The following is a 55,378-nucleotide window of genomic DNA, read 5'->3' as shown; positions in this document are numbered from 1 at the left end:
CTGATCGCCGGGCGCAGCGTCATCCACGACGGCCGCCGCGCTGCGGACACCGCCCGCATGACGTTGCGGCACGGTCAGGTGGAACTGTGGGCGTCGGCGTCCCACGCCATCACCGGGGAGTTCCCCGACGAGATCGCGGCGCGGGCGCACCGGTTCTGGGACGGCGTCGACCGGTGATCCTCCGCGTGCGTGCGTCCTGATACGCCCGGGCCGGCGAGGTGCGGACGAAACCGCACAAACACGCGTCGTTCAGACCCGGATGACGTTGGGCCCCAACGCCTCGTAGCGGTGCGCCTCGGTGGCCGCGAGCTCGGATCCGGTGACGATCGATGCGAAATCCGACACGTCGGCGAACCGGCAGAAACTGGTCTGGCCGAATTTCGAATGGGCGGCGACCAGGATGCGCCGGTCTGCCACCGCCACCGCGGTCTGCTTGACCGCCGCCACCGCAGGGTCCGGCGTGGTCAGTCCGTGCTCGACGGTGATCCCGTTGGTACCCAGATACGCCACGTCGATCACCAGGGTGCGCAGCCGCTCCACCGCCCAATGATCCACCGTGGCAAGCGTTCGCCCGCGCATCCGGCCGCCGAGGAGCAGCACGGTGACGGTGTCGCTGTGCGCGAGCGCCTCGGCGGCCAGCAGCGAGGACGTCACCACCGTCAGCTCCCGCCCGGAGATCTTCTCGGCGATCAACCGGGGCGTGAACCCCTCGTCGAGATACACGGTTTCGGCACCGTGCAGCAGGTCCGCGGCCGCCCCGGCGATCCGGTGTTTCTGCGCCAGATCGACCTGGCTGCGGTATTCGACGGTGGATTCGAAGACCGCCGTCTCCAGCGGGACGGCGCCGCCGTGCACCCGCTTGAGCAGCCGGCGCCCGGCCAGAACCTTCAGATCGCGGCGGATGGTCTCGGACGCGACGGCCAGCTCCTCGGCCAGCGGTTGCACCTCGACCCGACCCCTGGTCCTGGCGAACTCGACGATGCGGCTCTGGCGGGTCTCTGAATCCACGGCTGACATTGTTACTCGGCGGCGCTGAGCACCGCCCGGATCTGCTCGGCGGAGTCGGCCGCACGAAGCTTGGCCACCCGCTCCTTGTCCAGGAACACATGGGCGATCCGGGTGAGCAGGGCCATGTGGTCGTCACCGGCGCCGGCGATGCCGACGACGAACTCGGCGGGCTTGCCGTTCCAGTCGATCGGATCGGGATAGCGGACGAACGAGATCCCGGTCTTGCGGATGGCGCCCTTGGCCTCGTTGGTGCCGTGCGGGATGGCCAGGCCGTTGCCCATGTAGGTGGACACCGATTGCTCGCGCTCGTGCATCGCGTCGACGTAGGACGGGTCGACCGCGCCGGCCGCCACCAACAGCTGCCCGGCCTCGGTGATGGCGTCGTGAGCGTTGCCCGCCGAACCGTTGAGCACGATCGACTCGAGCCCGAACACGTCGTGGCCGGCCTCGGTGGGCCCGTCGGGCTTTTCCGAAGTGTCCGAAGCGGCGGCGGTGGTGGTGCCGGTGCCGTTGGTCTGCTGCAGCAACTCCACGATCTCGTCGTAGCGCGGCGTGCTCATGAAATCGTCGACCGACACGTGGATGGCCGACGCCGTCCGCTGCCGGGCCCGCTCGGTCAGGTCGCGGTGGGTGACCACCAGCCCGTAGGTGTCGGTCAGGTTGGCGATCGATTGGTTGGTCACCTTGACGTCCCCGAAGCCCGCCGCCTGCACCTTCTTGCGCAACACCGAGGCACCCATCGCCGAGGACCCCATCCCGGCGTCGCAGGCGAATACGATGTTGCTGATCCGCCCGGGGTCGGCGCCGGTCAGTGCGGCCGCCACGCTGGAGCGTTTGCCCTTGAGAGCCTCCATCTCGGCGGTCGCGGCCGCCAGATCCGGCTCGTCGGTGCTGCGGTCGGTCTTGAGCAGCACGGCCGCCACGGCGAACGACACCCCGGTGGAGGCGAGCACGGCCAGCGTCACCCCGAGGAAGCTGCTGGCCGGCGTCTGGGCGTAGATCGCGATGATCGAACCGGGCGCGGCCGGGGCCCGCAGCCCCGAACCGAACAGCACATTGATGAAGACGCCGGTCATGCCGCCGAGGATGGTGGCCACGATCAGCTTCGGCTTCATCAGCACGTACGGGAAGTAGATCTCGTGGATACCGCCGAAGAATTGGATGATCGCCGCGCCCGGCGCCGACGCGCGCGCCGCGCCGCGGCCGAACACCATGAAGGCCAGCAGGACGCCGAGGCCAGGGCCGGGGTTGGTCTCGAGCAGGAACAGGATGGACTTGCCGGTCTCCAGTGCCTGGGTGGTGCCCAGCGGAGTCAGCACGCCGTGGTTGATGGCGTTGTTCAGGAACAACACCTTGGCCGGCTCGATGAGCAGCGATGTCAGGGGCAGCAGGTCGTTGTCGACCAGGAAGTTCACCGCGTTGCCCGCGCCCTTGGTGAACGCTTCGACGATCGGCCCGATGCCGAAGAACCCGAAGACGGCCAACAGCAGCCCGAGGATGCCGGCCGAGAAGTTGTCCACCAGCATCTCGAAGCCGGGCCGGATCTTGCCCTCCCACAGCGCATCCAGTCTCTTCATGCAGTAACCGCCGAGCGGGCCCATGATCATGGCGCCCATGAACATCGGCACGTCGGCACCGGTGACCACGCCCATGGTGGCGATCGCGCCGACCACCGCACCGCGGTTGCCGTGCACCATCCGCCCACCGGTGTAGCCGATGAGGATCGGCAGCAGGTAGGTGATCATCGGGCCGACGATTCCGGCGCCGTCGAAGTCACCCCAGCCGCCGATTCTGGCGACCCAGCCACTGGGATCCTGCAGGGTGTGGAAGATGCCGGTGAGCCAGCCGGCCTTGATGAACAGGGCGGTGATCAGGCCCCAGGCGATGAACGCGCCGATATTCGGCATGACCATGTTCGACAGTGCGGTGCCCAATTTCTGCACCCGCACGCGCGCGCCGCCGCGCGGTGTCCCGCCGGACGGCGCTGCAGGGGTTTCGACCAGGGACATGCTGACCTCCGGGTTGTCTCGGTGCCTGCCGGCGCGTGGGTGACGCCGGTCACATGCTGCAAGTTAACCGCACAACCGGGCATGATTGCAAGCAATCAGACGCAAATGGGCACAAAAATGTGTGGAGTTATGACCGTTTTCCGGTTAGAGTCGATTCAGCATGTAACCCCCGACACAGGAGGACCGTCATGAAAGCCCTGCGCTACTACGCGCCTGAGGACGTCCGCCTGGAGGACGTGCCGGAACCGCAGTGCGGGCCCGACGAGGTCAAGATCCGGGTGCGCAACTGCTCCACCTGCGGCACCGATGTCAAGATCCTGCACAACGGGCACCAGAACCTGACGCCGCCGCGCACCCTCGGCCATGAGGTCGCCGGTGAGATCGTGGAGGTCGGCGCCGATGTCAACGCGACCTACGGCAGCCAGTGGCAGGCCGGCGACCGGGTGCAGGTCATCGCCGCCGTGCCGTGCGGCGAATGCCACGAGTGTCGCAAGGGCTGGATGGCGGTGTGCCAGAACCAGACGTCGATCGGCTACCAGTACGACGGCGGGTTCGCCGAATACATGATCGTGCCCCGCCAGGTGCTCAAAGTCGATGGGCTGAACCGGATTCCGGACAACGTCGGCTACGACGAGGCCTCGGCCGCCGAACCGTTCGCCTGCGCCATCAACGCCCAGGACCTGCTCGGCATCGAAGAGGGGGACACCGTCGTGGTGTTCGGAGCCGGGCCGATCGGCTGTATGCACATCCGCATCGCCCGCGGCGTGCACAAGTGCGGACCCGTGTACCTGGTGGACGTGAACGCCCCCCGACTGCAGATGTCCGCCGACGCGGTGTCCCCGGACGAGGTGATCAACGGTGCCGAGGTGGACGTCGTGGCCCGCGTCATGGAGCTGACCGGCGGACGCGGCGCCGACGTCGTCATCACCGCCACCGCCGCCAACATCACCCAGGAACAGGCCATCGCGATGGCGGCCCGCAACGGCCGGATCTCGTTCTTCGGCGGCCTGCCGAAGACCAACCCGACCATCACCTGCGACTCCAACGTCGTGCACTACCGCCAGTTGCACATCCACGGCGCCAACGGCTCGGCGCCGATCCACAACAAGCGTGCCCTGCAGTACATCTCGACCGGCCAGGTGCCGGTCAAGGACCTCATCACCCGGCACATCCCGATCGACAACGTCCTGGACGCGTTCGACATCGTCCAGAAGGGCGAGGCGATCAAGGTCACCGTCGAGCCGAGCACGGTGGCCGTCGGCGCCGCCGGTTAGTCAGCCGCCCACCGCCGTCAGATAGCCGGCCAGGGCCAGCACGCACGCCACCCCGCACAAGACCATCGTGCCGAGCGCCCATGGCCATCCCCGCGCCCGGCGCACCAGCGCCACGACGGTCACCACGGTCCCGGCGACGGCGAGCAGTGCCGCCACACCGAAGCCCGTCATCGCCGCGGTCACGCCGGCGTCGATATCGCAGGTGGCCGGCGGGCAGTAGTCGGTGAACGCCATCATGAACACGCCCAGCACGGCGGCCGTGCTGCCGCCGGCATAGGTCAGTACCAGCAGGGTGACGGACACCCCGAGGTCGATACCCGAACGCGGCGGCCGCACCGGCGGGGGCGCCGGGTTCGGCGAGTAGCCGTACGTCATGAGCGGTGACTCTAGCCCGGCGATGCGACGCGCGCGGCCGTGATTGGACCCGCACAATCGCCGCGACGCGTAACGTGTTGGCGCGCGGTCAAATCGAGCGGACGGGAGCCGATGCGCCACTACTACACCGCAGATGCGATCCGAGCCGCCGAGGCGCCGTTGCTGGCAGCCCTGCCCGACGGTGTACTCATGCGGCGTGCCGCCTACGGGCTGGCCTCGGCGATCGCGCGGGAATTGCGCGCCCGCTCCGGTGCGGTGTGCGGCCGGCGGGTGTGCGCCGTGGTCGGCTCCGGCGACAACGGCGGTGACGCCCTGTGGGCAGCCACCTTCCTGCGCCGCCGCGGTGTCGCGGCCACCGCCGTGCTGCTCAACCCACAGCACACCCACCCCGCGGCGCTGGCAGCATTCCGCCGGGCCGGCGGGCGCACCGTCGACGAGATCCCGGCGGCGACGGATCTGGTGATCGACGGGGTCGTCGGCATCTCCGGCCGGGGCCCGCTGCGCCCCGCCGCGGCCGAGGTCTTCGGTGCCAGCGCCGCACCGGTGGTCGCCGTCGACATCCCCAGTGGTGTCGATGTACACACCGGGGCCGCCGACGGGCCCCATGTCACGGCCGCGCTGACCGTGACGTTCGGCGGCTACAAACCCGTACATGCGCTCGGCGAATGCGGTCGCGTCGAACTCGTCGACATCGGTCTGGAACTGCCGCCCAGCGCGGTGCGCGGACTCGAGGCCGCCGACGTCGCCGCGCGGTGGCCGGTGCCGGGGCCGCACGACGACAAGTACACCCAGGGGGTGACCGGCATCCTGGCCGGCTCGGCCACCTATCCGGGGGCGGCCATCCTGTGCACCGGTGCGGCCGTGGCCGCCACCTCGGGAATGGTGCGCTACGCCGGTAGCGCAGCCGCGAACGTGGTGACCCGCTGGCCCGAGGTGGTGGCCGCGCCCCGGCCCGAAGCCGCCGGCCGGGTGCAATCGTGGGTCGTCGGGCCGGGGCTGGGTACCGACGAATCCGCCACCGAGGCGTTGCGTTTCGCGCTGGCCACCGAGCTGCCGGTGATCGTCGACGCCGACGCGTTGACGCTGCTGGCCGGTCAACCAGAGCTGGTGGAAAGGCGTTCCGCACCAACCGTTCTCACCCCGCACGCCGGGGAGTATCAACGGGTGGCCGGCCATCCCGTCGGGCCGGACCGGGTCGCCGCGGCGCGTGAGCTGGCCGAGCGGCTCGGCGCCACCGTGCTGCTCAAGGGCAACGTCACCGTCATCACCGACGGCGAGACCACCTATCTCAACCCCGCGGGCCAATCCTGGGCTGCGACAGCGGGATCCGGCGATGTGCTGTCCGGGATCATCGGCGCGTTGCTGGCTTCCGGCCTGCCGCCCACCGAGGCCGCCGGGATGGCGGCGTACGTGCATGCGCGCGCCGCCGGATTGTCCGCCGCCGACCCCGGACCGCGCGCGGTGCCGACGTCGGCGGAAGGCATTCTGGCCCATCTTCGTTCATCCGTCGCGCAACTCTAGAAGGGACCCCCATGCCAGCACGGCACACGCCAGGACCGTCCATCTCACCGGCCTACACCGGTCGGTTGTCCACCGACCCGGTGCCGTCACTGCGGCTGCCTGACGATTCGATGGAGGCCGAGGCGGCCTACCGCTTCATCCACGACGAGCTGATGCTCGACGGCAGCTCCCGGCTGAACCTGGCCACCTTCGTCACCACGTGGATGGAACCCGAGGCCGACAAGCTGATGGCCGAGACGTTCGACAAGAACATGATCGACAAGGACGAATACCCGGCCACCGCGGCCATCGAGTCGCGCTGTGTGGCCATGGTGGCCGACCTGTTCCACGCCGAGGACCTGCGCGACGACGACCCGGCCACGGCGGTCGGGGTGTCCACCATCGGTTCCAGCGAGGCCGTCATGCTGGCCGGGCTGGCGCTGAAGTGGCGGTGGCGGGACAAGGTCGGCAAAGACTGGAAGACCCGCACCCCCAACCTGGTGCTGGGCTCCAACGTGCAGGTGGTCTGGGAGAAGTTCTGCCGGTACTTCGACGTCGAACCGCGCTACCTGCCGATGGCGCGGGACCGCTACGTCATCACGCCCGAGCAGGTGGTCGCGGCCGTCGACGAGGACACCATCGGTGTGGTCGGCATCCTGGGTACCACCTTCACCGGCGAGTTGGAGCCGATCGCCGAGATCTGCGCGGCGCTGGACACGCTCGCCGCGGCCGGCGGTGTCGATGTTCCCGTGCACGTGGACGCGGCCAGCGGCGGCTTCGTGGTGCCGTTCCTGCATCCGGACCTGCAATGGGATTTCCGGCTGCCGCGGGTGGTTTCGATCAACGTCAGCGGCCACAAGTACGGGCTGACCTATCCCGGTATCGGATTCGTGGTGTGGCGCAACAAGGACCACCTGCCCGAGGACCTGGTGTTCCGGGTCAACTACCTCGGCGGCGACATGCCCACCTTCACCTTGAACTTCTCCCGGCCGGGGAATCAGGTGGTGGGCCAGTATTACAACTTCCTGCGGCTGGGCCGTGCCGGATACACCCAGGTGATGCAGTGCCTGTCGCAGACCGCGCGGTGGCTGGGCGATCAACTGCGGGCCAGTGAGCATTTCGAGGTGATCACCGACGGGTCGGCCATCCCGGTGATCAGTTTCCGGCTCAAGGGCGAACCGGGCTACACCGAGTTCGACCTCTCGCACGCGCTGCGCGCCTACGGCTGGCAGGTGCCGGCGTACACCATGCCCGAGGGCGCCGAGGACGTCACCGTGCTGCGGGTGGTGGTCCGGGAAGGCTTCTCGGCCGACTTGGCCCGCGCGCTCAAGGAGGACACCATCACCGCCCTGCGGCATCTCGACGAGCTCAAGCCCAACGGCCACTTCGACGAGGTGCAACCGTTCGCGCACTGAAACTGTGACGGTGTGCCGTGTGACGTGGGCATGTGATCGGCATCTCCGCCGATCCTCGCAAACCGGCCCACGTTCGCGGGCATGCGAAAATGGTGGCGATGCAGACAACCGATGTTCTCGGCGCACAGGCCCTCATCGATCTCGATGCGGTCGCCCACAACGTGGGCGTTCTGCGGGAGCACGCCGGGTCCGCCGAGGTGATGGCGGTGGTCAAGGCCGACGGATACGGGCATGGCGCGACGCCGGTGGCCAGGGCGGCGCTGGCCGCGGGGGCCGCAGAGCTCGGGGTGGCCACCGTCGACGAAGCGCTCGCCCTGCGCCACGACGGCATCAGCGCACCGATCCTGTCCTGGCTGCACGCGCCCGGCACCGATTTCGGGCCGGCGGTGGCCGCCGACGTTCAGATCGCGGTGTCCTCGCTGACACAGATCGAGGACGTGCTGGACGCGGTACGGCGCACCGGGGTGCCCGCGGTGGCGACCCTGAAGGTCGACACCGGGATGACCCGCAACGGGGTGGCCGCCGCCGACCTGCCGGCGGTGCTGACCGCGCTGGGCCGCGGAGCCGCCGACGGTGCGCTGCGACTGCGCGGCATCATGAGCCACCTGGCCAACGGCGACGACCCGGCCCACCCGGAGGCCACCGACCGGCAGGCCGAGCGCTTCGACGCCATGCGCGCCACGGCGCGCGCGGCCGGGGTCGACTTCGAGATTGCGCACCTGTGCAGCTCGCCGGGCGCGATGACGCGCCACGACCTGGCCTACGACATGATCCGGCCCGGTATCGCGCTGTACGGCCAGAGCCCCATCCCCGCACTCGGTGCCATGGGGTTGCGGCCCGCGATGACCCTGAAATGCCCTGTCGCACTGATCCGTTCCGTACCGGCCGGGGAAGGCGTGTCGTACGGGCACACCTGGGTGGCACCGCACGACACCACGCTGGCGTTGCTGCCCATCGGCTACGCCGACGGCGTGTACCGCCCGCTCAGCGGCCGGCTCGAGGTGCTGATCAACGGCCGCCGCCGGCCCAACGTCGGCCGGATCTGCATGGACCAATTCGTCGTCGACCTCGGTCCCGGCGCGCCCGACGTGACCGTCGGTGACGAGGCGATCCTGTTCGGCCCCGGGGACAACGGGGAACCCACGGCGCAGGATTGGGCCGATCTGCTGGGCACCATCAACTACGAGGTGGTCACCAGCCCGCGCGGCCGCGTCACCCGGGTCTACAAGGGCGAGGCGGGCTGACCCCGGTGACCGACGACGATGCTCGGCCGCACCCGGACCGGGGCACGGTGCCCTGGCTGGCCGGCCTCGCCGGACTGGCGGCGGTCGGCTCGGTGGCCGGGGTGTCGGTCGCGCGGTCGGTGGGCCGGCGGGTCGGCGCTGACGACCCGTACGCGGACGAGGATTTCGAACTTCTGCACGCCGATCGCAGCGCGGTGGTCACCACGCCCGACGGCGTGCCGCTCGCGGTGCGTGAGGTGGGCCCGCCCGACGCGCGGCTGACGGTGGTGTTCGCCCACGGGTTCTGTCTGCGTATGGGCGCGTTCCACTTTCAGCGGGCGCGGCTGGCGCAGCAGTGGGGCGATCAGGTGCGGATGGTGTTCTACGACCAGCGCGGCCACGGGCTGTCCGGGGATGCCCCGCAGGACACCTTCACCGTGCCGCAGCTGGGGCAGGATCTGGAATCGGTGTTGGCGGTGATGGCCCCGCGCGGGCCCGTCGTGCTGGTCGGCCACTCCATGGGTGGCATGACGGTGTTGTCGCACGCCCGCCAATTCCCGAAGCAGTACGGCGGCCGGATCGTCGGTGTTGCGCTGATAGCCTCTGCCGCCGAAGGGGTTTCGCGCTCACCATTGGGTGAGATCCTGAAGAACCCGGCCCTTGAGGCGGCCAGGTTCGCCGTCCGGTACGCGCCGACGGTGGTCAACCGTGGCCGCGGTGCCGCGCGCTCGATGCTGGGGCCGGTGCTGCGCGCCGCGTCGTACGGTGACGAGAAGGTCAGTCGCAGTGTCGTGGCGTTCTCCCAGCGGATGATGCACGAAACCGCGATGACCACCATGGTCGGTTTCCTGCACGCGCTGGAGGTGCATGACGAGCGGGCGGCGTTGACGACGCTGGCCAAGATCCCGACGCTGATCGCCTGCGGTGACCATGATCTGCTTACCCCGATGGAGTACTCGCAGGAGATGGCGATGGCACTGCCGAAGTCGGAGCTGGTGATCGTCGAGGGCGCCGGTCACCTGGTGCAGTTGGAGCAGCCCGAGGTGATCGACGACGCGCTGGTGCGCCTGGTGGAGCGGGCCACCCCGTCGAGGCTGGTCGCGCTGACCCGGCGGCTGAAGGAGCGGGCCTGGTATGGCTGAGCGGGAGGACGGCACCGCGGCGCTGGCCACCGAAGCCGACACCATCGCGCTCGGGGTGCGGCTGGGGGCGCAGTTGCGTGCGGGTGACGTGGTGGTGCTGGCTGGGCCGCTGGGTGCCGGGAAGACGGTGCTGGCCAGGGGAATAGCCCGGGCCATGGATGTCGATGGGCCGGTCACCTCGCCCACGTACGTGTTGGCCCGGGTGCATCCGGCCCGCCGAGCCGGCGCGCCCGCGTTGATCCACGTGGATGTCTACCGGCTGCTGGATCAGACCGATGACATTCTGGGCGAACTGGATTCGCTGGATCTGGACACCGACCTGGAGGATGCGGTGGTGGTGGTCGAATGGGGTGAAGGGCTGGCCGAGCGGTTGTCCGACAACCATCTGGACATCCGGTTGGAGCGCGACGCCGACACCGACACCCGCACCGCGACGTGGCAGTGGAGCAGGGCATGACTCTGGTCCTGGCCATCGACACCGCCACGCCTGCCGTCACCGCCGGCGTCGTCCTCGTCGGCGACGAGGACACGACCTTGGCCGAGCGGATCACCGTCGACGCCCGCGCGCATGCCGAATGCCTGACCCCGAATGTGCTTGCCGCCCTTGCCGACAGCGGCAGATCGATGGCCGACCTGGAGGCCGTGGTGGTCGGGTGTGGTCCGGGCCCGTTCACCGGCCTGCGGGTGGGAATGGCCACCGCGGCGGCCTACGGTCATGCGCTGGGCATCCCGGTGTTCGGGGTGTGCAGCCTGGACGCCATCGGCCGGGCGACCCGCGGCGAGGTGCTGGTGGTCACCGACGCCCGGCGTCGTGAGGTCTATTGGGCGCGGTACCGCGACGGTGTGCGCGTCGCGGGCCCGGAGGTCCATGCCGCCGCGGACGTGCCCGTCGACGGGCTCGACGCGGTGGCCGCTTCCCCTGCGCACGCCGCCGCTTTCGGTCTACCGGTGATCGGCCCCGAGTACCCGTCGTCGGCCGAACTCGCTGCGGTGGTGGCGGATTGGACTGTCGAACCCGAGCCGCTGGTACCGCTGTACCTGCGCCGCCCGGACGCCAAGTCGCTGGCCGAACGGGGTTTGGCGTGACGGTGATCGACGCGCTGACCCCGCTGGATGCGGATCGCTGCGCCGAGCTCGAAGCCCAACTGTTCGCCGGTGACGATCCGTGGCCGCCGTCGGCATTCCTCCTGGCCCTGGAGGCCAAACACAACCATTACGTGGCCGCGCGCGACGGCGGCCGGCTGGTGGGCTATGCCGGCATCGCCCGGCTGGGCCGGATCCCGCCCTTCGAGTACGAGGTGCACACCATCGGTGTGGACCCGGACTACCAGGGCAACGGGATCGGCAGGATGCTGCTGGCCGATCTGCTGGACTTCGCCGATCGGGGTGTGGTGTTCCTGGAGGTGCGCACCGACAACGACGCGGCGATCAACCTCTACGAGAGCGTCGGTTTCGTCACCGTGGGATTGCGCAAGCGGTACTACAAGGTCAGCGGCGCCGACGCCTACACCATGAAGCGAGATCCCAGATGATCGTGTTGGCCATCGAAAGTTCCTGTGACGAAACGGGAGTCGGTATTGCCCGGCTGGCGGACGGCACGGTCACGCTGCTGGCTGACGAAGTCGCCTCCAGTGTCGACGAGCATGCCCGCTTCGGTGGCGTGGTGCCCGAGATCGCGTCCCGCGCGCATCTGGAATCGCTCGGCCCGACCATGCGCCGGGCGCTGGAAACCGCCGGGGTGAGCCGGCCCGATGTGGTGGCCGCGACCATCGGACCCGGCCTGGCCGGCGCGCTGCTGGTCGGCGTCGCTGCGGCCAAGGCGTACGCGGCAGCCTGGGGTGTGCCCTTCTATGCGGTGAACCACCTGGGCGGGCATCTGGCCGCCGACGTGTACGACCACGGCCCGCTGCCGGAATGCGTCGGTCTGCTGGTGTCCGGCGGGCACACCGAGCTGCTGCACGTGCGCTCGCTGGGGGAACCGATCGTGGAACTGGGCAGCACGGTCGACGACGCTGCGGGGGAGGCCTATGACAAGGTGGCCCGACTGCTGGGCCTGGGCTACCCGGGCGGGCGGCCCTTGGACGAGTTGGCCCGCACCGGTGACCCGGCGGCGATCGTGTTCCCGCGCGGGATGACCGGACCGCGCGATGATCCGTATACCTTCAGTTTCTCCGGCCTGAAGACAGCGGTGGCTCGCTACCTGGAGCGCAATGCCGATTTTTCGGCCGCGGATGTGGCGGCCGGGTTCCAGGAGTCGGTCGCCGACGTGCTGACCGCGAAGGCGGTGCGGGCGGCCACCGATCTGGGGGTGTCGACACTGCTGATCGCCGGCGGGGTCGCCGCGAATTCGCGGGTCCGGGAGCTGGCCGAAGAACGCTGTGCGGCAGCCGGTTTGACGCTGCGCGTGCCGCGGCCGCGGCTGTGCACCGACAACGGTGCCATGATCGCGTCGTTCGCCGCGCATCTGATCGATGCCGGGGCGCCGCCGTCCTCGCTGGCCGTAGCCAGCGATCCGGGCCTGCCGGTGGTCAAGGGGCAGGTGGCCTAGTTGACCGACGGTGGTGGCTGCGGTTGGAACGGGTTGTACCACCACCATTGGGCGCGTTCCCCGGTCGGGCCTTTGTAGGGGTTGACGCTTGGTGGCGGGGTGGTCGGGGGGTGTGCGAGTGATCCGCGGTGCAGTGGTTGTCCGTCGGTGTCGGTGACGGCGAGCTGGTGGGCGGGGCCGGTGATGGTGATCTGGCCGCGGTGATGCATGCGGTGATGCCGTGGGCACAGCAGGACCAGGTTGTCCAGGTCGGTGGGTCCGCCGTCCTCCCAATGGACGATGTGATGGGCGTGCAGTCCCCGACTGGCGGCGCAGCCGGGGACCACGCAGTGCCGGTCGCGGTGTTCCAGGGCGCGGCGCAGCCGGCGGCTGATGGTGCGGGTGGACCGTCCGGCCCCGATCGGGCGGCCGTGGCGCTCGAACCAGACTTCGCAGGTGGCGTCACAGAGCAGGTAGTTGCGTTCCTGGTCGGTGAGGATCGGCCCGAGGTGCAGGGCGGCGGGCCGGTCGACGTCGACGTGCACGATGACGGTGGTGTGCTGGCCGTGTGGGCGGGCTGCGGCGTCGGTGTCCCAGCCGGCTTCGACCAGGCTCATGAACGCGTCCACCCGGGTCGGAAAATCCGTACCGTCGTCGGCGGCGTGTTCGGCGATCAGCGCGTCGTGACGGGATTGCACGGCGGCGTCGAGTTTGGCGGCGTCGAGCCGCGGCAGCGTGATCCGATAGGTGGTGTACTCGCCGTGCTCGGTCTTGGTGATCTGCGGCTCAGGTTCGGGCTTGCCTTTCGGCTGCGGGCGGGGCGCGAAATTGATCGCGGTGCGCAGCTGGCTGACGGTGGCCGAAAGGGCGAGTTCGGCGTAGTGCTCATCGGATCCGTCGGCGGCGCGTTCGGCGATCACCCCGACCTGATCCAGTGAGAGCTTGCCCTCCCGCATGCCTTCGGCGCAGCGGGGAAAGTCGTCGAGGCGGTGCGCGACGGCGACCATGACCTCGGCGTTGCGTTCGGACATGCCCGTCTTCCATGCCACCAGTGCGTTGATGGAGCGCGCGCCCGTCATGCCGCCCAGTTCGTCACGGTCGATCTCGGCGATGATCTCGACCAACCGGCTGTCGATGGCGTTGCGCTGGCCCATCAGCTCGGCGACCTCACCGAACAGCACCTCCAGGCGCTCCTTCGGAGACGCCAAAGATGCTGCGGTGGTGGACATATCGACATTATTGCAGTGGGGTCCGACAAGTCGGGACCATGGCGGCGGCCCCTGGGTTAGGGTGGCCCGATGGCGGACCCGCAGGACAAATCGGCCATTGCCGAGTTGCTCTACACCTATGCCGAACTGATCGATGCGGGTGATTTCGACGGCGTCGGGACACTGCTGGGGCGTGCATCGTTCGGCGGCCCGGCCTCCGGTTCGGTGTCGGGGGCCGAGAACATCGCCCGGCTGTTTGCGGCGACCACACGGCGCTATCCCGAGCACGGCAACCGCCCGCGCACCCGCCATCTGGTGTTGAACCCGATCATCGATGTCAGCGACGACGTCGCGACGGCACGGTCCACCTTCGTGGTGGTTCAGCACACCGAGACGGTGCCGCTGCAGCCGATCGTGGTGGGCCGCTACGCCGACGCCTTCGCCCGCGATGCCGGCGGGTGGTACTTCACGCAGCGGCTGGTGGATGTCGAGATGGTGGGGGATGTGTCCGCCCATCTGAATGTCGACCCGGCAGCGTACGGACGGTAACCGGCGGCGGCTCAGCCGGTTTCGCTGCGCCGCCGCGCGACGGCGGTGTCGGAGAATTCGGGTCGTTCGCGCAGGTGCCAGCCTGCCGGGACCGTGTGGGTGTTGTAGTAGTGCTGGAAGAGTTCGATGGCTTCGGTTGCGGTGAGGACTTCGGCGGGGCGGACGCGGTATTCGTTGTCGCCGTTGTGGATGGTTTCGGTTTCGGTGTTTTCTGTGGCGGCTTCGGGGCGGCCGATGGTGTAGAGCCGGTGCACGCCCGCCTTATCGCGTTGTTTGATCTCGACGGTCAGTCGGTCGGGGGCGACGCCGGTGGTCTGGATCCACTCGGTGGGGTGGACGTCCTCGTCATAGGTGGCATCCGGGGGGAGCGGATAGATGGAGTACGACGTGTACTTGCCGTCGCCGAGTCGATTGATCCCGGCGGCCAGTTGACCCGGGATCTGCTCCGTGAAATTGCTCATCCATCCTGACGAGCGGTTCGATTTACGGATGTACGAGGGTCGAGGAAGCCTCATATGCCCTTTCGCGGTTTCTCCTGGGTCTTCGTCGCCTTGGCGCGCTTGTCTCCGACCGGTGCCCGCCCCCGCGCCGTGGTTTCATCACCTTTCGCCGCTTGGTTTTTCAGGTGTTCTTCGACTGCGGTGTCGGAGAATTCTGGTTGTTCGCGCAGGTGCCAGCCGGCGGGGACCGTGTGGGTGTCGTAGTAGTGCTGGAAGAGTTCGATGGCTTCGGTGGCGGTGAGGACTTCGGCGGGGCGGACGCGGTATTCGTTGTCGCCGTTGTGGATGGTTTCGGTTTCGGTGTTTTCTGTGGCGGCTTCGGGGCGGCCGATGGTGTAGAGCCGGTGCACGCCGGCGTTGTCGCGTTGTTTGATCTCGACGGTCAGTCGGTCGGGGGCGACGCCGGTGGTCTGGATCCACTCGGTGGGGTGGACGTCCTCGTCATAGGCGGCGTCCGGGGGGAGCGGGTATATCGATGTGGACGTGTACCTGCCGTCGCCCAGACGCTTGATTATCGCGGCGATCTGCCCGGGAATTTCCTCGGTGAATTCGCTCATCCATCCGCAACCTCGGTTGGTCTTCTGGATGTGGGTGGGTCGTTCAAGTCTCATTCGCCTGGCACCGTTTCGACGCGAACCCTGGTGATCTTCACGGTTTCCACTACCCCTTGCTCGTTGGTGATGGTGACGTATGCCGGATTGGTCGGGGAGACCTGACTGTCGAAGGCACGTTGGCCCGGCGAGAGTGATGCGCCACCCGATTTGACCTCGATGCCTTCGTACGTGCCGTCGGGTAGACGGCCCAAGCCATCGTAGAACCGCCCGCCGCTCGCACCGCCTTCCACCGTCGCTTTGCGTTGCTCTGTGGTCACCCAGCGCCCCGGATTGCGATCCTCGTAGTTCTCGATACCCTCGGCCTCCCGTTGCCGCGCGTATCCGCCGCCTTGCCGTCCGGTGATGTGCCCGTACGGGTCTCGCCCGTCGCCGCGATCGACGCCCTCGCCAGGGCGCCCGACGTGGGCGTGCATCACGATCACGCCGTTCTCAGCGACATGCTGAGACAAGTCCAGCGCGCCGCCCCCGGCAATCGTGGCTCCGCCGGCCATCAGCCCCGCGCCAGCGAGGTTGAGGGGAACACCCCCGATGGCGCCCACACCGGTGGCGTCGAGCAGCACACCGGGCACCTCGAGCCCGGCGCCCAGTCCCATCATGGCGGCGCCGCCGACCATCGCGGCCGCATCGAGCGGATTGTGCAGGGCCGCGTTGCCGAAACTCGCAGCGCCGTTCACCACATCGGCGAGCACGTTGTACGCGGCGTCGCCGAACTGCTCCAACTCCAGCTTCAGGTATTGGCCCATCGCCGAGATCACGGCCTCGGCGGCGGCCACGATCGGAGCCAGCAGTTGAGCCAGGGCCGACACCTCGGCCTTGAAGTTGTCGATCACAACGCGGATATCGTCGGCGATCTTCTTGATCTCGTCGTTGTCGTCGCCGGTGAGGAGGTCCCACACCTCACGAATCCCGGTGAGCGGATTGACGACACGCGATAGCAGATCGAGTATCGCGGCGTGGACCGCGTCGATCTTCCCGGCGTAGTCGACCAGGTTCGATGACATGGTGACGCACTGATTGAACAGGGTTGTCGAGTTGGTGCTCGACGCGTTGACGGCTTGGCCGATCTTCGCGCCTTCCGGGATGTGCTGCCCCGCAACGACGCCGAATGCGCCGATCATCTCCGCCTCGGTGGCCAGGAAGGCCGAGCCGGCAGCGGACCAGGCTTCGGCGGCCGCGCGCAGCCGACCGGAGTCTCCGTTCGGCCAGATCATGCCCAGAAACGGCTCGACGAGTGCCCAGCCCGGTGGAGCGCTGTCGAAGTTGCCCTGTGCCGACGGGGCCAGTGGTGCACTGGCCGGTGGTGTCGGCGTCACTGCCGGGAGCGGCGGTCCGCCGTTGCCGTGCGTGTTGGATGCGACCTCGGCGAGCGAGTAGTTCACCGCGCTGGTGCGGACCGCGTCACCGGTGCGTGCCATGCCATTGGTGAGATCGATCATCGCTTCGAATAGCGACTTGGCCGACGTGTCATAAGCGCGGCCGTGGACGACGCCGGCGGGATCGTTCCCGCACATTCCGGCGGAGCCGGCCAGCGCTCCGCTGAGAACACCTACTGCCTTGGCGAGGTCACCGGCCTGGGCGGTCATGGTCTGACCGGCGCCGTCCAGTGCTTTCGGGTCGACGACGATCGGCGGTGCCATCGCCGGTCACGACCACATGGTCATGTTGGCCCGGGCGGCACCGGTGTAGTTCCGGTGCGCCTTACTGCCGGCCTCGTGTAGGTCCTTGAGGGCGTCGCGCATCTGCTGCGCGCCCTCGGTCCAGCGGCGGTGCGCATCGGCCTGCGCTGCTGCCGCCGCTCCGTGCCAGGACACATGAAGAGTCTCGACCTGCCGATCGACGTCGACGATCATGACCTCGATCCGCTTCTCGAAGTCCTCGATCCGTGCCACGATCGCCATCAACTCGTCCGTGTTGACCCCGAACTCGTCGGACACCTCACACCTCACCTGCGTCGCCCGACAAGGCTGCGGCCCCGGCCTCGTCCTGCCGCCGGTAAGCGGTGGCGGCCGTGCCCAGCAGGTTGGCCATCTCGGACAGGCCCGCGTGCACCTGCATCGCGCCCTCGTGCCAGCGCCAGAATGACTGTGCGAAGGAACCGCTGGACAACCCGGTCCATCCGCTACCCACGAACCCGGAGACCTCGGCATCCAGTGCCTGCAGTCCACTGATCAGTTCATCCGCGCGCGCCGAGACGGCCGCTGATAAGCGCTGCACGTCGTCGGGTGAAACCCCCAGTACTCCATCCCCCGTCATGTTTTCACCGTAGGGCGGGTTCCCTGGAAGACCGCTGGGAATTTGGCCGCGGGACCGGATTGTCGAATCGACCGATGGCGCCCGGGCTCGCGCAATCAGAGCCCATCCTTGAGTGCTAGCACTCGCGTGTATAGAGTGCTAGGTGGCAGCGGCCAACCCCAGCGCCGGCACCCGCGACGACGGAGCGAGGGCACGGACGTATGCCGAACACCTGAAAAACCGAGGACCCGGGAAAACCGGACTCATACCCAAACAAGTGGAGGGCTCCATCGTGGCGAGCGTGAACATCAAGCCACTCGAGGACAAGATCCTCGTTCAGGCCAACGAGGCCGAGACCACGACCGCTTCCGGTCTGGTCATCCCCGACACCGCCAAGGAGAAGCCGCAGGAAGGCACCGTCGTCGCAGTTGGCCCCGGCCGCTGGGATGAGGATGGCGAGAAGCGGATCCCCCTGGACGTTGCCGAGGGCGACACCGTCATCTACAGCAAGTACGGCGGCACCGAGATCAAGTATGGCGGCGAGGAGTACCTGATCCTCTCGGCCCGCGACGTGCTGGCTGTCGTCTCCAAGTAACAAGCACTCGTGTCCCGCCCCGGAGATCCCCGTATCCGTACGGGCGATATCCGGGGCGGTATGCGTTTCTCTCCCCGGGCGAGCGAAGCGACGGGGAATTCAGACCCCCGGGCGAGCGAAGCGACGGGGAATTCAGCCCCCCGGGCGAGCGAAGCGACGGGGAATTCAGACTCAGAAGGACATTTATGAGCAAGCAGATCGAATTCAACGAGACTGCGCGCAGGGCCATGGAGGCCGGTGTCGACAAGCTTGCCGACGCCGTCCGGGTGACCCTGGGACCGCGCGGCCGGCACGTGGTGCTGGCCAAGGCCTTCGGTGGACCGGTCGTGACCAACGACGGTGTCACCATCGCCCGTGAGATCGACCTCGAGGATCCGTTCGAGAACCTCGGCGCCCAGCTGGTCAAGTCGGTGGCCACCAAGACCAACGACGTCGCCGGTGACGGCACCACCACCGCCACCGTGCTGGCGCAGGCCATCGTCAAGGCGGGGCTGCGCAACGTCGCGGCCGGTGCCAACCCGATCGCCCTGGGCTCGGGCATCTCCAAGGCCGCCGATGCCGTCTCCGAGGCGCTGCTGGCCGCGGCCACCCCGGTCTCGGACAAGAAGGCCATCGTCCAGGTCGCCACCGTCTCGTCGCGCGACGAAGAGGTGGGCGAACTGGTCGGTGAGGCCATCACCAAGGTCGGCCACGACGGCGTCGTCACCGTCGAGGAGTCCTCGACGCTGCACACCGAGCTGGAGGTGACCGAGGGCGTCGGCTTCGACAAGGGCTTCATCTCGGCCTACTTCGTCACCGACTTCGATTCCCAGGAGGCGGTGCTCGAGGATGCGCTGGTGCTGCTGCACCGCGACAAGATCAGCTCGCTGCCCGACCTGTTGCCGCTGCTGGAGAAGGTCGCCCAGGCCGGCAAGCCGCTGCTGATCGTCGCCGAGGACGTCGAGGGCGAGGCGCTGTCCACCCTGGTGGTCAACGCCATCCGCAAGACGCTCAAGGCCGTCGCAGTGAAGGCCCCGTTCTTCGGTGACCGCCGCAAGGCGTTCCTGGACGACCTCGCCATCGTCACCGGCGGCCAGGTCGTCAACCCCGATGTGGGCCTGCTGCTGCGCGAGGCCGGCCTCGAGGTGCTGGGCTCGGCCCGGCGCGTGGTGGTCACCAAGGACAGCACCGTGATCGTCGACGGCGGCGGCACCAAGGACGCCATCGTGGGCCGCGTTGCGCAACTGCGCAGCGAGATCGAGAACACCGATTCGGACTGGGACCGCGAAAAGCTGCAGGAGCGTCTGGCCAAGCTGTCCGGTGGCGTCGCCGTCATCAAGGTCGGCGCGGCCACCGAGACCGACCTGAAGAAGCGCAAGGAAGCTGTCGAAGACGCCGTCTCCGCGGCCAAGGCGGCCGTCGAAGAGGGCATCGTCACCGGTGGTGGCGCTGCGCTGGTGCAGGCCGGCGCTGCGCTAGACGCCCTGCGCAGCTCGCTGAGTGGCGACGAGCTGCTCGGTGTCGAGGTGTTCGCCAAGGCGCTGTCGGCCCCGCTGTTCTGGATCGCCACCAATGCCGGCCTCGACGGTGCCGTCGTCGTCGGCAAGGTAGCCGAGCTGCCCAATGGCCAGGGCTTCAACGCCGCCACGCTGACCTACGGCGATCTGTTCGCCGACGGCATCGTGGACCCGGTGAAGGTGACCCGCTCGGCGGTGCTCAACGCCGCATCGGTCGGGCGCATGATCCTGACCACCGAGACGGCTGTCGTGGAGAAGCCGGCCGAGGAAGAGGATCACGGGCACGGTCACCACGGCCACGCGCACTAGTTCGTAGCTCCGCGAAGCACCCCCGGTCCGCTTGGGCCGGGGGTGTTTTCGTGAGCAGATCGACCAGCGCACCGGCCAGCCGCATCCGGAGCGCGAATCTGTCCAACGGTGAGCGCTCGGCCTCTAGTCTCCGGGCATGGACCGCATCTGGCAGTGGGCGTGGGACCGGTTCGGAGCCCGACATCGCTGGGCGGGGCTGGCCGTCGTAGTGCCGGCAGGAGTGCCGGTCTACCTCTTCTGGTCGTTCCTCATCGTCGCCCTCGAAAGGTCCCGGCACTACGTCGAGGCAGCCGTCGTCACGCTCGTCATCCTGCTGTGGCTCAATGTGTATGCGGCTTTCGCCGATCGCAAGCGCTACCGTCCGGTCGAGCAATGGGTGGCCGGCCACGACGTCGATCGGGCAACGGCGCTGAAGGCCACATACACCTTCGCCAGGAGCGCGGCTGCCCGCGTGCTGTGGTTGGGCGCGGTCGGGTTCGCACTGATGTCGATCGCCGTCGGTGCAATCGCCGGAGCGGGCGGACCGCGACTTGCGCAGTATGGGCTGCTGGGCGCGGCGATCGGGACCGTGACGTATCTGATCAGTGTGCACAGCATCCTGGAGGCGACCGCTCGGCCGGCGCGGCTGGCGATCGCCGGCGACACGAGCATCGGGGACTCCTTGCCCCGCGCTCGCCCGACGATCGCCGCGTGGTCACGTATGACGGTGCTGGGGACTGCGTTCATCTTCTCCGTCGAGAGCGCGATGTTGGCGTCCGCGATCGTGGGGGCCGGCCCGCAGCCACTTCTGTTCCTCGGGATCGGCGGTGCGATGACAGTCGGGTTCGGAGTCCCGTTGGCCGTCGGCGTCGGTTTCTCACCGTCGATGCGGCCGATCCGGGACCTCGCGGAGGGCACCGAACGGGTCGCGGCCGGGGACTACGGCAGGCGCGTACCGGTGGTTCAGGACGACGATCTCGGGGTGCTGGCGGCGTCGTTCAACCGCATGCAGGCGGGTTTGGCTGAGCGGCAACGACTTCAGGCGGCATTCGGCGCCTACGTCGACCCCGCTCTCGCTGCGCGGCTGCTCGAGCAGGGCGACGACGTGTTCACCGGCGAGCGCCGCGAGGTGACGGTGATGTTCGTGGACGTCCGCGACTTCACCCCGTTCGCCGAGGCGAACACCGCCGAGGACACCGTCGCGCGGCTCAACGCCCTGTTCGAGATCGTGGTGCCGGCGGTCGTCGACGCCGGCGGTCACGTCAACAAGTTCCTGGGCGACGGCGCGTTGGCTGTCTTCGGCGCTCCCGACGATCTCGCCGACCATGCCGACGCTGCGGTGAGCGCCGCCGTGCAGATCCACCGCCGCGTCGCCCAACGATTCGGCGGCGAGCTTCGGATCGGCATCGGGATCAACACCGGTTCGGTCATCGCCGGCACCATCGGCGCCGGTCCTCATCTCGAGTTCACCCTGATCGGCGATACGACCAATGTGGCTGCCCGCGTCGAGCAACTCACCAAGACCACCCGCGACGCGATCCTGCTCACCCAGGGGACCGTCGAAGCGCTGGTCTCTCGGCCGCCCGGACTCATCGACCGGGGATCGCACGCGTTGAAGGGCAAGTCAGCCCCGACCGTGGTCTTCGGCCTCGACCCGGTGCGGAGTCCTTAGCGGCTTGCCGTCCCCGCCGCGCCGGCTACGAACGTCACAGCGTGTCCGGACACAGATTGTGTTGGGCGGCCCGCACCAGCATGCGACCGATGGTGGCGTCGGCAGGATTCACCTGTGCGATCAAGTCATCGGATGATTGCCCCAGGTGCATCCGATTGCAGGCCATATAGCCCTGTGCCACGACGGCGGCGTCCGGCATCTGTTGGCCCGCGAAGAACAGACCCGGGAAGTTGTTGGCCCGGAGTTCGTTCAGAAACGACTGATCATCCGCGTGGGCCAGCGGTGTGCCGACAAGACCAGCCGCGAGCACTGCCGCGACCCCGATTCCCATGGCGAGCTGTTTGCGCATGTTCCCCCCGTTCTCCCCGCCGCGGTGCTGCCCCCGGCACCTGGTGATGTGTGTTCAACACTAAGGGTGTTCGGGCCCTGCGCGAAGCGGAAATCCACCGGGACGATGTGTACTGGCGACATGGATCTTGCCCCCGACGCGCAGCCGCTGGTGCTCGACGGCACCGAGCACCGGGTGAACCCTGGCTGCAATGTCTTCATCCCCGCTTTCGGCGAACACGGCATCAGGAACACCGGGGCCGACACATTGCGGTTCTTCTATGTCCTCTCGGCCGACGCCTTCGCCGACATCGAGTACATGTTCTCCTGACTCGTTTCGCCGAAGGCGATATCACCGGCGATATCGCCTTCCGGAAAGGACAGCGCCCGGCGTCAGAACGCCTGGTCGACGAAACCGTTGGTGGTGTTGACCTCGTCGTGGTTGTCGACGCTGTACTGCGGTCCGACCGGCGCCGCGGGAGCGGCCTGCGCGGGGGCCGCCAGGCCGAGCACGGTGGCGGTCATGCTGGTGGCGATCAGGGTGGCGAATCCGAACTTCTTCATGCCGATCATCTTCTTCTGTAGGTGTGTTTACCGAATCTGATCGTTGAAACCCGCTGTCCGCCAGTGTCATTCCACGCGGCAGCAACTGATCGACGGTTGGCAGTATCGGATCACCCGATGGTCAGCGGCGTCGGGCCCAGGGCGTCGACACCGTCCCGGGCGAAGCCGCCCCACAGCGCCCGCATCCTGCGCCCCAGCGTGCCGTCGATCGGGTGCGGGGTCGGACCGAGCATGGGGGCGTCCGCCCAGGCCTGCGGCGACCCCAACAGCAGTGGAAGGTCGATGCAGTGGCAGGCGCCCAGCGGCGCCTGCGGGGGAGCCCAGTCGACGCGGAAGGTCGCCGACCGTCCGCCCGCGCGAACCCAGGTGTCGGCGAATTCGATTGCAGGACAGCCGAACACGTGCTTGGTGAGGTTACGCCCGACACTCGCGGCGAGTAGCGCCCCTGGCGGGCCGAGGCGGCGTAGGCGGCGGCCCCGCGGGTCCATCGCCACGAAGGGCCGCCCATCGTCACGCGTGTAACCCACCAGGATCTCGATCCGGGACGCCGCGTCGGCGAGCCGCGCCGGGATCTCGCCGGCCGGCGGCAGCGGTGCCATCCCGACGGTGGGGGCAAACGGCATCAAGCCCAGCCGACCGAACCGCTGGGCGGCCTTGGCGACGGTGACCTGCGCGTCGAGCAGCTGAGCGACATCGGCTTCGAGTGCCGGCACCCCGCCCAGGGACGTCATCGCGGCATCGCGCATGGCGGCGGTCAGCTCCGAGCGGTCGGAGCGCAGCCCCAACGGGGCGCTGTGCAGGACGGCCCGGGTGAACAGGCCGGCGGACTCCTCACACAACATCAGCGCCAGCACCGAATCGCCGCCCGCCGACTGCCCGAAGATCGTCACCCGGGCCGGATCCCCGCCGAACGCGGCGATGTGGTCCCGAACCCAGCGCAGCGCACATAGCTGATCACGCAGGCCCAGATTCTGGGTCCGCCGATCGTGCAGGTTCAGATATCCGAAGATGCCCAGCCGGTAGGTGACCGTGACCACCACGACCTGTCCCTCGGCGGCCAGGGCGTGCGGATCGTATTTCGGCGACTCGCCGCCGCCGGACACGTAGGCCCCACCGTGGAACCACACCATCACCGGCAGCCGGTCGGCGCCGCTCGGTGCGGTGACGCTGAGCACCTGGCAGTGCTCACTCATCCGGAGGCCGCCGATCACCGGGCCGGTGGCGAACTCCAGCCGGGACGGCAACTGGGGGCAGGCCGGGCCGCGTGCGGTCGCGTCGATCAGCCCGGCGTCGGCCCTCACCACCTGCGGGGCGGCGAAACGCTCCGCCGTCGCATACCGGATGCCGCGAGCCACGGTCACGTCGTCGCTCTCGGTGACCAGCACCGAGGCGCCGCCGTGGTCGATGCGTCGGGTCCGCACGCGATCACCCTACGAAAAAGGCCCCCGGCCGGGCGGGCCAGGGGCGTCTCGACGCGTCGGTCAGAAGGCCTGACGGTGGCGGCTCCGAATGCTAGGGCTGCTGCCAGAACAGGAACGCGTAGGGATCCGGCTGCGACACCGGTTCGCTGAAGTTGGCGCTGTAGTCACCGGTGCCGGCACAAGTGGTGCCGGCGCGATCGCATACCGGCTGGGGCGCCGCGGAGGCGACGGGAGCCAGTCCGATGCCCACCGCGACGGCGGCTACGGCGATGCCCGATGCGCGAAAAACATTGACTTTCATGATGTTTCCTTCGAGATGGTCGGTGATGTGACCATCGTCGACCCAGGCCGGTGCCGGTGGCATCCTGGCTGGCCGCCGTCTGCACTACCGGGTAGCAGGTACTCACAGCTTGTTGCCAGCTGCGATGTGTGCAGGACCCCGGCCACGGGATGCTTGGCCCATCACATCGCCGCGCGCCACCACTGGAAGGTCTCACCATGAAGCTCACCACCGGATTCACGCTCGTCGCGGCCGGCCTGTCCGTCACGGCCCTGCTGGGGCCGCAGGCAACCGCCGCCGCTGCACCCTCATGCCCGGACGTGCAGGTGGTCTTCGCGCGGGGAACGTTCGAGGCGCCGGGAGTCGGCGCCACCGGCCAGGCATTCGTCGATGCACTCACCGCCGGGTTGCCCGGTGAATCGGTCAGCCCCTACGCGGTGAACTACCCGGCCTCACTGGATTTCGCCGAGGCCGCGCAGGGCGTCGCCGACGCCGCCAACACCATCGAGTCCACGGCCGCCAGCTGCCCGAATACCAAGATCGTGCTCGGTGGCTACTCCCAGGGCGCCGCGGTCGCCGCCTACACCACCGCCGACAACGTGCCGGCCGGATTCGTGCTGCCGGCCGGCCTTTCCGGTCCCATGCCGGCGTCGGTGGCCCCGCACGTCGACGCTGTGGTGTTGTTCGGCACCCCGTCGCCCCTGTTCCTCGGGCTTGCGGATCGCCAGGCGCCGCCCATCGAGATCGGCAGTCGTTACCAGTCCAAGACACTCGAACTGTGCGCGCCCGGCGACCCGGTGTGCTCACCGGGCATCAGCCTCGACCGGGCCGCGCACAGCGCCTACAAGGACAACGGAATGGCGGACCAGGCCGCGGATTTCGTGATCCGGCAGCTCGGCGCACCGGCACCAGCTGCTCAGCAGGCCGTATGACCGAAACGGCCGCCGCAACGAGGGGGAGGGGGCGTTGCGGCGGCCGTCGGTCGGGTGGGTCAGCTGGTGCTCATGCCTTTCCGAGCGTCACCTGGGCGGTCTGGGACGCACCCGAGGGATCCAGGTAGGTCAGCGCGACGCTGTCCCCGGGCGCCTTCGAACGCACCGCCGCCACCAGCGCCTCGGGCCCGTCGATCACCTGATCGTTGATCTTGGTGATCACCGCACCGTCCGGGATGCCCGCCGCAGCGGCCGGGCCGCCGTCGGCCACCCCGGCGATCGCGGCCCCGTTGTCGGACGTGGGGTTGGTGCTCAGCTGCACGCCGAGCGCTCCGTGGCTGGCCGTGCCGGTGGACACCAACTCGTCGGCGATGCGCTTGGCCTGATCCGACGGGATCGCGAAGCCCAGCCCGATCGAACCGCTCTCGCCGCCACCGCCGCCCGGTCCGCCCTGTCCGGCGCCCAGGGTGGCGATCGCGGAGTTGATCCCGATCAGTTGACCCTTCATGTTCACCAGTGCGCCGCCGGAGTTGCCCGGGTTGATCGCCGCGTCCGTCTGGATGGCGTCGAGCACCGCAGCCTGGCCGCCCGACGCGTCACCGGCGGCCACCGGCCGGTTCAGCGCGCTGACGATGCCGGTGGTGACCGTGCCCTGCAGACCCAGTGGCGACCCGATGGCCACCACCTGCTCGCCGACCTTGACGTCCTTGGATGAACCGATGGCGATCGGGGTGAGGCCGGAGACACCCTCGGCCTTCACGACCGCCAGGTCACCGGTGGGGTCGGTGCCGACCACGGTGAACGGCACCGACCGGCCGTCGGAGAAGGTCACGGTCCGGGTCACGTCGGCGCCGCCGCCCATCGCGGCGGGCTGAGCACCGTCGGGCCCGTCCGAACCCGCCGAAGCGACGTGATTGTTGGTCAGGATCAGGCCGTCCGGGCTGAGCACCACACCGGAGCCCTCCGCCTCGCCCTGGCCCATCTGGATCCGCAGTTTCACCACGCTGGGCATCACCTTGGCCGCCACCTGCTCGACCGAACCGGCGGGCACGTTGGCGGCGGGCTTGGACGCCGGTGTCTGGGCCCCCGGGGCCGACGCGGCGACCGCGTGCGGGGTGGTGGTGCTCTGCGGATGGGCCATCCAGGCCGCGGTGGCCCCGATCCCGCCGCCGGCCACCGCTACGGCGAGCGCACCGGCCGCCAGCAGTGCCACCCGCGGGCGCCGTGCACCCGCCGGGGCGGGATTCGCATGAGGGACAGGCTGGTAGAACGGCGGGACCGGTTGGTGGGTGGCGTACCGCCAGTCCTGGACGCGTGGAATCGGCTGAGTCAGAGGGGCATTCGGATCGGGAGACTGAAATGGTTGCTGCTCAGGGTTTGTCATCGTGGTGTGTGCATCACTTTCTTCGATCATCAAAGAGCACAGTTGCTTAACCACCATCTTCCGGCGGTGACTGAGATGGAACTGAGAGTTTGCCCAGGCCATTCCGAGATTTCGGACCCATTCCGGTAACTCCGCACCAGGGGGGCGGCGGCGTCCGCATCATGGCGGGTCGGACTTGACCTCAAGTGCCATTGAGGTCGGACACTGGCGTGCATGACCATCGAGCTTGCCCAGATTCGCGTCGCCCGGCCCACCGATCGGTTGGCGGAGGTGGAGCGGTTCTACGCCGAACATCTCGGCCTGCCCGTCATCTACCGGTTCGAGGACCACGACGGCTACACCGGCGTCATGCTGGGGCTACCCGGTACCGAATACCACCTGGAATTCACCACGCATATCGACGGGAGTCCTTGTCCGGCACCGACTCTGGACAATCTGCTGGTGTTGTACTTCCACGGGGAGGCGCCGATGTACGACGTGGTCGAGCGTCTCGCGGCCGCCGGGCACGAGCCGGTCGAACCGGAGAATCCGTACTGGACCAAGGTGGGCGCGCTGACCTTCGAGGACCCCGACCGCTGGCGCGTGGTGCTGGTGCCGCGCCGGGTGTTCTGATCGGCGCGGCACGTTGCTAGCGCAGCGCCGTGGCGATCCGGACCTCCCCGGTCAGCGTCTGGTGAACCGGGCAACGCTCGGCGATGTCCATCAGCTTCTGCCGCTGACCGTCGTCCAGGTCACCGATCAGTTCCAGCTCGCGATCGATGTGGCTGATCCATCCCTTGGTGGTCTCGCAGTCGGCGCAGTCCCTGGCATGGATGCGGGAGTGCCGCAGCGTCACCCGGACTCGATCCAGCGGCCAGCCCTTGCGATCGGCGTACATCCGCACCGTCATCGACGTACACGACCCCAGCGCGGCCAGCAGCAGGTCGTACGGAGTCGGACCGTCGTCGTCGCCGACCGGCTGTGGCTCGTCGGCCCTCAGCCGGTGCGACCCGGCGATGATCTCCTGGGTGTAGGTCCCCGCGCCGGTCTCCGTGACGATCACGGTGCCTTCGGTCGATGGATCGGTGGGCATGGGACCTCCTGACTGCCGGGCGCGTGGACGGTCAAGAATTATCACCGCACACCGGCTCCGGGCACAGAAACGCCTCGCCCGGGCGTCCGGGCGAGGCCTTTCGTCAGTTCGGTTTCAGGCGGTGCGGCGGATCCCGCGCTTGAGCAGCATCTCGCGTTCGGACTCGCTCAGGCCGCCCCAGATTCCGTACGGCTCGCCGACGGCGAGGGCGTGCGTACGGCATTGGGTGATCACCGGGCAGCTGCGGCACATTTCCTTGGCCCGCATCTCACGCTGGGCGCGGGCCCGGCCCCGCTCGCCGTCGGGATGGAAAAAGACCGAAGAATCGACACCTCGGCAGAGTCCTTGCATTTGCCAATCCCAAATATCGGCATTTGGTCCGGGTAGTTGCTGCGGCTGTGGCATGTGGAAAACCCCTCTCGTCACACCCAATTCGCGAAACGCGTAGGTGCGTGAGTCGCGGAACCGATCCGAGCACTTGTCGCCGATGACCAACTCGTGCACACAACGTAGAAGGGCTACCGAAAAAAGGTCAATAGCCAGGTCGTGTGCGTAACCACATAGCCGCAGCGTGAGAATTTACATCACGTTCATCATTGCGACCCGCATGCAACGCGAAGCGTGTTCAAGAAACGGCGCCGGGTCCGTACTCATGCGCATTTCCGCAGTTCGCCCAGATTACTTTTATCCGGTACCGAGGGTTTCGTTGATCTGCCGGAAACATGGCGACCACCAATTGTTAACCAAGGTTGCTTTCGTCACGCCGTCTCGGTGCCCGCCCGGGCCGTTGATACCGTCGCAGTCCGATGACCTCTGCGACAACGTGCCTGGCCGAGGCCGCTTTCGGCCCGCATCCGGACCGCTGGCCGCTGCCGGCGGCGACCTCACAGCGCGATCGGTGGCTGCGCGCCGTCGCGGCAGGTGGCCAGGGGCGCTACGCCAGCGCCCTGGCCGATCTGTCCCATATCGCGCGGGCACCCGGCCGCGGGCCCCTGCTGTCGCTGGCGTGCAGCACCCGAGCGTCGTTCCTGCGCCAGCTCGGCGGGCACGACCTCGCCCGCGGCTGGGACGGCCGGGCCTGGGCAGCGGCCGGCTCGGACCCCGAAGCCGGGGCCGACGCGCTCGTCGGCCTGGCGGCCGACGCCCTCGGGGTGGGACGGTTCGAGCTCTCGGCGACATTGCTGGGACGGGCGGCGCCGCTGATCGACGGATCCGGGCCCGCCCGGCTGCCGGTGCGCCTGCACTGGGTGTCGGCCGAACTGAACATGGCCGGCGGTGATGCTGCGGTCGCCGTCGGCCACGCCGAGCGGGCGACGGAGCTGGCCGGATCGACCGGGTCTGCGCGGCATGCGGTCAAATCGGCCGTGGTGCTGGCGGCCGCATTGTGCAGCGCAGGGCGTCTTCCGGACGCCCGCCGCATCGCCGATGAGGCGTTCGGCGAGACCGAACGGCTCGGTCTGATCCCGCTGCGGTGGGCGCTGGCCTGTCTGCTCGCCGAAATCGGCAGTACGGCGCATCCGCCCGCGCACGTCGCGGCCGTTCGGGACGCAGCCGCCGATACAGTGCGACGCAGAGGCGGCGTGTGGACGCGTCGCTGAAGCGGTTCGGCACCGCCGGATCGTTAGTGTTTATCTGACGCGCACCCCGCCTGCATGTGTCCCTTACGTAACGCTGGAGATATCGCCCACGATGACAATTTCGGGAGAACGTCTCGATGCTGTCGTCGCTGATGCGGTGGCCGGTGACCGGGACGCACTTCGGGTGGTCCTGGAGACCATCCGCCCGATCATCGTCCGGTACTGCCGGGCACGGATCGGGTCAGCAGAACGAAGTGGTCTATCGGCAGATGACATTGCGCAGGAGGTGTGCTTGGCCGCCATCACGGCGCTGCCGCGCTACCAGGATCAGGGACGTCCGTTCCTGGCCTTCGTGTACGGCATCGCTGCGCACAAGATCGCCGACGCCCACCGGGCGTCGGCGCGTAACCGCTCCGAGCCCACCGATGTGGTGCCGGAACGGTTCTCGGGGGAAGCCGGGCCCGAACAGCGGGCGCTGGACTCCGAGGCCTCGGCGCGGATGGATCGGTTGCTCGCCACGCTGCCCGAGAAGCAGCGCGAGATCATCATCCTGCGTGTCGTCGTCGGGATGAGTGCCGAAGAGGTGGCCGAGGCCGTGGGCAGCACGCCAGGGGCGGTCCGCGTCGCGCAGCATCGTGCGCTGGCCAAACTCAAGTCAGAGATCACCGCGGTCGGAGGGGACTATGCCTGATTTCGGCCGCTGGACCGCCAACGGCGGCGATCCCTCGCTCAACGACATCAATCGCGCCGACAAATTCCTGGATGCGCTGGCCTCCGAGCAGCCGGTCTATTCGACCGACCGCGCCGACGCCGAACTGGCCTTCCTGCTATCCGGCTGGCGTGACGAGGTCCGGCAGGTGCCCATCGACCATGTGGTGCCTCCGCTGGAGGCCGAGTCCGCGCTGCGCAACGCCCTGGACTTCTCCTCGCGGCGACGTAACCGGCGGTCACTGGCGGTCATCGGTTCCGCCGCGGCGGCGGTGCTGTGCCTCGGCGGCTTCGCGTCGGTGGTGTACAGCGCGGATCCCGGCGACGGGCTCTACGGTCTGCACACCCTGCTCTTCGGTGACCAGCGACAGACCCGCGATGACGCGGTGGTCCTGGCCGCGCAGACCGAGATGCAGCAGGTGCAGCAGCTCATCGACAACGGCCAGTGGGATCAGGCCCAGGAGCGGCTGGCGGCGCTGTCGACCAAGGTGCAGAGCGTCGAGACCGTCGAGCGCAAATCCGAACTCATCCAGCAGTGGAATGCCTTGACCTACAAGGTCGTCGAGCAGGACCCGGCCGCCACCCTGCCGCCGGCGGGGCAGCCGCTGCCGGAGCTGCCGTCCTCGCCGTTGACACTGCTGCCGCTGCCGGTCATCGAGAGCACCACCGAGACCACCACGACGGTGTCCACGCCGCCCGAGGTGACGAGCGTGACCACCACGACGGGGTCCGAGGTCACGGTGACGACGACATCGCCGTCGCAGACCTCGACGTCGCAGACCTCGACGTCACCGAGTGCCGACGCCTCCACCACGACGTCGGAACCGACGCCGTCGAGCGGCACGACGACGACTGCCCCGAGCACGTCGACCGCCACCACGACGGTGGCGCCGAGCACGACCACCACCACGACGGTCGCGCCGAGCACGACCACCACCACGACGGCGGCACCGACCACCACCACCGCCACGACCACCACGACGACGGTCGCCCCGAGCACCACGACGACGACCCAGGCGACCACGACGACCCAGGCGCGCACCACCACCACGACGACGGTCGCTCCGGCGGTGCAGGAGCCGCCCTCGGCGGCACCGCCGGTGCAACAGCAGGAGCCGAGCGCGCCCCCGGCGCGCAACCAGGCGCCGGCCGAGGAAACGGTGCAGGCCACCAAGGAGTCGCCGGCGCCGCAGCGGGCGCCCGAGGTCGTGGTGACGACGACGGTGCCCGGCGGACACTAACTCGGCGCGCCGCCGGGGTGGATCAGGAGATCAGCGGTACCCGTCGGGTTCCGAAGTGGCCTCGTTGAGGGACGCGTCGGCGTAGCCGCGGCAGTAATCCCACGTCACGTACGCGTCGGGTTCCGGGTCGTAGGCAGGCTCGTGCGGGCGCACGGTGCCGTCCACCAGCAGTTGCAGCAGGTTCGCCCGCAACATGTCCCAGTCGTGATAGTGGTCCTGCTGGCATTCGTCGCAGCACACCACCAGCCCGCGGATTCCCTTGTGCGCGAGCAGCGCCTCGTACACGGCCAGATCGGCGAGATCGGCTTCGACGGCGCTTCGTTCCTGCGGATCGAGCGGCAGGCCGGGTTCGATCGCGTCGAGCGCGGCCGACGGATCGCACGGGTCATCGGCGAACGGGTCAGGCGGCAGCCCCGGCGGGAAGTCATCGCGCACGCATCTAGCCTACGCAGGCCCGCCACATCCGCGCCAGCCGTTCACCCTGGGCGAGACCCGGCGGGTGTAGTCACGAGCATCGAGGTCAGTGCCGATAAGATGGACCTTTAGATCCACGCCTGTTGGTTCCTGGAGGCTCCACCCATGTCGATTGCTGAAAGCAGCAGCATCCCGCTCGCCGTACCGGTGTCCACCGGCGGCGATGACCCGACCAAGATCGCGATGCTCGGGCTGACATTCGATGATGTCCTGCTGCTGCCGGCCGCCTCGGATGTGGTCCCGGCCGCGGTGGACACGTCCAGTCAGCTGACCAAGCGGATCCGGCTGAAGGTTCCGCTGGTGAGTTCGGCGATGGACACCGTCACCGAATCCCGGATGGCCATCGCCATGGCCCGCGCCGGCGGCATGGGGGTGCTGCACCGCAACCTCTCGGTGGCCGAGCAGGCCGGCCAGGTGGAGACGGTCAAGCGCTCCGAGGCGGGCATGGTGACCGATCCGGTGACCTGCTCGCCGGACAACACGCTGGCCGAAGTGGACGCGATGTGCGCCCGGTTCCGGATCTCCGGTCTTCCGGTGGTCGACGACAAGGGCTCCCTGGTCGGCATCATCACCAACCGCGATATGCGGTTCGAGGTCGACATGGACAAGCCGGTCGCCGAGGTGATGACCAAGGCGCCGCTGATCACCGCCCAGGAGGGTGTCTCGGCCGAGGCCGCGCTGGGCCTGTTGCGCCGCAACAAGATCGAGAAGCTGCCCATCGTCGACGGGCACGGCAAGCTGACCGGCCTGATCACCGTCAAGGACTTCGTCAAGACCGAGCAGTTCCCGCTGGCCACCAAGGACAGCGACGGCCGGCTGCTGGTCGGCGCGGCCGTCGGCATCGGCGACGACGCGTGGACCAGGGCCATGACGCTGGTCGACGCGGGGGTGGACGTGCTGATCGTCGACACCGCGCACGCGCACAACCGGCTGGTGCTGGACATGGTGAGCCGGCTCAAGGCTGTCGTCGGGGAGCGGGTGGACGTGGTCGGCGGCAACGTGGCCACCCGGGCCGCGGCCGCCGCGCTGGTCGAGGCCGGGGCCGATGCCGTCAAGGTCGGCGTCGGGCCGGGCTCCATCTGCACCACCCGCGTGGTCGCCGGTGTCGGGGCCCCGCAGATCACCGCGATCCTGGAGGCGGTCGCTGCCTGCTCGCCCAAGGGCGTGCCGGTGATCGCCGACGGTGGCCTGCAGTACTCCGGTGATATCGCCAAGGCGCTGGCCGCCGGCGCGTCCACCGCGATGCTGGGCTCGCTGCTGGCGGGCACCGCCGAATCGCCCGGTGACCTGATCTTCGTCAACGGCAAGCAGTTCAAGAGCTACCGCGGCATGGGCTCGCTGGGCGCCATGCAGGGCCGCGGCACGCAGAAGAGTTTTTCCAAGGACCGTTACTTCCAGGACGATGTGCTGTCCGAGGACAAGCTGGTACCCGAAGGCATCGAGGGCCGGGTGCCGTTCCGCGGCCCGCTGTCGACGGTCATCCACCAGCTCACCGGCGGGTTGCGCGCCGCCATGGGATACACCGGGTCGGACACGATCGAGCACCTGCAGCAGGCGCAGTTCGTCCAGATCACCGCGGCGGGGCTCAAGGAAAGCCATCCGCACGACATCACCATGACGGTCGAAGCGCCCAACTACTACGCCCGCTAGCCCGCAAGGACTCCCACATGCGCGACATGGTTGAAATCGGCATGGGCAGAACCGCCCGCCGCACCTACGAACTCGACGACATCAACATCGTCCCGTCCCGCCGCACCCGGTCCAGCAAGGACGTGTCGACGGCCTGGCAACTGGACGCCTACCGGTTCGAGATCCCGGTGGTGGCGCACCCGACCGATGCCCTGGTGTCGGTGGAGTTCGCCATCGAGATGGGCCGGCTCGGCGGTTTGGGTGTGCTCAACGGCGAGGGGCTGATCGGGCGGCACGCCGATGTCGAGGACAAGATCGCGCGAGTTCTCGAGGCCGCCGAGAAGGAACCGGAGCCGTCGGCCGCCATCCGGCTGCTGCAGCAGCTGCACGCGGCGCCGCTGGATCCCGAACTGCTGGGTGCCGCAGTCTCGCGGATCCGCGAAGCCGGGGTGACCACCGCGGTGCGGGTCAGCCCGCAGAACGCGCAGGCGCTGACCCCGGCCCTGGTGGCCGCCGGGATCGATCTGCTGGTCATCCAGGGCACCATCATCTCCGCCGAGCGGGTCGCCCAGGACGGCGAGCCGCTGAACCTCAAGACGTTCATCTCCGAACTCGACGTCCCGGTGGTCGCCGGCGGCGTGCTGGACCACCGCACCGCGCTGCACCTGATGCGCACCGGTGCCGCCGGCGTCATCGTCGGCTACGGCTCCACCCATGGCGTGACCACCAGCGACGAGGTGCTCGGCATCAGCGTGCCGATGGCCACCGCGATCGCCGACGCCGCCGCGGCCCGCCGCGAATACCTCGACGAGACCGGCGGCCGGTACGTGCACGTGCTGGCCGACGGCGACATCCACACCTCGGGTGACCTCGCGAAGGCCATCGCCTGCGGGGCCGACGCCGTGGTGCTGGGCACCCCGTTGGCCACCGCGGCCGAAGCGCTCGGCGGTGGCTGGTTCTGGCCGTCGGCGGCCGCACACCCGTCGTTGCCGCGCGGCGCGCTGCTGCAGGTGGCGCTCGGGGAACGGCCCGGGCTCAAGCAGGTGCTCGACGGTCCGTCCGACGATCCGTTCGGTTCGCTGAACCTGGTCGGCGGCCTGGCCCGGTCGATGGCCAAGGCAGGCTATTGCGATCTCAAGGAGTTCCAGAAGGTCGGCCTGACCGTCGGAGGGTGAAGTCGCGTGATCGACCGACTTTCCTTTACAAGTTAGGCCTTCCTGTCTAGAAGTTACCTATCGGTAGCGTCATACTGGTCACATGCAGCCTGACTACGACGTCGCGATCATCGGCTCGGGTTTCGGGGGCAGCGTCAGCGCGCTGCGGCTCACCGAGAAGGGCTACCGGGTGGGAGTCCTGGAAGCCGGCCCACGATATGCCGATGCCGATTTCGCCAAGACCTCCTGGGACCTGCGCCGCTTCCTGTGGGCGCCGCAGCTGGGCATGTACGGCATCCAGCGCATCCACCTGCTGCGCAACTGCATGATCCTGGCCGGTGCCGGGGTGGGCGGCGGATCGCTCAACTACGCCAACACCCTCTACGTGCCGCCCGAGCCGTTCTTCGCCGACAAGCAGTGGTCGGGCATCACCGACTGGCGGTCGGAATTGATGCCGCACTACGAGCAGGCGCAGCGGATGCTCGGCGTCGTGACCAACCCGACCTTCACCGATGCCGACCGGCTGATGAAGGAGGTCGCCGACGATATGGGCGTCGGCGACACCTTCGTCGCCACCCCGGTCGGGGTGTTCTTCGGCCCGGACGGGCAGAAAACCCCGGGCAAGACCGTCCCGGACCCGTACTTCGGCGGTGCCGGACCGGCCAGGACCGGCTGCATCGAATGCGGCGAATGCATGACCGGCTGCCGGCACGGCGCCAAGAACACCCTGGTGAAGAACTACCTGGGGTTGGCCGAATCGGCCGGCGCGCAGGTACACCCGATGACCACGGTCACCAGCTTCAGCCAACGGCCCGACGGGGTGTGGGAGATCCACACCGCCCGCACCGGCAGCAAGCTGCGCCGCAGGCGCAAGACGTTCACCGCCACCAACCTCATCGTGGCGGCCGGCACGTACAACACCCAGAAGTTGCTGTTCAAGATGCGTGACACCGGCAAGCTGCCCAAGCTGTCGCAGCGTCTGGGCGTGCTGACCCGGACCAACTCCGAATCGATCGTCGGCGCGCAGACCATCACGGTGCACCCGGATCGCGACCTGACGCACGGGGTGGCCATCACCTCGTCGATCCACCCGACCGAGGACACCCACGTCGAACCGGTGCGCTACGGCAAGGGTTCCAATGCGATGGGTCTGTTGCAGACGCTGATGACCGACGGTGCCGGGCCCGGCGGCACCGACGTGCCGCGCTGGCGTCAGTTCCTCGACCAGGCCGGGGAAGATCCCCGCGGGCTGATCCGGTTGCTCAATCCGCAGCGCTGGAGCGAACGCACCGTCATCGCCCTGGTGATGCAGCACCTGGACAACTCCATCACCACGTTCACCAAACGTGGGCCGCTGGGCAAGCGGATCCTGTCCTCCGAGCAGGGACACGGTGAGCCCAATCCGACGTGGATCCCGGCCGGCAACGAGGTGACCCGCCGGCTTGCCGAGAAGATCGACGGCGTGGCCGGCGGCACCTGGGGTGAGCTGTTCAACATCCCGCTCACCGCGCACTTCCTCGGGGGTGCGGCCATCGGTGACAGCCCCGAGACGGGTGTCATCGACCCGTACCACCGGGTGTACAACTACCCGACGTTGTACGTCACCGACGGCGCGGCGATCTCGGCGAATCTCGGTGTGAATCCGTCGCTTTCGATCACCGCACAGGCCGAACGGGCGGCGTCGCTGTGGCCGAACAAAGGCGAACAGGACCAACGGCCCGCCCAGGGCCAGCCCTACCAGCGGCTCTCGCCCATTTCGCCGGCGCATCCGGTGGTCCCGGCCGACGCGCCGGGTGCGTTGCGGCATCTGCCGATCACCCCGGTCGGCTCGGCGGGCTGACCGGGGGTACTCGGCGGGGCGGTGCTCACTGGGCCGCTCGCTCGGAGACGAGGTGGCGCCGCATCGGTTCCCGGCCGATGGGCTGCGGCGGCGCCGGCAGCAAGGGCTTGCGCGGGTGCACGTCGACGGTCGTCGGCTTCTGCGTGCTGAGTTCGAGTTCGGCGCCGGCGTGCCGGATGGTCAGCCTGGCATCCGGCCCGTCCCGCAGGCCGTAGGTCACCTCGTGGTGGGTGGCGTCGACGGTCAGCCGGAAGTCCTTCCAGCGCAACCGAAAACGTAGCCGGGTGATGCCGTCGGGCAGATGCGGATCCAGCGCCAGCATCCCCTGATCGTCGCGCAGCCCGCCGAACCCGGCGACCAGCGCCGTCCACGCACCGGCGAGCGAGGCCATGTGCAATCCGTCGCGGGTGTTGTGGTGCAGGTCGCGCAGGTCGATCAGCGCGGCCTCGTAGGCGTAATCGTGGGCCAGCTCCAGATGCCCCACCTCGGCGCACATGACGGCCTGGGTGCACGCCGACAACGACGAGTCCCTGGTGGTGCGGCGCTCGTAATAGTCGACATTGCGGGCCTTCTCGGTGGCGGAGAAAGCATGGCTGTGCCAATGCATCGCCAGCACCAGGTCGGCCTGCTTGAGCACCTGGGTCGGGTAGAGCCGCACGTAGTGTTCGTGCAGCAACAGCGGGTACTGGGTGTCGGCCGTGAAGTCCCACTCCGCGAGGTTGGTGAAACCCTCGCACTGCGCGTGCACCCCGAGCTCCTTGTCGAACGGGATGTGCGCCGCGGCAGCCGCATCCCGCCAGGCGGCCGTCTCCTCGGTGGTGACGCCGATGGTGTGGGCCGCCTCCGGGTGGCGCAAGCACGCGGCGGCGGCAACCCGAAGATTGTGTGCCGCCATCAGATTCGTGAACACGTTGTCGGTCACCAGCGCGGTGTACTCGTCCGGGCCGGTGACGCCGTCCAGATGCCACACCCCGTGCCGGTCGTGATGCCCCAGCGACAGCCACAGGCGCGCGGTCTCGACGAGTACCGCCAGCCCGCATTCGCGTTCCAGGCTGTCATCGCCGGTCACCACGCGGTAGCGTTCGAACGCCATGGCGATATCGGCGTTGATGTGCCAGGCCGCGGTACCGGCCGGCCAGTAGGCCGAGCACTCCTCGCCGCGGATGGTGCGCCACGGGAAACTGGCGCCCGCCAGGCCCAGTTGGCGCGCCCGGTCCTTGGCCAGGTCCAGGGTGGCCGCCCGCCAGCGCAGTGCGTCGGCCGCGGCATGCGGCTTGGTGTAGGTGAGTACCGGAAGCACGAAACCCTCGGTGTCCCAGAAGGCGTGGCCGTCATAGCCGGTGCCGGTGAGCCCCTTGCCCGGGATCGCCCTGCGTTCGGCACGCGCGCTGGCCTGCAGTACGTGGAACAACCCGAACCGCACCGCCTGCTGGCAATCGGGATCACCGAACACCTCGACATCGGCGCTGTCCCAGAACTCGTCGAGATAGGCTCGCTGGCCGTCGAGCAGGCCCTGCCAGCCGCTGTACCTGGCGCCGGCCAGCGCCCCGGCGGCCTGGTCACGCAGGGCCGGGCGCGAACGCAGGCTGGACCAGCCGTAGGCCAGATACTTGACGATGCGCAGTTTCTGGCCGGGCCGCAGACCGCAGATCACCGTGGTGCGGGCCAGATCCGGTCGGGAATCGGTGGTGATCTCGACCCGGCCGGGAACCTCGACTTCATGGTCCATCGCGGCGGCCATCATCAGTCCGCTGGCCTTCGTCTGGTGCACCAGCAGTCCACCGGTATCGATGTGCTCGTGATGCACTGCCTGCAACGGGTGCTCCAGCCGGGTGGCCACCCGCGGATCGTCCGATCGTTCGGGCTGATCCTCGTTGGCGACCAGCTCGGATTGCACTGTGACACGGACGAATTCGTCGAGCGCCTCGACGACGTATTCGATGGCGGCCACGCTGCGCTGGGTCAGTGACACCAGCCGGGTCGAGGCGACCCTGACCTGTTTGCCTGCCGGCGAACGCCATTGGGCCACCCGCGACAACGTGCCGGCCCGCAGATCGAGCACCCGTTCATGGTCGACGAGTTCGCCGTACCGAACGTCGAACGGTTCGTCGTCGACGAGCAGACGCAGGATCTTGCCGTTGGTGATGTCGACGATGGTCTGGCCGGCTTCCGGGTATCCGAATCCGCCCTCGGCGTAGGGCAGGGCCTGGGTTTCGTAGAACGAGTTGAGGTATGTCCCCGGCAATCCGTGCGGTTCGCCCTCGTCGAGGTTGCCGCGCAGGCCGATATGCCCGTTCGACAGCGCGAAGATCGATTCCGACTGGGCCAGCATGTCCAGGTCCAGCCGCGTCTCGCGGATCTGCCAGGGTTCGACGGGAAACGCGTCGTGGGTGATCATCGGCCGTCCCGCAACAGGTCGGCGAGGTCGGTGACGACGATATCGGCGCCGTGCGATCGCAACTCGTCGGCCTGGCCGACCCGATCCACGCCCACCACACAGCCGAACTTCCCGGCACGGCCGGCGGCCACGCCGGCCAGTGCGTCCTCGAAGACGGCGGCGGCGGCCGGTTCGGTGTCCAGCAGTTGGGCGGCCCGCAGGAACGAGTCCGGCGCCGGTTTACCGGGCAGGTGCTCCTCGCACAGCGTGACGCCGTCGACGCGTTGCTGCACGTAGCGGGCCAACCCGGTCACCTCGAGCACCTCGCGGGTGTTGGCGCTGGAGGACACCACGGCCACGCCGAGCCCCGCACCGGCGGCCTCGGCCAGGTAACGCCGGGAGCCGTCGAACACCGTCACCCCGTCGGTGTGCAGCACCCGCTGGAACATGGCGTTCTTGCGGTTGCCCAGACCGGCTACCGTCTCGGCGTCCGGGGGATCATCGGGTCCGCCCTCGGGCAGGTCGATACCGCGGCTGGTCAGGAAGGCGCGTACCCCGTCCTCGCGGCGCTTACCGTCGACATAGGTCAGGTAGTCGTGGTCGACGTCGAACGGCACGAACGGCTGGCCGGTGCGCGCGGCCCGATCCCGCAGGTACTCGTCGAACATCGCCTTCCACGCCGTCTTGTGCACGCTGGCGGTGTCGGTGAGCACGCCGTCCAGGTCGAACAGGCAGGCGCGCACGCCCTCGGGCAGGCCCAGCATCGCGGCCTCGCTTTCGCATAGTGGATAGGTCTACTCCACCATGCCCGTTTCGGGCTCGTCTCATACTTGGTGAGACTGTGAGGTCAGCCGGCCTGGCGCTGCAGCGCATCCCCGACGGCGCGGCTGGTCCGGCCGTAAACGTCCACCGGGACATCGCCGGCCAGCGTGACCCGGTGCATCAGCCGGCGCTGGTCGTCGTAGTCGTCGACGGCGCGATGCTGGGTGGCCCGGTTGTCCCACATGGCGACGTCACCCGGTGCCCACGTCCAGCGAATGGTGTTCTCCGGCACGGTGATCCGTCGCTGCAACAGATCAAGCAGGGCATGGGACTCGTGGCTGTCCATGCCGAGCAGGCCGCGGACGAAATCGCCTGCGACGAGGGTGCGTTCGCCCGTCTCGGGGTGCACCCGCACCACCGGATGCTCGGTGCGGAAGTCCGGTTTCTGGAACATCTCGCGCAGCGCGCGCTGGGTGTCGGTGGCCTCGTCGACCGGGGCGGCGGCGTAGTCGTAGCGGTTGCTGTGCAGTGCCCACAGGTTCTCGGCGAGCCGTTTGAGCGCATCCGGCAGCGCGTCGTAACCGGCCGCGGTCGACGCCCATAGCGTCGAGCCGCCGTAACTGGGCAGGGTCACCGCCCGCAGCACCGAGATGGCCGGATAGTCGGGCAGGAAGGTGACGTCGGTGTGCCAGCGGGTGGCTTTCGCGTAGTCGGAATCGATCGGTGCAACGACGCCGGCGCCCTTGAACGCGTGATGGCCGATGGGGGTTCCGAGCAGGCCGGCGAACGCCTGCTGGCGGTCGTCGTCGAGATGGTGCTGGTCGCGGAAGAACACCACCTTGTGGCGCAGCAGGGCGGCGCGGATGGCGGTGACGGTGGCGGCGTTCAGATCGCCACCGAGGGCGACGCCGTCGATGCGGGCGCCGATGCGGCTGCCGAGCTGGGTCACTGTGATGGTCATGTCGGTCCTTCGGATGGGTGACGGAGCGGTGTAGTCATCTGACTACACCGCTACTGTAGTCGGGTGACTACAAGCTCGCCACCGGCCGGCCGACAGGAAGTGGTGGCGGCCGTGCTGGAGGCCGCGGCGGACCTGTTCGCGCAGCACGGGCCGTCGGCCACCTCGATCCGCGACATCGCGGCCCGCTCCCGGGTCAACCACGGCCTGGTATACCGCCACTTCGGCACCAAGGAACGCCTGGTGGGCGCCGTGCTGGACCATCTGGGCGCCGGCCTGATCGCGCTCGTGTCGCAGGGTGCGCCGGCCGCCGATATCGAACGCGCTACCGACCGGCACATCCGTGTGCTGGCCAGGGCCCTGCTGGACGGATATCCGGTGGGCCAGCTGCAGACCAGATTCCCGAACATCGCATCACTGCTGGAGGCGGTGCGGCCCGGCTACGGTGACGACGACCGGTCAGCCCGGCTGGCGGTCGCCAATGCCGTTGCCCTGCAACTCGGTTGGCGCCTGTTCGAGCCTTTCCTGCGCTCGTCGACCGGACTCGACGACATCACCGACGCCGAGTTGCGGGACGTCGTCGACGCCCAGATGGACCGGATGCTCGGCGCGGACGGAGGCCAACCCGGCGCGCAGCGGCGCAACTCTTAGACTGTTCAGGTGGAAAACGCTTCGGCAGACGCTCTTCGCGCCAGCGGCTCATCGCAGTCTCGCCCCGTCCTCGTCGTCGACTTCGGCGCGCAGTACGCCCAGCTGATCGCCCGGCGCGTACGCGAAGCCCGGGTGTTCTCCGAGGTGATCCCGCATACCGCGACGGTCGAGGAGATCAAGGCCCGCGACCCGCAGGCCATCGTGCTCTCCGGCGGACCGGCCAGTGTGTACGCCGAGGGGGCGCCCAAGCTGGACCCGGCCCTGTTCGACATCGATGTGCCGGTATTCGGCATCTGCTATGGCTTCCAGGCCATGGCCCAGGCGCTCGGCGGCACGGTGGCACACACCGGCACCAGTGAGTACGGTCGCACCGAACTGAAAGTCTCCGGCGGCCAACTCCATTCGGAACTGCCGGCGTCACAGCCGGTCTGGATGAGCCACGGTGACGCCGTCACCGCGGCGCCGGCCGGGTTCGACGTCGTGGCCACCAGTGCCGGCGCGCCCGTCGCCGCGTTCGAGGACCGGTCCCGGCGGTTGGCCGGTGTGCAATATCACCCCGAGGTGCTGCATTCGCCGCACGGCCAGCAGGTGCTGAGCCGGTTCCTGCACGACTTCGCCGGCATCGGGGCGTCGTGGACCCCGGCCAATATCGCCGACCAGCTCATCGAAGCGGTGCGCGAACAGATCGGGGACGGCCGCGCCATCTGCGGGCTGTCCGGCGGGGTGGATTCGGCGGTGGCCGCGGCCCTGGTGCAGCGCGCCATCGGTGACCGGCTCACCTGTGTCTTCGTCGACCACGGCCTGCTGCGCGCGGGGGAGCGGGCGCAGGTGCAGCGCGACTTCGTCGCGGCGACCGGCGCCAAGCTGGTGACCGTGGACGTGGCCGACCGCTTCCTGGAAGCGCTGACCGGCGTCACCAATCCGGAGGGCAAGCGCAAGATCATCGGCCGGGAGTTCATCCGGGCGTTCGAGGGCGCGGTGCGCGACACCCTCAGCGAGTTCGATATCGACTTCCTGGTCCAGGGCACGCTGTACCCGGACGTCGTCGAGTCCGGCGGTGGCAGTGGCACCGCCAACATCAAGAGCCACCACAACGTCGGCGGCCTGCCCGAGGACCTGAAGTTCAAACTGGTCGAGCCGCTGCGGTTGCTGTTCAAGGACGAGGTTCGCGCCGTCGGCCGGGAGCTGGGCCTGCCCGAGGAAATCGTTGCGCGCCAACCATTCCCGGGCCCCGGGCTGGGCATCCGCATCGTCGGGGAGGTCACCGCGTCGCGACTGGACACCCTGCGCCGCGCCGATGCGATCGCCCGCGAGGAACTCACCACCGCCGGCCTGGACCACCAGATCTGGCAGTGCCCGGTGGTGCTGCTCGCCGATGTCCGCTCGGTCGGCGTGCAGGGCGACGGCCGCACCTACGGCCATCCCATCGTGCTGCGCCCGGTCTCCAGCGAGGACGCCATGACCGCGGACTGGACGCGGGTGCCCTACGACGTGCTGGAGCGGATCTCGACCCGTATCACCAACGAGGTCCCCGAGGTGAACCGGGTGGTGCTCGACATCACCAGCAAGCCGCCGGGCACCATCGAATGGGAGTGACCGCAGGCGAATTCAGCGCGGCGGGTCGCCCCGCCAGCTGAAGCTGTTGACGTACTTGCCCATGTCCAGGGCGATCTCCAGGCCGACCGCCGAGGGTTTCCCCGAGCCGAAGTCGGGACCGAACGCGTGGTACGGCCCGACCGCCCCGGCCACCAGCGCCACGCCGTTCTTGACCGCCGCGATCACCACCACCCGCATCCGGGTGTAGCTGCTCATGGCGCCCTGCGGCCAGCAGTCGGCGACCAGGCCGTAGCCGGGCTGGTAACCGACCATTGCATTGGGGATCTCGTAGGCGATCTTGGTGTCGGGAAAAGTCTTGTTCACCAACGCGTTGGCGATATCGCGGGGGGACCGGCCGTTGGCCGGCTCGCTGAACAACCGCAGCGTGCCGCCGTCACTCGCCTCGAAGACCGCCGTCACGCTGTTGTCGGAGGTGGTCACCTTGTAGGCGGACTCGGGGGACGGGTAGGACACCGAGAAGGAACCGTCGGCCGCGACGAAGCGTGGGTTGACGTTGACCGGTTGCCCCATCGGGGGGCGGCCGCAGTCCGGTGGGCAGACGTAACGCGCCGACGGTTTCTCCAGCAGGCCGGACAGGCCGACCAGACCGCCGGCCACCACCAGGATCGAGATGCTCAGCGTGAGTGCCAGCCAACGGAAGGACGTCTTGCGTGGCGGCGGCGCGGCGAAGGTCCCGGCGTGCAACGAATAGCCCGGTGCCAGACCGACGACGATCGGGCCCGTCGTCTGGTCCTCGGCGAGCCGGATCGGACGGTCCACCCGGCGCGAGTTGCGGGATTTGCGTGACGACGCGTGCATCGCGGCGCCGCAGAACGCGCAGAACGGGGCGTCCGGCACGACGTGGTTGCACTCGTTGCACAGCAGCGGCTCGTCGGCGTGCATATCGTCCTGGGCCTCGTGCAACAGCGCCAGGTGCAGGCCGATGCGCAGGGCCAGCAGCGCGAGCAGGGAGAGCGTCAGGTGTACGGCCAATTGCAGCCATTGCGGGATGCGGGCGACGTCGATGAGGCCCAGTCCGGCGTAGACCGTGACGACGACCACCGCGATCGAGACCAGGGTGAGGCGCACGAACCCGCGGTTCTTGCCGGCCTTGGACGGCGGTCGGGTGAACCACAGTGCGGCGCCGATCAATCCGCCGACGGCGGCCGCGGTGAGCGGGACGGCGATCCCGCGGATACCCGCTTCGACCAGTAGGCCGTCCAGTGGCCGGGCACGGGCCACCATACCGGTGGTGAACTGCGGAGCCAGCCGGGTCAGGGTGGCCGCGCCGGTGAAGGTCAGTGCGCCCAGCGCGCCGATGGCGTAGCCGTCCAGCGCTTCTCGCGAACCGGGGCGGGTCAGCCGGACCACGACGGCGGGGATCAGCATGATGATCATCGCGCCGACCGGGATGCCGATACCGTCGCGCACGATGCGGGAACCGGCGATGCCGGCGCCCAGTGGCACACCGTAGGCCCGGGCCACCGCGGCACCGGTCAGCAGTACCCACACCACGCCGAGTCCGATGCCGAGTGCCGCGGTGAGCGCCAGGGTGCGGCGCGGAATGTCCTCGGCCAGATCGGATTCCCGCAGATACATCAGGAACAACAGCGGCAGGCCCAACGAGGCCACGGTGATGAGCGCGGCGGGCAGCCGGAACACCGTCGCCAGTGTCAGCGCCACCACGAGCAGGGCCAGGCCCAGCAGGAATGCCTTGCGGGACCGCGGGGACAGGTGCGGGAACAGGGAACTGGTGACCGACGGTGTCAGCAGGTGCTGGCCGGGGGCGGCGCTGAACGTCTTGGCCCGTAGCCAGTGCGGACCGTCGCCGGCCTGGTGTTCGGCGAGCGGCACGCCGCACAGCCCGCAGTACTTGCCGGCGGGGACGTCGACCCGGCAGACCGGGCATTCGACCATGCCCGGTGCGGGGGAGGAGGTTCCGGTGTCGTCGGTGGTGGTCATCAGGCCTGGATCCGCTGGGCGATGAGCAGATTGCGTGCGAGGTTGTCGATGTCGGGGGTCCCCAATCCGGTCACCAGGTCATAACCCGGGCCCGCCAGGTCGACGGCATTGGCGCCCAGGGTGATATCCCGGAATGCCGGCCGCGGTGCGCCGGTGGCGATGCGGTACAGCAGCGGGTTGATCTCACCGATCAGGGCGCCCCCGTTGGCGAGCAGGTACTGGTCCATGATCGCGGTCAGCCCGGCCCAGATCGGCGCGGACTGTGACGTGCCGCCGCCGATCACCAGGTCACCGTTCAGCACGATCTTCACCCCGGTGAACGGATCGGCGACCGCCGAGATGTCCGGGGTCATCCGCTTACCGGTTCGACGTTCCGGTGCCACCTGCGCGGCCGCGGCCTGCTGCCAGGGCGGCAGGTCGAACAAGGCGGACAGCCCGCCGCCGGTGCCCTGGGACAGTGGGACGTCGAACCAGGTCTGTTCGGCCAGCCAGGTGCCGCGGTCGTCGGTGGACAGCGTGGTGCCGCCGACACTGGTCATCTCGGGGATCGACGACACCGAATCCAGCCCGATGTCGTCGGGGCCGGGCACCGAATCCCAGTCGGTGCCGCCCTTGCATTCCAGGCCGGCCAGGTCGCCGCTGGCGTTGTAGGCCGTCGTGCCGTGCGACTGGGCGGCCCGCAGCGCCGACCGCACGGGGGCGAGATCGGCCGCGGTGAGCAGCTTGTCACAGCCCCAGCCGATCGACAGGCTCCAGACGGCGCCGGGGTAGGCGCGGTCGGTGTCCTCGAACAGCTTGCCGATCTTCTGGTAGGCGCCGTCGCCCTGGACGGTCGGCCGGGCATTGACCACGACCTTGCGTGCATCGGGCGCAACGGCATGTGCCACTTGCAGATCCATCGTCGTCTCGCCGTGCGCCACCGGGAGCGGATCGCCGAGGGTCTCCGGGGTGAACTGGGGCAGGCCGAACATGGCGGAAAACGTGTCGAGATCCTTCTGGTCGTAACCGCTGAACGCGAAGATGACGATCGTGGTGCCCTTGCCAGTGAAGCCGTCGGCGGCGAGCTTGTCGGCGTTGTAGGTGGTCAGCAGGGCGTTCGGGGTCAGGCCGCGGTCGGGGACGTCCAGCGCGATATCGGGCCGGGACACGTGGTGCGGGGTGTACCCCAGGATCCGCCCGAGTTCGGTGACCTCGCCGCGCAGTGCCTCGGGTACCTGTGGCTGCTGGGGCGAAGCGTAGAACTGCTGGCCCTGCTTGCCCCGGTAGTCGTGCACGGTGACGTCGAAGGCGCGCGCGATGGCATCCGGGTTGCCCTCGACGATGGCCCAGTCGTCACTGGGGCGCCATGAGACCGTGAGTCCCCGGTCATGCGTCCAATCGATGAGATCGTCGGGACGCTGGTGACCGGTGAGCGCGGCCGTCAGCTGGATCTGCTGCGGACGGGCCGGACCGAGGTCGGTGGAGGCAGCAAGCAGCGACGCGTAGGGACCTTGGATGAGGTTCGTCCCCAAGAGATGTCGGCTGATCGGCAGATCAGAAGCAAAGACCAGCGCACCGGCCAGCAGGAGCGCCGGAAGCCAGTGGGCGATGCCCGTGTGGTGTCGGTTCACGTTCCGAGGTGCCGGGTCCGCAGGTCAGCAGACCCGGCTCACTCGTACCGGCGGGTCAGTTGTCCCCGGGGATCGCGGTCGGCGCCGGCGGGGCCTTCACCGTGGGGGTGAACTTGTTACCGCCGGAGGGGCTGATCGACTTCTCGGTGGGCTCGACCGACGGAGCCGTCGTGGTGGTCGTCGTGGTGGTCGACGTCTCGGGAGACTTCTTCTCCTCGGTGCCGCAGGCGGCGGTGAAGCCGATCATCGCGAGGATGGCGGCGCCCCCGATGGCCGCCGAGACACGGCGGGTCAGACGTGAATTCATGATGCGGTCCTTACCTCTCCCCCGAGTGGTGTATGAGCCGGCCTTCGGGGAATCGTTGTCGATTCCGCACGGTTCGCAGTCATCTTACCTGGTGATTCGCTGTGCTCCCGTACCTCAGTCCCATTCCGAAGCGGGTTCTGGTGCCCAGACTTTAGCGCAGCGTCCAGCGTGCCGCACAGGCATTTCCCAGGGTCCCGCTTTGCTGGCCGGCGGGGCCGCGGCGCCGTGCGCGCGGGCCGTCGGGCAGCGCTTGACGGTGATTCCGGAGAAGTGTTTACTCGAGCGATCGAACATGCGTTCGAATTCGAATGGAACCGATGGTGCGGGAGGTGCTGTTGTGACAGTGGCTTCCGGCCTGGGCGCACATCGTGTAAATCGCGATGACCAGGTCGAACACCTGAGACGGAGAATAGCCGAAGTTTCGGCCAGGGCGGGCTCCCGAAGTCGGGGCGGGGTACGTGCGGACGCCCCGGAACCCGAATCGGAAAGTTTGCTGAAGATCCCCGAAACCCTTGCCGAGAGGCTCCCGGTGGCGTTGCCGCGCGGGACCGCGGCCGTGCTCACCGGGGCCCGATCGCTCCCGCTGAGCATGGTGGCCGCGGTGACGGCGGCCGGCGGGCATGCCGCGATCGTCGGGCAGCCCCGGGCCTGTCTGCTGGCCGCGGCCGAGATGGGGGCGGACCTGAGCCGGATCGCGGTCATCCCGGACCCCGGTGAAGATCCGGTCGAGGTGGCCGCGGTCCTGCTGGACGGTCTGGATCTGGTGGTTCTCGACCTGGCCGGCCGGGTGGTTCCCGGCACCCGGGCCCGTGCGGTGACGGCGCGGGCCCGGCAGAAGGGGTGCACGCTGTTGGTCACCGGTGGGGATTGGCCCGGGGCGCAGGCCCGGCTGGATGCCGCCGTCAGCGGATACGAGGTGATCGGCGCGGGTACTGCCGGACCGGTGCCCGGGTGCGGGCGGATCGGCCGGGTACGCCTGGTGACCCGCGGCCGCGGCCGGATCCCCGGTCTGGCACGCGTCGTGGGTGGCTAGCGTGTCCCGGGTTCTCGCGCTCTGGTGCATGGATTGGCCCGCGGTGGCCGCGGCATCGGCCGCCGGTCTGGCGGCCACCGATCCGGTGGCGGTGACGTTGGCCAACCGGGTCATCGCGTGTTCGGCATCGGCGCGGGCCGTCGGGGTGCGGCGCGGTCTGCGCCGGCGGGAGGCCCAGGCCCGGTGCCCGCAGTTGTACGTCAGTACCGCCGACCCGGCGCGCGACGCCCGGCATTTCGAGGGGGTGACGGTGGCGGTCGACGAGGTGGTGCCCCGCGCTGAGGTGCTGCGGCCCGGCCTGCTGGTCATGCCGGTGCGGGGCGCGGCCCGCTATTTCGGATCCGAGCATGCCGCGGCGGAACGGTTGGTCGATGCGGTGGCGGCGGCCGGGGCCGAATGCCAGACCGGGATCGCCGACCAATTGGCCACGGCGGTGTTCGCGGCGCGGGCCGGCCGGATCGTCGAACCGGGGGAGGATGCCCGATTCCTGTCCGATCTGTCCATCCGGGAATTGGCCACCGAACCCAGCCTGGCGTCGCCCGGCCGAGACGAGCTCGCGGACCTGTTGTGGCGGATGGGGATTCGGAGCATCGGCCGGTTCGCCGAACTGTCCCGCACCGATGTGGCGTCCCGATTCGGCGCGGATGCGATCGCCGCGCACCGATTCGCCCGCGGCGAGCCGTCCCGCGGGCCGTCGGGGCGAGAACCGGAACGTGATCTCGACGCCGTGATGCACTGTGATCCGCCGATCGACCGGGTGGACGCGGCGGCTTTCGCAGGCCGGTCGCTGGCCGGCGAGCTGCACCGCAGCCTGGAGTCGGCGGGTGTGGGGTGCACCCGACTGGCCGTCCAGGCGGTCACCGCCAACGGTGAGGAGCTGCAACGAGTTTGGCGGTGCGCCGAACCGCTGACCGAGGATGCCACCGCCGATCGGGTGCGCTGGCAACTCGACGGCTGGCTCACCAGGCGCTCGCTGGGTGGGCCGGGACCTACCGCCCCCGTCACCACGCTGCGGCTGCATCCGGTCGAGGTGGTGTCGGCGGGTGCGCTGCAGCTGCCGCTGTGGGGATCCTCGGGTGACGACGACCGCCTGCGGGCCCGCCGCGCGCTGGTGCGGGTGCAGGGCCTGCTGGGACCGGAGGCGGTGCAGGTGCCGGTGCTCAGCGGTGGGCGTGGGCCGGCCGAGCGCATCACGTTCACCGCACTGGGTGACGAACCGGTGCCCGCGGCCGACCCGGACCGGCCGTGGCCAGGGCAACTGCCCGAGCCCGCGCCTGCGGTCCTGCTCGATGATCCGGTGGAACTTCTTGATGCGGAAGGCAATCCGGTACGGGTGACGGCTCGCGGACTGTTCTCCACCGACCCGGCCCGGCTGAGGTCACCGGAGCATTCCGCGCCGTTGCAGTGGTGGGCCGGGCCGTGGCCGGTCGACGAACGGTGGTGGGATCCCGGCTCGCCGCGGGCCGGTCGGACCGCACGGGCTCAGGTGCTGCTCGGCGGCCGAGCCGACCCGGGGCCGGCCATGCTGCTGTGTTACCGGCAGCGCCGCTGGTATGTGGAGGGGGTCTATGAATAGTGCTGCCGTGCAGCAGCTTCAGCAAAGCCCCTGGGCAAACGGACCCACCCGCGCGATGAACCGGTCGAAGAAAGCGGCCGGATCGACCTCCACCCCCACGTGCGCATTGGGCTCACGGCCCCACCGGCCGTTCCAGTCGGCCACCGTCATGGCGCGGGTCAGGGTGCCGGTCAGCTCGACGTCGACGGTGGCCTGCCGGTAGCGCACCAGGTCCGGGTCCAGGGCCACCGCCGCGGCCAGCGGGTCGTGCAGATGCGCGAGATAACCCTCGCCCTGGTCGAAATGGAACTCGAAGTAGAACCGCATCGCGTCCTCGAGCACCCGGACCAACGGATTGGCCGCGGTGGACCGGGTGCCGCGATCGTCGAGCACACTCATCTGCGCAGACGGCGCCCCGGCGGCCACCGCGAGCCGGGCCAGGATGGACGGTGTCATCACCGCGTTCTCGGTCAGGTTGAGGCCCAGGATGATCGGCAGGTGGGTGGGTTTGTGCAGACCCCACGCCGCACCCCAGACCGCGAAGACCTCGGCCGCGGCCTCCGGATCGACGCTGATGTTCCACTCCGCGACGGCCGTGGTGTTGCCGCGATAGTCGAACGCCCCGCCCATGATCACCAGCCGGCGCAGCAGCCTGGGCAGCGCCGGCTCCTTGCGCAGCGCCAGCGCGAGATTGGTCAGCGGCCCGGTGACCAGCCCGATCAGCTCACCCGGATACGCATGAGCGGCGCCCACCCAGGCTTCGGCGGCGTCGTAGGGTGCCAGCGCCTGATCGCCGACCGGTAACCGGGCATAGCCCAAACCCTCTGGGCCATGGGTGTCCTCGGCCGTGCGCAACGGGATACTCAGTGGGTTCTCGGCGCCCTTGGACACCTCGACACCGGTGATGCCGCACAACTTCAGCAAGCCCAGATTGTTGGCGCACACCCGATCCACCGGCACATTGCCCGCCGTCGACGCGATGCCCACCACTTCGGCGTCGGCACTGGCGAACAGATAAGCCAGGGCCATCGCGTCATCGACACCGGTGTCCACGTCGGCGAACACCGGCTGCCTCGTTGCGCCTGTCACGTCGCCCACCCTAGGACCCGACCGTTACCAGTGCACCCCCGGTATCAGCCGAACGGCTCGCTTCACCGGCCGGGGCACCCGCGCGGTGCGGGTGGCGCGGACCGCACGCCGGGGGCGACGCGACGTGCGTGGCGCCGCCTCGCCGGTTCTGATGGGCTCGGCCGGCGCCTCGCCGGTTCTGATGGGCTCGGCCGGCGCCTCGCCGGACCCGATGGGCTCGGCCGGCGCCTCGCCGCGAGCCGCCGCGGAATCCGGGTAACCCAGGTAGATCTGATGCAGCACCCGTCGGGACAGCCGCGGGGTGAAGTAGGTCCCGAGATCGGCCAGCGTGCCGACCGGGGTGTCGATCCGGGCCGGCTTCTCGATCAGGCCGCGCACCACCATGGCGGCGGCATGCTCGGCGGTGATCGGCGGCATCGGGTTCAGCCGCTTGGACGGCGCGATCATGGGGGTGCTCACCAGCGGCATGTGGATGTTGGTGAAGGTGATGTGATCCGACAGCGTCTCGGTGCCGACCACCTCGGCGAAGGTATCCAAGGCGGCCTTGCTCGGCAGGTAGGCACTGTATTTGGGACTGTTGGCCTGTACACCCGCGCTCGACACGTTGACCACGTGCCCGAAACGCCTTTCCCGCCAATGCGGTAGCAGTGCGAGCACCATGCGGACCGAACCGAAGTAGTTGACGGCCATCACCCGCTCGTAATCGTGCAGCCGGTCCGTGGAGGCCACCACCGACCGGCGGATGGACCGCCCGGCGTTGTTCACCAGATAGTCCACGTGCCCGAACCGGCCGAGGATGTCCTTGACGGTGTGCTCCACCGACGCCGAATCGGTGACGTCACAGGTGAAGGCGTGGGCCTGCCCGCCGGCAGCGCGGATCTCGTCGATCAGTTCGTCGAGCGCATCGGCGTTGCGGGCCAGCGCGAAAACCGTCGCCCCGCGTTGCGCGACGGCGACCGCGGACGCCCGGCCGATACCACTGGAGGCCCCGGTGATGATGACGTGCCGCCCGACGAGCGGACCGTCCGGGTCGTCCCGTCGGGCCCGGTCCGGGTCCAGATGTTCGGCCCAGTAGCGCCACAGCTTCGGTGCGTACGAGGCGAACTCGGGCACCTCGATTCCGGTGCCGCGCAACGCCTCGGCGGTGCGCTCGGCGGTGAAGGTGGGGGCGAGGTCGACGACGTCGAGGATCTCGGCCGGAATCCCGAGCTGGACGGCCGCCATGTTGCGCAGGATCTTTGCCCGGCCGGTCGCCTTGAGCACCGGTGTCACCGTCACGGTGGGCAGTACGCCGCGCAGCGGCGGCAGACCCGCCTCCTTCGCCACGCCGCGGTAGATGCCGCGCAGGCCAATGGGTTTCGGAGCGGTCAGATGGAACGTCTGGCCGTCGCGGTCGGGGCAGTGCATCAGGGAAACGATCGCTGAAACGACATAGTCCACCGGCACGATGTTGGTGCGGCCGGTGTCGGGCAGCACCATCGGGGTGAAACGGGGCAGCACCGCCAGTTTCGCGAGCAACCCGAAGAAGTAGTACGGACCGTCGACCTTGTCCATCTCGCCGGTGCGGGAGTCACCCACGACCACCGCGGGCCGATAGATCCGGTGCCGCAACCCGCTGGCCCGGACCAGTTGTTCGGCCTCGAACTTGGTCTGGTGGTACGGCGTGGGCAGATCCTGGGCGACGTCGAAATCGTCCTCGGTGTAGACGCCCGGATAGCTGCCGGCGACCGCGATGGAGGACACGTGCTCCAAGGTGGCATCCAAGCGCCGGGTCAGCTCGATGACGGCGGCGGTGCCCTCCACATTGGAGGCCCGCTGCTGCGCGGCGGGCGCGGTGATGTCGTAGATCGCCGCACAGTGCACCACGTGGTCGATGGTTCCCAACTCGGCGAGCGCGTCGTCGGTGAGCCCCAAGCCGGGTGCGGCCAGGTCTCCCACCAGTGGCTTGACCCGAGGGCCCCAGGACTGTGCGAGTTGCTCGAACCGGCCGAGCGACCCCCGCCGCACCAGCACCCAGACCTGCGTCTCGTCGTCGCGATGCAGCAGCCGGGACACGATACGACGGCCGATAAACCCAGTACCGCCGGTAACGAGATAATTCATGCGGTCATGTTCGTCCCCAACGGGCCGCGCGTCAACTGTGGGCTCTCATCGGCCGTGTCGCACCGATGTCGGATATCACACGAATCCGAGACGAGCCGTCCGCCGGTGCCTGCGGCGAGTAGGGCGTGCTACCCGCTCAACCCATCGAGGGAGTAGTCGGAAGGCTGTTCGGCTCAGCCGATGCGCTGGCTCAGGTGGTTGGCCTCGCGAAGCAGGAGTCGGCCCAGGTGTTGCCGCCGTTGAGCGGTGAAGCGTTGTTCGATTCCGGTGAGAGTCAGTGCGCCGACGGGTGATTGATGTGGGTCGAAGACGGCTGCCGCCATCCCCCAGGAGCCCTCGACGATCAGACCGGGGTTGACTGCCCACCCGTTGGTTCGGGTGTCTTCGATGCGTGCGAGTACCGCGCGGGTGCTGTGGCTTGGTCCCCACTGGGCGGCGAGATCGGCCTCCTGGAGGTATGTCGTGATGACGTCGTCGGGCAGGTAGGCCAACACGGCGAGGCCGGCCGAGACGACCCCGAGTGGAAATCGGGCGCCCTCGTAGAGGACGTGCGAACGGATGGGGAAGTCACCGTCCTCCCGTTGCATGACCACGGTTTGTTGGCCGCGGCGTAAGGAGAAGAAGGCGCTCTCACCGGTCTCGGCGGCCAACCGATGCACGTGTGGGCCGGCTTTGCTGGTGACGTCGAAGCGTGCTGCTGATGCCGCCCCCAACACAAATGTTTCCGGACCCAGGTACCACCGACCGGACTGCTGATCACGATCGACGAGCCCTTCGGCCTCGAGCGCCTCCAACAGTCGGTGCGCGCTGGGGCGCGGTATGGCCGCGGTCGCCGCAACCTCGGATGTTCCGGCACCGTTGGGGTGGGCGGACAGCACCCGCAAGATCGCCGCAACGCGGCCGACGACTGTGGGGCCCTCCGCCACGACTGCCTCCCTGTCCGCTCAATGAACACCTATGACCGTGATTGTTCATCGACCGAGCGATTGTGCCACGAGATCTCGTCAATGACACCGCCCTTGTGCACAGTTGGTGTGTTCAGTCACCGGACGAAGACAACGTGCGAAGGAATGCAACGAATGAAACTGCGTGACCATCCCACCGCTGCGCTGGCCGACCTGTTGCGCGATGGCATGACGATCGCGGTGGGGGGTTTCGGTCTGTGCGGTATCCCGCAAGGCCTGATCGAAGTGGTCCGCGACAGCGCGGTGTGTGGTCTGACCATCGTGTCCAACAACATGGGGGTCGACGGCAAGGGGCTGGGCCTGCTGCTGGAGAAACGACAGGTGTCCAAAGTGATCGCCTCCTACGTCGGGGAGAACAAGTTGTTCGCTAGCCAGTACCTGGACGGGGTCCTTGATGTCGAGTTCTGTCCCCAGGGCACGTTGGCCGAGCGGATGCGTGCCGGGGGTGCGGGCATTGCCGGCTTCTACACCCGCACCGGGGTGGGAACCCCGGTCGCCGAGGGCAAGCCGACCGAGGTCTTCGACGGCCACGAGTACGTGCTCGAACGTGGCATCGTGGCCGATCTCGCGTTGGTGCGTGCCGAGTGGGCCGATGTCGAGGGCAACCTGCGTTACCGGTTGACCGCCCGCAACTTCAACCCGCTTGCGGCCACGTGCGGCCGGGTGTGCGTGGCCGAGGTCGAAGAGGTCGTCGATGGTCACCTGGACCCCGATGACGTGATGACCCCGGGTATCTACGTCGACCGGATCGTGGCGGTGCCGGCGGCGGGCTTCATCGAACAACGAACGATTCGATCGCAAACCGCGGAGGTGGTGTGACATGGCGTGGAGTCGCAACGAGATGGCTCAGCTGGCAGCACGGGAGCTGAACGACGGGGACTACGTCAATCTGGGCATCGGCATTCCGACCCTGGTGGCCAACCACATTCCCGACGGCATGCGGATCATGCTGCACAGCGAAAACGGGCTGCTCGGCATGGGGCCATTCCCGTTCGACGCGGACGTCGACCCGGATCTGATCAACGCGGGCAAGCAGACCGTGACCGCAGTCGACGGTGCGTCGTTCTTCGACTCGGCCACCAGCTTCGGGATGATCCGTGGTGGGCACGTCGACATCGCAATCCTCGGAGCGCTGCAGGTGGCCGCCAACGGTGATCTGGCCAACTGGATGGTGCCCGGCAAGCTGGTCAAGGGGATGGGTGGTGCGATGGACCTGGTCGCCGGCACCCGCCGGATCGTGGTCCTCACCGAGCACACCGCCAAAGACGGATCACCCAAGATCGTGCAGTCGTGCGATCTGCCGCTGACCGGGGCGGGAGTGGTCGACCGGATCATCACCGACCTGGCCGTCATGGACCTGAGTGACAACGAGATCCACGTGCGTCAACTGGCCCCGGACATCACCTTGGACGAGGTCGGCGACCGCACCGGTGCGCCGATCGTGGACGCCCGTGACCTGCAGCCCGCAAGCAACTCCCGTGGAGGATGGAAATGACGACCTCGGTGATCGTGGCGGGTGCCCGGACCCCGGTGGGCAAGCTGATGGGCTCGCTGAAGGACTTCTCGGGTAGCGATCTGGGGGCCATCGCCATCAAGGGGGCGTTGGAGAAGGCGGGTGTGGCGGCGTCGCTGGTCGACTACGTGATCATGGGGCAGGTGTTGACCGCTGGTGCGGGTCAGATGCCGGCGCGTCAGGCTGCTGTCGCTGCTGGGATCGGTTGGGATGTGCCTGCGTTGACGATCAACAAGATGTGCTTGTCGGGTATCGATGCGATCGCGTTGGCTGATCAGCTGATTCGTGCCGGGGAGTTCGAGGTGGTGGTGGCTGGTGGGCAGGAGTCGATGAGCCAGGCGCCGCATCTGCTGCCCAAGAGCCGTGAGGGTTACAAGTACGGCGATGTGAGGTTGTTGGATCACATGGCCTATGACGGTCTGCATGATGTGTTCACCGATCAGCCGATGGGGGCGTTGACCGAGCAGCGCAATGACCTCGACCGGTTCACCCGGGCCGAGCAGGATGACCTGGCCGCGCAGTCGCACCAGAAGGCCGCGGCTGCGTGGAAGGACGGTGTGTTCACCGACGAGGTGGTGCCCGTTTCGATCCCGCAGCGCAAGGGCGACCCGATTGAGTTCGCCGAGGATGAGGGCATCCGGGCTAATACCACCGCCGAGTCCCTCGG

Annotated in this window: 56 protein-coding genes (1 of these 56 cut by a window edge); 30 read left to right on the top strand and 26 right to left on the bottom strand. The window is 68.7% G+C overall.

The window, feature by feature from the left end; all coding sequences use genetic code 11:
* Positions 1 to 177, top strand: partial view of an alpha/beta fold hydrolase gene (locus AWB94_RS04720; RefSeq protein ID WP_062659922.1) — the 3' portion only. 705 nt of this gene lie to the left of the window's left edge; 177 of the gene's 882 nt are visible here — the last part of the coding sequence; its start codon lies off the left edge, out of view; its stop codon occupies positions 175 to 177.
* Positions 178 to 249: 72 nt separating this feature from the next.
* On the opposite strand, the gene AWB94_RS04715 is transcribed toward AWB94_RS04720, so the two are convergent.
* Together AWB94_RS04715 and AWB94_RS04710 are read right to left on the bottom strand one after the other, a co-directional pair.
* Complete coding sequence (locus AWB94_RS04715; protein WP_084395531.1) at positions 250 to 1,008, bottom strand: DeoR/GlpR family DNA-binding transcription regulator; 759 nt, start codon at positions 1,006 to 1,008, stop codon at positions 250 to 252.
* An 11-nt stretch (positions 1,009 to 1,019) separates the two neighbouring features.
* Positions 1,020 to 3,017: a PTS mannitol transporter subunit IICBA gene (locus AWB94_RS04710; protein WP_062659920.1), complete on the bottom strand. Its 1,998-nt coding sequence runs from the start codon at positions 3,015 to 3,017 to the stop codon at positions 1,020 to 1,022.
* Positions 3,018 to 3,205: 188 nt separating this feature from the next.
* Here AWB94_RS04710 and AWB94_RS04705 point away from each other — a divergent pair, with 188 nt between their 5' ends.
* Positions 3,206 to 4,291 (top strand): zinc-dependent dehydrogenase, encoded by a 1,086-nt coding sequence (locus tag AWB94_RS04705; protein ID WP_062659919.1) that lies wholly within the window; start codon positions 3,206 to 3,208, stop codon positions 4,289 to 4,291.
* Here the strand turns inward: AWB94_RS04705 and AWB94_RS04700 are convergent, their stop codons facing one another.
* Positions 4,292 to 4,666 (bottom strand): hypothetical protein, encoded by a 375-nt coding sequence (locus tag AWB94_RS04700; RefSeq protein ID WP_062659918.1) that lies wholly within the window; start codon positions 4,664 to 4,666, stop codon positions 4,292 to 4,294. It lies immediately after the preceding gene.
* Positions 4,667 to 4,777: 111 nt separating this feature from the next.
* On the opposite strand from AWB94_RS04700, the gene AWB94_RS04695 reads away from it, so the two are divergent.
* The 8 genes from AWB94_RS04695 to tsaD all read left to right on the top strand — a co-directional run bounded on the left by AWB94_RS04695 (position 4,778) and on the right by tsaD (position 12,494).
* Positions 4,778 to 6,187, top strand: a complete 1,410-nt coding sequence (locus AWB94_RS04695; RefSeq protein WP_062659917.1) for an NAD(P)H-hydrate dehydratase — start codon at positions 4,778 to 4,780, stop codon at positions 6,185 to 6,187.
* An 11-nt stretch (positions 6,188 to 6,198) separates the two neighbouring features.
* Entirely contained in the window at positions 6,199 to 7,581 is a 1,383-nt protein-coding gene (gene gad / locus AWB94_RS04690) for a glutamate decarboxylase (protein ID WP_062659916.1), read from the top strand.
* An 89-nt stretch (positions 7,582 to 7,670) separates the two neighbouring features.
* Positions 7,671 to 8,825 (top strand): alanine racemase, encoded by a 1,155-nt coding sequence (gene alr / locus AWB94_RS04685; protein ID WP_062659976.1) that lies wholly within the window; start codon positions 7,671 to 7,673, stop codon positions 8,823 to 8,825.
* A gap of 5 nt (positions 8,826 to 8,830) precedes the next feature.
* Positions 8,831 to 9,946, top strand: coding sequence for an alpha/beta fold hydrolase (locus tag AWB94_RS04680; protein WP_062659915.1), 1,116 nt, complete (start codon positions 8,831 to 8,833; stop codon positions 9,944 to 9,946).
* Positions 9,939 to 10,403 carry a tRNA (adenosine(37)-N6)-threonylcarbamoyltransferase complex ATPase subunit type 1 TsaE gene (gene tsaE / locus AWB94_RS04675; protein WP_062659914.1) on the top strand — a complete coding sequence of 155 codons (465 nt, stop codon included), beginning with the start codon at positions 9,939 to 9,941 and terminating at the stop codon, positions 10,401 to 10,403. Before AWB94_RS04680 ends, tsaE begins: the two co-directional genes overlap by 8 nt.
* Positions 10,400 to 11,032: a tRNA (adenosine(37)-N6)-threonylcarbamoyltransferase complex dimerization subunit type 1 TsaB gene (gene tsaB, locus AWB94_RS04670; RefSeq protein WP_062659975.1), complete on the top strand. Its 633-nt coding sequence runs from the start codon at positions 10,400 to 10,402 to the stop codon at positions 11,030 to 11,032. The genes tsaE and tsaB overlap by 4 nt, the downstream gene beginning before the upstream one ends.
* The gene (gene rimI, locus AWB94_RS04665; RefSeq protein ID WP_062659913.1) at positions 11,029 to 11,478 is read left to right on the top strand and encodes a ribosomal protein S18-alanine N-acetyltransferase; all 450 of its coding nucleotides are present in this window, start codon (positions 11,029 to 11,031) and stop codon (positions 11,476 to 11,478) included. The genes tsaB and rimI overlap by 4 nt, the downstream gene beginning before the upstream one ends.
* Positions 11,475 to 12,494: a tRNA (adenosine(37)-N6)-threonylcarbamoyltransferase complex transferase subunit TsaD gene (gene tsaD / locus AWB94_RS04660; protein WP_062659912.1), complete on the top strand. Its 1,020-nt coding sequence runs from the start codon at positions 11,475 to 11,477 to the stop codon at positions 12,492 to 12,494. The genes rimI and tsaD overlap by 4 nt, the downstream gene beginning before the upstream one ends.
* Here the strand turns inward: tsaD and AWB94_RS04655 are convergent.
* Positions 12,491 to 13,702, bottom strand: coding sequence for an HNH endonuclease signature motif containing protein (locus AWB94_RS04655; RefSeq protein WP_062659911.1), 1,212 nt, complete (start codon positions 13,700 to 13,702; stop codon positions 12,491 to 12,493). The genes tsaD and AWB94_RS04655 overlap by 4 nt on opposite strands.
* A gap of 69 nt (positions 13,703 to 13,771) precedes the next feature.
* Here AWB94_RS04655 and AWB94_RS04650 point away from each other — a divergent pair, with 69 nt between their 5' ends.
* Positions 13,772 to 14,230: a nuclear transport factor 2 family protein gene (locus AWB94_RS04650; protein ID WP_062659910.1), complete on the top strand. Its 459-nt coding sequence runs from the start codon at positions 13,772 to 13,774 to the stop codon at positions 14,228 to 14,230.
* A gap of 11 nt (positions 14,231 to 14,241) precedes the next feature.
* On the opposite strand, the gene AWB94_RS04645 is transcribed toward AWB94_RS04650, so the two are convergent.
* From AWB94_RS04645 to AWB94_RS04625, 5 genes are read right to left on the bottom strand one after another with little or no spacing between them, the layout of a single operon-like run.
* The gene (locus AWB94_RS04645; RefSeq protein WP_062659909.1) at positions 14,242 to 14,691 is read right to left on the bottom strand and encodes a hypothetical protein; all 450 of its coding nucleotides are present in this window, start codon (positions 14,689 to 14,691) and stop codon (positions 14,242 to 14,244) included.
* 50 nt (positions 14,692 to 14,741) lie between these two features.
* Positions 14,742 to 15,287 (bottom strand): hypothetical protein, encoded by a 546-nt coding sequence (locus AWB94_RS04640; RefSeq protein WP_064961417.1) that lies wholly within the window; start codon positions 15,285 to 15,287, stop codon positions 14,742 to 14,744.
* A 50-nt stretch (positions 15,288 to 15,337) separates the two neighbouring features.
* Positions 15,338 to 16,981 carry a hypothetical protein gene (locus AWB94_RS04635; RefSeq protein ID WP_062659908.1) on the bottom strand — a complete coding sequence of 548 codons (1,644 nt, stop codon included), beginning with the start codon at positions 16,979 to 16,981 and terminating at the stop codon, positions 15,338 to 15,340.
* Between the two features lie 6 nt (positions 16,982 to 16,987).
* Positions 16,988 to 17,278: a WXG100 family type VII secretion target gene (locus AWB94_RS04630; protein ID WP_062659907.1), complete on the bottom strand. Its 291-nt coding sequence runs from the start codon at positions 17,276 to 17,278 to the stop codon at positions 16,988 to 16,990.
* 1 nt (position 17,279) lies between these two features.
* Positions 17,280 to 17,597, bottom strand: coding sequence for a WXG100 family type VII secretion target (locus tag AWB94_RS04625; RefSeq protein WP_062659906.1), 318 nt, complete (start codon positions 17,595 to 17,597; stop codon positions 17,280 to 17,282).
* 271 nt (positions 17,598 to 17,868) lie between these two features.
* Between AWB94_RS04625 and groES the strand changes: the two genes are divergently transcribed.
* From groES to AWB94_RS04610, 3 genes are all read left to right on the top strand, one after another.
* Entirely contained in the window at positions 17,869 to 18,171 is a 303-nt protein-coding gene (gene groES / locus AWB94_RS04620; RefSeq protein WP_024455177.1) for a co-chaperone GroES, read from the top strand.
* 185 nt (positions 18,172 to 18,356) lie between these two features.
* On the top strand, positions 18,357 to 19,976 hold the full coding sequence (gene groL, locus AWB94_RS04615) for a chaperonin GroEL (RefSeq protein WP_062659905.1): 1,620 nt from the start codon (positions 18,357 to 18,359) through the stop codon (positions 19,974 to 19,976).
* Positions 19,977 to 20,112: 136 nt separating this feature from the next.
* A complete protein-coding gene (locus tag AWB94_RS04610) occupies positions 20,113 to 21,627 on the top strand; it encodes an adenylate/guanylate cyclase domain-containing protein (protein ID WP_062659904.1) in 1,515 nt (504 codons plus the stop codon).
* 34 nt (positions 21,628 to 21,661) lie between these two features.
* Here the strand turns inward: AWB94_RS04610 and AWB94_RS04605 are convergent, their stop codons facing one another.
* A complete protein-coding gene (locus AWB94_RS04605; protein WP_062659903.1) occupies positions 21,662 to 21,976 on the bottom strand; it encodes a DUF732 domain-containing protein in 315 nt (104 codons plus the stop codon).
* A 120-nt stretch (positions 21,977 to 22,096) separates the two neighbouring features.
* Here AWB94_RS04605 and AWB94_RS04600 point away from each other — a divergent pair, with 120 nt between their 5' ends.
* On the top strand, positions 22,097 to 22,285 hold the full coding sequence (locus AWB94_RS04600; RefSeq protein ID WP_062659902.1) for a cupin domain-containing protein: 189 nt from the start codon (positions 22,097 to 22,099) through the stop codon (positions 22,283 to 22,285).
* Positions 22,286 to 22,347: 62 nt separating this feature from the next.
* Here AWB94_RS04600 and AWB94_RS34985 read toward each other — a convergent pair whose 3' ends face one another.
* The 3 genes from AWB94_RS34985 to AWB94_RS04585 all read right to left on the bottom strand — a co-directional run bounded on the left by AWB94_RS34985 (position 22,348) and on the right by AWB94_RS04585 (position 24,240).
* Positions 22,348 to 22,518 (bottom strand): hypothetical protein, encoded by a 171-nt coding sequence (locus AWB94_RS34985; RefSeq protein WP_165605426.1) that lies wholly within the window; start codon positions 22,516 to 22,518, stop codon positions 22,348 to 22,350.
* A 110-nt stretch (positions 22,519 to 22,628) separates the two neighbouring features.
* Positions 22,629 to 23,939: a carboxylesterase family protein gene (locus AWB94_RS04590; protein ID WP_062659900.1), complete on the bottom strand. Its 1,311-nt coding sequence runs from the start codon at positions 23,937 to 23,939 to the stop codon at positions 22,629 to 22,631.
* A gap of 91 nt (positions 23,940 to 24,030) precedes the next feature.
* Complete coding sequence (locus AWB94_RS04585) at positions 24,031 to 24,240, bottom strand: hypothetical protein (protein ID WP_131805447.1); 210 nt, start codon at positions 24,238 to 24,240, stop codon at positions 24,031 to 24,033.
* Positions 24,241 to 24,437: 197 nt separating this feature from the next.
* On the opposite strand from AWB94_RS04585, the gene AWB94_RS04580 reads away from it, so the two are divergent.
* A complete protein-coding gene (locus tag AWB94_RS04580; RefSeq protein ID WP_062659898.1) occupies positions 24,438 to 25,151 on the top strand; it encodes a cutinase family protein in 714 nt (237 codons plus the stop codon).
* 70 nt (positions 25,152 to 25,221) lie between these two features.
* On the opposite strand, the gene AWB94_RS04575 is transcribed toward AWB94_RS04580, so the two are convergent.
* Entirely contained in the window at positions 25,222 to 26,589 is a 1,368-nt protein-coding gene (locus AWB94_RS04575) for a S1C family serine protease (protein ID WP_409366000.1), read from the bottom strand.
* Between the two features lie 159 nt (positions 26,590 to 26,748).
* Here AWB94_RS04575 and AWB94_RS04570 point away from each other — a divergent pair, with 159 nt between their 5' ends.
* The gene (locus AWB94_RS04570; RefSeq protein ID WP_062659897.1) at positions 26,749 to 27,147 is read left to right on the top strand and encodes a VOC family protein; all 399 of its coding nucleotides are present in this window, start codon (positions 26,749 to 26,751) and stop codon (positions 27,145 to 27,147) included.
* Positions 27,148 to 27,163: 16 nt separating this feature from the next.
* Here AWB94_RS04570 and AWB94_RS04565 read toward each other — a convergent pair whose 3' ends face one another.
* Both AWB94_RS04565 and AWB94_RS04560 read right to left on the bottom strand, forming a co-directional pair.
* A complete protein-coding gene (locus AWB94_RS04565) occupies positions 27,164 to 27,607 on the bottom strand; it encodes an OsmC family protein (RefSeq protein WP_062659896.1) in 444 nt (147 codons plus the stop codon).
* A 114-nt stretch (positions 27,608 to 27,721) separates the two neighbouring features.
* The gene (locus AWB94_RS04560) at positions 27,722 to 28,012 is read right to left on the bottom strand and encodes a WhiB family transcriptional regulator (RefSeq protein WP_036404241.1); all 291 of its coding nucleotides are present in this window, start codon (positions 28,010 to 28,012) and stop codon (positions 27,722 to 27,724) included.
* Positions 28,013 to 28,413: 401 nt separating this feature from the next.
* On the opposite strand from AWB94_RS04560, the gene AWB94_RS04555 reads away from it, so the two are divergent.
* The 3 genes from AWB94_RS04555 (at position 28,414) to AWB94_RS04545 (ending at position 31,133) form a co-directional block, all read left to right on the top strand.
* On the top strand, positions 28,414 to 29,205 hold the full coding sequence (locus tag AWB94_RS04555; protein WP_062659895.1) for a hypothetical protein: 792 nt from the start codon (positions 28,414 to 28,416) through the stop codon (positions 29,203 to 29,205).
* Between the two features lie 91 nt (positions 29,206 to 29,296).
* Entirely contained in the window at positions 29,297 to 29,875 is a 579-nt protein-coding gene (locus tag AWB94_RS04550; protein ID WP_024455164.1) for a sigma-70 family RNA polymerase sigma factor, read from the top strand.
* Positions 29,868 to 31,133, top strand: a complete 1,266-nt coding sequence (locus tag AWB94_RS04545; protein WP_064961415.1) for an anti-sigma-D factor RsdA — start codon at positions 29,868 to 29,870, stop codon at positions 31,131 to 31,133. Before AWB94_RS04550 ends, AWB94_RS04545 begins: the two co-directional genes overlap by 8 nt.
* Before the next feature lie 30 nt (positions 31,134 to 31,163).
* Here the strand turns inward: AWB94_RS04545 and AWB94_RS04540 are convergent, their stop codons facing one another.
* A complete protein-coding gene (locus AWB94_RS04540) occupies positions 31,164 to 31,568 on the bottom strand; it encodes a DUF5319 domain-containing protein (RefSeq protein WP_024455162.1) in 405 nt (134 codons plus the stop codon).
* A 144-nt stretch (positions 31,569 to 31,712) separates the two neighbouring features.
* On the opposite strand from AWB94_RS04540, the gene guaB reads away from it, so the two are divergent.
* The 3 genes from guaB to AWB94_RS04525 all read left to right on the top strand — a co-directional run bounded on the left by guaB (position 31,713) and on the right by AWB94_RS04525 (position 36,230).
* On the top strand, positions 31,713 to 33,257 hold the full coding sequence (gene guaB, locus AWB94_RS04535) for an IMP dehydrogenase (RefSeq protein WP_062659894.1): 1,545 nt from the start codon (positions 31,713 to 31,715) through the stop codon (positions 33,255 to 33,257).
* A 17-nt stretch (positions 33,258 to 33,274) separates the two neighbouring features.
* A complete protein-coding gene (locus tag AWB94_RS04530) occupies positions 33,275 to 34,411 on the top strand; it encodes a GuaB3 family IMP dehydrogenase-related protein (RefSeq protein ID WP_062659893.1) in 1,137 nt (378 codons plus the stop codon).
* Between the two features lie 82 nt (positions 34,412 to 34,493).
* On the top strand, positions 34,494 to 36,230 hold the full coding sequence (locus AWB94_RS04525; protein ID WP_062659892.1) for a GMC family oxidoreductase: 1,737 nt from the start codon (positions 34,494 to 34,496) through the stop codon (positions 36,228 to 36,230).
* Between the two features lie 25 nt (positions 36,231 to 36,255).
* On the opposite strand, the gene AWB94_RS04520 is transcribed toward AWB94_RS04525, so the two are convergent.
* The 3 genes from AWB94_RS04520 to AWB94_RS04510 all read right to left on the bottom strand — a co-directional run bounded on the left by AWB94_RS04520 (position 36,256) and on the right by AWB94_RS04510 (position 40,330).
* Entirely contained in the window at positions 36,256 to 38,628 is a 2,373-nt protein-coding gene (locus AWB94_RS04520) for a glycoside hydrolase family 65 protein (protein WP_062659891.1), read from the bottom strand.
* Entirely contained in the window at positions 38,625 to 39,371 is a 747-nt protein-coding gene (locus tag AWB94_RS04515) for a beta-phosphoglucomutase family hydrolase (protein ID WP_062659890.1), read from the bottom strand. The genes AWB94_RS04520 and AWB94_RS04515 overlap by 4 nt, the downstream gene beginning before the upstream one ends.
* Before the next feature lie 83 nt (positions 39,372 to 39,454).
* The gene (locus tag AWB94_RS04510; RefSeq protein ID WP_062659889.1) at positions 39,455 to 40,330 is read right to left on the bottom strand and encodes a TauD/TfdA dioxygenase family protein; all 876 of its coding nucleotides are present in this window, start codon (positions 40,328 to 40,330) and stop codon (positions 39,455 to 39,457) included.
* Positions 40,331 to 40,393: 63 nt separating this feature from the next.
* Between AWB94_RS04510 and AWB94_RS04505 the strand changes: the two genes are divergently transcribed.
* Both AWB94_RS04505 and guaA read left to right on the top strand, forming a co-directional pair.
* The gene (locus tag AWB94_RS04505) at positions 40,394 to 40,978 is read left to right on the top strand and encodes a TetR/AcrR family transcriptional regulator (RefSeq protein ID WP_084395521.1); all 585 of its coding nucleotides are present in this window, start codon (positions 40,394 to 40,396) and stop codon (positions 40,976 to 40,978) included.
* Positions 40,979 to 40,987: 9 nt separating this feature from the next.
* On the top strand, positions 40,988 to 42,574 hold the full coding sequence (guaA, locus tag AWB94_RS04500; protein WP_062659887.1) for a glutamine-hydrolyzing GMP synthase: 1,587 nt from the start codon (positions 40,988 to 40,990) through the stop codon (positions 42,572 to 42,574).
* Between the two features lie 12 nt (positions 42,575 to 42,586).
* Here the strand turns inward: guaA and AWB94_RS04495 are convergent, their stop codons facing one another.
* From AWB94_RS04495 to AWB94_RS04485, 3 genes are read right to left on the bottom strand one after another with little or no spacing between them, the layout of a single operon-like run.
* Positions 42,587 to 44,536 (bottom strand): hypothetical protein, encoded by a 1,950-nt coding sequence (locus tag AWB94_RS04495; protein WP_062659886.1) that lies wholly within the window; start codon positions 44,534 to 44,536, stop codon positions 42,587 to 42,589.
* Entirely contained in the window at positions 44,536 to 46,146 is a 1,611-nt protein-coding gene (locus AWB94_RS04490) for a S53 family peptidase (RefSeq protein WP_409365998.1), read from the bottom strand. The genes AWB94_RS04495 and AWB94_RS04490 overlap by 1 nt, the downstream gene beginning before the upstream one ends.
* A 55-nt stretch (positions 46,147 to 46,201) precedes the next feature.
* Positions 46,202 to 46,453, bottom strand: coding sequence for a hypothetical protein (locus AWB94_RS04485; protein ID WP_062659885.1), 252 nt, complete (start codon positions 46,451 to 46,453; stop codon positions 46,202 to 46,204).
* 337 nt (positions 46,454 to 46,790) lie between these two features.
* Between AWB94_RS04485 and AWB94_RS04480 the strand changes: the two genes are divergently transcribed.
* Positions 46,791 to 47,486: a DnaE2-dependent mutagenesis accessory factor ImuA' gene (locus AWB94_RS04480; protein ID WP_062659884.1), complete on the top strand. Its 696-nt coding sequence runs from the start codon at positions 46,791 to 46,793 to the stop codon at positions 47,484 to 47,486.
* Positions 47,479 to 49,062: a DNA polymerase Y family protein gene (locus AWB94_RS04475; protein WP_109762634.1), complete on the top strand. Its 1,584-nt coding sequence runs from the start codon at positions 47,479 to 47,481 to the stop codon at positions 49,060 to 49,062. Before AWB94_RS04480 ends, AWB94_RS04475 begins: the two co-directional genes overlap by 8 nt.
* Positions 49,063 to 49,080: 18 nt before the next feature.
* Here AWB94_RS04475 and AWB94_RS04470 read toward each other — a convergent pair whose 3' ends face one another.
* The 3 genes from AWB94_RS04470 to AWB94_RS04460 all read right to left on the bottom strand — a co-directional run bounded on the left by AWB94_RS04470 (position 49,081) and on the right by AWB94_RS04460 (position 53,159).
* Positions 49,081 to 50,130 (bottom strand): nucleoside hydrolase, encoded by a 1,050-nt coding sequence (locus AWB94_RS04470; protein WP_307188220.1) that lies wholly within the window; start codon positions 50,128 to 50,130, stop codon positions 49,081 to 49,083.
* Positions 50,131 to 50,154: 24 nt separating this feature from the next.
* Positions 50,155 to 52,233, bottom strand: a complete 2,079-nt coding sequence (locus AWB94_RS04465; protein WP_085122356.1) for an SDR family oxidoreductase — start codon at positions 52,231 to 52,233, stop codon at positions 50,155 to 50,157.
* Between the two features lie 173 nt (positions 52,234 to 52,406).
* Complete coding sequence (locus AWB94_RS04460; protein ID WP_062659881.1) at positions 52,407 to 53,159, bottom strand: IclR family transcriptional regulator; 753 nt, start codon at positions 53,157 to 53,159, stop codon at positions 52,407 to 52,409.
* Between the two features lie 144 nt (positions 53,160 to 53,303).
* On the opposite strand from AWB94_RS04460, the gene AWB94_RS04455 reads away from it, so the two are divergent.
* The 3 genes from AWB94_RS04455 to AWB94_RS04445 all read left to right on the top strand — a co-directional run.
* Positions 53,304 to 54,017: a CoA transferase subunit A gene (locus AWB94_RS04455; protein ID WP_201029633.1), complete on the top strand. Its 714-nt coding sequence runs from the start codon at positions 53,304 to 53,306 to the stop codon at positions 54,015 to 54,017.
* Position 54,018: 1 nt separating this feature from the next.
* A complete protein-coding gene (locus AWB94_RS04450) occupies positions 54,019 to 54,693 on the top strand; it encodes a CoA transferase subunit B (RefSeq protein WP_062659879.1) in 675 nt (224 codons plus the stop codon).
* The coding region (locus AWB94_RS04445) for a thiolase family protein (RefSeq protein ID WP_272937606.1) at positions 54,690 to 55,378 on the top strand (689 nt) is incomplete at its 3' end. The genes AWB94_RS04450 and AWB94_RS04445, both read left to right, overlap by 4 nt.

This window comes from Mycolicibacterium canariasense (genome assembly GCF_002101555.1).
GTDB classification, from domain to species: domain Bacteria; phylum Actinomycetota; class Actinomycetes; order Mycobacteriales; family Mycobacteriaceae; genus Mycobacterium; species Mycobacterium canariasense.
The sequence above is the reverse complement of the archived record's forward strand: the minus strand, read 5'-3'. Positions and strand labels throughout refer to the sequence as shown.

What these genes read in the sequence shown, in the direction of transcription:
- AWB94_RS04710 (WP_062659920.1), bottom strand. Translation starts at nt 3,017, where the DNA reads ATGTCCCTGGTCGAAACCCCTGCAGCGCCGTCCGGCGGGACACCGCGC.
- AWB94_RS04705 (WP_062659919.1), top strand. Translation starts at nt 3,206, where the DNA reads ATGAAAGCCCTGCGCTACTACGCGCCTGAGGACGTCCGCCTGGAGGAC.
- AWB94_RS04700 (WP_062659918.1), bottom strand. Translation starts at nt 4,666, where the DNA reads ATGACGTACGGCTACTCGCCGAACCCGGCGCCCCCGCCGGTGCGGCCG.
- AWB94_RS04695 (WP_062659917.1), top strand. Translation starts at nt 4,778, where the DNA reads ATGCGCCACTACTACACCGCAGATGCGATCCGAGCCGCCGAGGCGCCG.
- gad (WP_062659916.1), top strand. Translation starts at nt 6,199, where the DNA reads ATGCCAGCACGGCACACGCCAGGACCGTCCATCTCACCGGCCTACACC.
- alr (WP_062659976.1), top strand. Translation starts at nt 7,671, where the DNA reads ATGGTGGCGATGCAGACAACCGATGTTCTCGGCGCACAGGCCCTCATC.
- tsaE (WP_062659914.1), top strand. Translation starts at nt 9,939, where the DNA reads ATGGCTGAGCGGGAGGACGGCACCGCGGCGCTGGCCACCGAAGCCGAC.
- tsaB (WP_062659975.1), top strand. Translation starts at nt 10,400, where the DNA reads ATGACTCTGGTCCTGGCCATCGACACCGCCACGCCTGCCGTCACCGCC.
- tsaD (WP_062659912.1), top strand. Translation starts at nt 11,475, where the DNA reads ATGATCGTGTTGGCCATCGAAAGTTCCTGTGACGAAACGGGAGTCGGT.
- AWB94_RS04655 (WP_062659911.1), bottom strand. Translation starts at nt 13,702, where the DNA reads ATGTCCACCACCGCAGCATCTTTGGCGTCTCCGAAGGAGCGCCTGGAG.
- AWB94_RS04650 (WP_062659910.1), top strand. Translation starts at nt 13,772, where the DNA reads ATGGCGGACCCGCAGGACAAATCGGCCATTGCCGAGTTGCTCTACACC.
- AWB94_RS04645 (WP_062659909.1), bottom strand. Translation starts at nt 14,691, where the DNA reads ATGAGCAATTTCACGGAGCAGATCCCGGGTCAACTGGCCGCCGGGATC.
- AWB94_RS04640 (WP_064961417.1), bottom strand. Translation starts at nt 15,287, where the DNA reads ATGAGCGAATTCACCGAGGAAATTCCCGGGCAGATCGCCGCGATAATC.
- AWB94_RS04635 (WP_062659908.1), bottom strand. Translation starts at nt 16,981, where the DNA reads ATGGCACCGCCGATCGTCGTCGACCCGAAAGCACTGGACGGCGCCGGT.
- AWB94_RS04625 (WP_062659906.1), bottom strand. Translation starts at nt 17,597, where the DNA reads ATGACGGGGGATGGAGTACTGGGGGTTTCACCCGACGACGTGCAGCGC.
- groL (WP_062659905.1), top strand. Translation starts at nt 18,357, where the DNA reads ATGAGCAAGCAGATCGAATTCAACGAGACTGCGCGCAGGGCCATGGAG.
- AWB94_RS04610 (WP_062659904.1), top strand. Translation starts at nt 20,113, where the DNA reads ATGGACCGCATCTGGCAGTGGGCGTGGGACCGGTTCGGAGCCCGACAT.
- AWB94_RS04605 (WP_062659903.1), bottom strand. Translation starts at nt 21,976, where the DNA reads ATGCGCAAACAGCTCGCCATGGGAATCGGGGTCGCGGCAGTGCTCGCG.
- AWB94_RS04600 (WP_062659902.1), top strand. Translation starts at nt 22,097, where the DNA reads ATGGATCTTGCCCCCGACGCGCAGCCGCTGGTGCTCGACGGCACCGAG.
- AWB94_RS34985 (WP_165605426.1), bottom strand. Translation starts at nt 22,518, where the DNA reads ATGAAGAAGTTCGGATTCGCCACCCTGATCGCCACCAGCATGACCGCC.
- AWB94_RS04585 (WP_131805447.1), bottom strand. Translation starts at nt 24,240, where the DNA reads ATGAAAGTCAATGTTTTTCGCGCATCGGGCATCGCCGTAGCCGCCGTC.
- AWB94_RS04580 (WP_062659898.1), top strand. Translation starts at nt 24,438, where the DNA reads ATGAAGCTCACCACCGGATTCACGCTCGTCGCGGCCGGCCTGTCCGTC.
- AWB94_RS04570 (WP_062659897.1), top strand. Translation starts at nt 26,749, where the DNA reads ATGACCATCGAGCTTGCCCAGATTCGCGTCGCCCGGCCCACCGATCGG.
- AWB94_RS04565 (WP_062659896.1), bottom strand. Translation starts at nt 27,607, where the DNA reads ATGCCCACCGATCCATCGACCGAAGGCACCGTGATCGTCACGGAGACC.
- AWB94_RS04560 (WP_036404241.1), bottom strand. Translation starts at nt 28,012, where the DNA reads ATGCCACAGCCGCAGCAACTACCCGGACCAAATGCCGATATTTGGGAT.
- AWB94_RS04555 (WP_062659895.1), top strand. Translation starts at nt 28,414, where the DNA reads ATGACCTCTGCGACAACGTGCCTGGCCGAGGCCGCTTTCGGCCCGCAT.
- AWB94_RS04550 (WP_024455164.1), top strand. Translation starts at nt 29,297, where the DNA reads ATGACAATTTCGGGAGAACGTCTCGATGCTGTCGTCGCTGATGCGGTG.
- AWB94_RS04545 (WP_064961415.1), top strand. Translation starts at nt 29,868, where the DNA reads ATGCCTGATTTCGGCCGCTGGACCGCCAACGGCGGCGATCCCTCGCTC.
- guaB (WP_062659894.1), top strand. Translation starts at nt 31,713, where the DNA reads ATGTCGATTGCTGAAAGCAGCAGCATCCCGCTCGCCGTACCGGTGTCC.
- AWB94_RS04530 (WP_062659893.1), top strand. Translation starts at nt 33,275, where the DNA reads ATGCGCGACATGGTTGAAATCGGCATGGGCAGAACCGCCCGCCGCACC.
- AWB94_RS04525 (WP_062659892.1), top strand. Translation starts at nt 34,494, where the DNA reads ATGCAGCCTGACTACGACGTCGCGATCATCGGCTCGGGTTTCGGGGGC.
- AWB94_RS04520 (WP_062659891.1), bottom strand. Translation starts at nt 38,628, where the DNA reads ATGATCACCCACGACGCGTTTCCCGTCGAACCCTGGCAGATCCGCGAG.
- AWB94_RS04515 (WP_062659890.1), bottom strand. Translation starts at nt 39,371, where the DNA reads ATGCTGGGCCTGCCCGAGGGCGTGCGCGCCTGCCTGTTCGACCTGGAC.
- AWB94_RS04510 (WP_062659889.1), bottom strand. Translation starts at nt 40,330, where the DNA reads ATGACCATCACAGTGACCCAGCTCGGCAGCCGCATCGGCGCCCGCATC.
- AWB94_RS04495 (WP_062659886.1), bottom strand. Translation starts at nt 44,536, where the DNA reads ATGACCACCACCGACGACACCGGAACCTCCTCCCCCGCACCGGGCATG.
- AWB94_RS04485 (WP_062659885.1), bottom strand. Translation starts at nt 46,453, where the DNA reads ATGAATTCACGTCTGACCCGCCGTGTCTCGGCGGCCATCGGGGGCGCC.
- AWB94_RS04465 (WP_085122356.1), bottom strand. Translation starts at nt 52,233, where the DNA reads ATGAATTATCTCGTTACCGGCGGTACTGGGTTTATCGGCCGTCGTATC.
- AWB94_RS04455 (WP_201029633.1), top strand. Translation starts at nt 53,304, where the DNA reads ATGCAACGAATGAAACTGCGTGACCATCCCACCGCTGCGCTGGCCGAC.
- AWB94_RS04450 (WP_062659879.1), top strand. Translation starts at nt 54,019, where the DNA reads ATGGCGTGGAGTCGCAACGAGATGGCTCAGCTGGCAGCACGGGAGCTG.